This is a genomic window from uncultured Jatrophihabitans sp. (genome assembly GCF_964252635.1).
In the GTDB taxonomy this organism is placed as follows: Bacteria; Actinomycetota; Actinomycetes; order Mycobacteriales; family Jatrophihabitantaceae; genus Jatrophihabitans.
Genome location: NZ_CAXUNP010000018.1, coordinates 1 through 41,686 on the forward strand (window position 1 = coordinate 1; position 41,686 = coordinate 41,686).

The 41,686-nt window shown below is 71.2% G+C and carries 37 protein-coding genes and 1 tRNA gene; 24 read left to right on the forward strand and 14 right to left on the reverse strand.

Annotated features, from left to right (window positions below; translation table 11 throughout):
• Positions 1 to 112 precede the first annotated feature (112 nt).
• Positions 113 to 541, reverse strand: a complete 429-nt coding sequence (locus ACFFCA_RS10175) for a DUF2382 domain-containing protein (RefSeq protein ID WP_375484369.1) — start codon at positions 539 to 541, stop codon at positions 113 to 115.
• 206 nt (positions 542 to 747) lie between these two features.
• Here ACFFCA_RS10175 and ACFFCA_RS10180 point away from each other — a divergent pair, with 206 nt between their 5' ends.
• A complete protein-coding gene (locus ACFFCA_RS10180; protein WP_375484371.1) occupies positions 748 to 1,296 on the forward strand; it encodes an RNA polymerase sigma factor in 549 nt (182 codons plus the stop codon).
• A complete protein-coding gene (locus tag ACFFCA_RS10185) occupies positions 1,293 to 1,973 on the forward strand; it encodes an Asp23/Gls24 family envelope stress response protein (protein ID WP_375484373.1) in 681 nt (226 codons plus the stop codon). The genes ACFFCA_RS10180 and ACFFCA_RS10185 overlap by 4 nt, the downstream gene beginning before the upstream one ends.
• A 29-nt stretch (positions 1,974 to 2,002) precedes the next feature.
• On the opposite strand, the gene ACFFCA_RS10190 is transcribed toward ACFFCA_RS10185, so the two are convergent.
• On the reverse strand, positions 2,003 to 2,662 hold the full coding sequence (locus ACFFCA_RS10190; protein WP_375484374.1) for an FMN-dependent NADH-azoreductase: 660 nt from the start codon (positions 2,660 to 2,662) through the stop codon (positions 2,003 to 2,005).
• Positions 2,663 to 2,733: 71 nt separating this feature from the next.
• Here ACFFCA_RS10190 and ACFFCA_RS10195 point away from each other — a divergent pair, with 71 nt between their 5' ends.
• Positions 2,734 to 3,087, forward strand: a complete 354-nt coding sequence (locus ACFFCA_RS10195; RefSeq protein WP_375484376.1) for a winged helix-turn-helix transcriptional regulator — start codon at positions 2,734 to 2,736, stop codon at positions 3,085 to 3,087.
• Positions 3,088 to 3,093: 6 nt separating this feature from the next.
• Here ACFFCA_RS10195 and ACFFCA_RS10200 read toward each other — a convergent pair whose 3' ends face one another.
• The 4 genes from ACFFCA_RS10200 to ACFFCA_RS10215 all read right to left on the reverse strand — a co-directional run bounded on the left by ACFFCA_RS10200 (position 3,094) and on the right by ACFFCA_RS10215 (position 7,135).
• Positions 3,094 to 3,831, reverse strand: coding sequence for an MgtC/SapB family protein (locus ACFFCA_RS10200; protein ID WP_375484378.1), 738 nt, complete (start codon positions 3,829 to 3,831; stop codon positions 3,094 to 3,096).
• A gap of 46 nt (positions 3,832 to 3,877) precedes the next feature.
• Complete coding sequence (locus ACFFCA_RS10205; RefSeq protein ID WP_375484380.1) at positions 3,878 to 5,314, reverse strand: MFS transporter; 1,437 nt, start codon at positions 5,312 to 5,314, stop codon at positions 3,878 to 3,880.
• A gap of 557 nt (positions 5,315 to 5,871) precedes the next feature.
• On the reverse strand, positions 5,872 to 6,228 hold the full coding sequence (locus ACFFCA_RS10210) for an STAS domain-containing protein (RefSeq protein ID WP_375484382.1): 357 nt from the start codon (positions 6,226 to 6,228) through the stop codon (positions 5,872 to 5,874).
• Positions 6,229 to 6,466: 238 nt separating this feature from the next.
• Positions 6,467 to 7,135 carry an ANTAR domain-containing protein gene (locus ACFFCA_RS10215; RefSeq protein ID WP_375484384.1) on the reverse strand — a complete coding sequence of 223 codons (669 nt, stop codon included), beginning with the start codon at positions 7,133 to 7,135 and terminating at the stop codon, positions 6,467 to 6,469.
• 165 nt (positions 7,136 to 7,300) lie between these two features.
• Here ACFFCA_RS10215 and ACFFCA_RS10220 point away from each other — a divergent pair, with 165 nt between their 5' ends.
• On the forward strand, positions 7,301 to 7,840 hold the full coding sequence (locus tag ACFFCA_RS10220) for a DUF4383 domain-containing protein (RefSeq protein ID WP_375484386.1): 540 nt from the start codon (positions 7,301 to 7,303) through the stop codon (positions 7,838 to 7,840).
• Between the two features lie 7 nt (positions 7,841 to 7,847).
• Here the strand turns inward: ACFFCA_RS10220 and ACFFCA_RS10225 are convergent, their stop codons facing one another.
• The 4 genes from ACFFCA_RS10225 to ACFFCA_RS10240 form a co-directional block, all read right to left on the reverse strand.
• Positions 7,848 to 9,545: a glycerol-3-phosphate dehydrogenase/oxidase gene (locus tag ACFFCA_RS10225; RefSeq protein ID WP_375484482.1), complete on the reverse strand. Its 1,698-nt coding sequence runs from the start codon at positions 9,543 to 9,545 to the stop codon at positions 7,848 to 7,850.
• A gap of 57 nt (positions 9,546 to 9,602) precedes the next feature.
• Positions 9,603 to 11,120 carry a glycerol kinase GlpK gene (gene glpK / locus ACFFCA_RS10230; protein WP_375484388.1) on the reverse strand — a complete coding sequence of 506 codons (1,518 nt, stop codon included), beginning with the start codon at positions 11,118 to 11,120 and terminating at the stop codon, positions 9,603 to 9,605.
• Between the two features lie 33 nt (positions 11,121 to 11,153).
• Complete coding sequence (locus ACFFCA_RS10235) at positions 11,154 to 12,014, reverse strand: MIP/aquaporin family protein (RefSeq protein WP_375484390.1); 861 nt, start codon at positions 12,012 to 12,014, stop codon at positions 11,154 to 11,156.
• Between the two features lie 99 nt (positions 12,015 to 12,113).
• Positions 12,114 to 12,950: an Fpg/Nei family DNA glycosylase gene (locus ACFFCA_RS10240; protein ID WP_375484392.1), complete on the reverse strand. Its 837-nt coding sequence runs from the start codon at positions 12,948 to 12,950 to the stop codon at positions 12,114 to 12,116.
• Between the two features lie 86 nt (positions 12,951 to 13,036).
• On the opposite strand from ACFFCA_RS10240, the gene ACFFCA_RS10245 reads away from it, so the two are divergent.
• From ACFFCA_RS10245 to ACFFCA_RS10270, 6 genes are all read left to right on the forward strand, one after another.
• A tRNA-Pro gene (locus ACFFCA_RS10245) sits at positions 13,037 to 13,110 on the forward strand.
• Positions 13,111 to 13,182: 72 nt separating this feature from the next.
• Positions 13,183 to 14,670 carry a trigger factor gene (gene tig, locus ACFFCA_RS10250; RefSeq protein WP_375484394.1) on the forward strand — a complete coding sequence of 496 codons (1,488 nt, stop codon included), beginning with the start codon at positions 13,183 to 13,185 and terminating at the stop codon, positions 14,668 to 14,670.
• A 138-nt stretch (positions 14,671 to 14,808) separates the two neighbouring features.
• Positions 14,809 to 15,411 carry an ATP-dependent Clp protease proteolytic subunit gene (locus ACFFCA_RS10255; RefSeq protein ID WP_375484484.1) on the forward strand — a complete coding sequence of 201 codons (603 nt, stop codon included), beginning with the start codon at positions 14,809 to 14,811 and terminating at the stop codon, positions 15,409 to 15,411.
• A 10-nt stretch (positions 15,412 to 15,421) separates the two neighbouring features.
• A complete protein-coding gene (locus ACFFCA_RS10260) occupies positions 15,422 to 16,099 on the forward strand; it encodes an ATP-dependent Clp protease proteolytic subunit (RefSeq protein WP_375484396.1) in 678 nt (225 codons plus the stop codon).
• 177 nt (positions 16,100 to 16,276) lie between these two features.
• A complete protein-coding gene (clpX, locus tag ACFFCA_RS10265) occupies positions 16,277 to 17,563 on the forward strand; it encodes an ATP-dependent Clp protease ATP-binding subunit ClpX (RefSeq protein ID WP_375484398.1) in 1,287 nt (428 codons plus the stop codon).
• Positions 17,564 to 17,716: 153 nt separating this feature from the next.
• Positions 17,717 to 19,648 (forward strand): M3 family metallopeptidase, encoded by a 1,932-nt coding sequence (locus ACFFCA_RS10270; protein WP_375484400.1) that lies wholly within the window; start codon positions 17,717 to 17,719, stop codon positions 19,646 to 19,648.
• Here the strand turns inward: ACFFCA_RS10270 and ACFFCA_RS10275 are convergent.
• Positions 19,645 to 20,439: a GNAT family N-acetyltransferase gene (locus ACFFCA_RS10275; protein WP_375484402.1), complete on the reverse strand. Its 795-nt coding sequence runs from the start codon at positions 20,437 to 20,439 to the stop codon at positions 19,645 to 19,647. The two genes, ACFFCA_RS10270 and ACFFCA_RS10275, sit on opposite strands and share 4 nt — an antisense overlap.
• A gap of 63 nt (positions 20,440 to 20,502) precedes the next feature.
• Between ACFFCA_RS10275 and ACFFCA_RS10280 the strand changes: the two genes are divergently transcribed.
• The 11 genes from ACFFCA_RS10280 (at position 20,503) to rodA (ending at position 32,431) form a co-directional block, all read left to right on the forward strand.
• On the forward strand, positions 20,503 to 23,097 hold the full coding sequence (locus ACFFCA_RS10280; protein WP_375484404.1) for a valine--tRNA ligase: 2,595 nt from the start codon (positions 20,503 to 20,505) through the stop codon (positions 23,095 to 23,097).
• 3 nt (positions 23,098 to 23,100) lie between these two features.
• A complete protein-coding gene (locus tag ACFFCA_RS10285) occupies positions 23,101 to 23,562 on the forward strand; it encodes a hypothetical protein (RefSeq protein ID WP_375484406.1) in 462 nt (153 codons plus the stop codon).
• 27 nt (positions 23,563 to 23,589) lie between these two features.
• On the forward strand, positions 23,590 to 24,972 hold the full coding sequence (locus ACFFCA_RS10290; protein WP_375484408.1) for a bifunctional folylpolyglutamate synthase/dihydrofolate synthase: 1,383 nt from the start codon (positions 23,590 to 23,592) through the stop codon (positions 24,970 to 24,972).
• Positions 24,969 to 25,400 (forward strand): DUF4233 domain-containing protein, encoded by a 432-nt coding sequence (locus ACFFCA_RS10295; RefSeq protein ID WP_375484410.1) that lies wholly within the window; start codon positions 24,969 to 24,971, stop codon positions 25,398 to 25,400. Before ACFFCA_RS10290 ends, ACFFCA_RS10295 begins: the two co-directional genes overlap by 4 nt.
• A gap of 282 nt (positions 25,401 to 25,682) precedes the next feature.
• Positions 25,683 to 26,042, forward strand: coding sequence for a suppressor of fused domain protein (locus ACFFCA_RS10300; RefSeq protein ID WP_375484412.1), 360 nt, complete (start codon positions 25,683 to 25,685; stop codon positions 26,040 to 26,042).
• Between the two features lie 25 nt (positions 26,043 to 26,067).
• The gene (gene ndk, locus ACFFCA_RS10305) at positions 26,068 to 26,496 is read left to right on the forward strand and encodes a nucleoside-diphosphate kinase (RefSeq protein ID WP_375484414.1); all 429 of its coding nucleotides are present in this window, start codon (positions 26,068 to 26,070) and stop codon (positions 26,494 to 26,496) included.
• 185 nt (positions 26,497 to 26,681) lie between these two features.
• Positions 26,682 to 27,719, forward strand: coding sequence for a rod shape-determining protein (locus tag ACFFCA_RS10310; RefSeq protein ID WP_375484416.1), 1,038 nt, complete (start codon positions 26,682 to 26,684; stop codon positions 27,717 to 27,719).
• 12 nt (positions 27,720 to 27,731) lie between these two features.
• Positions 27,732 to 28,586, forward strand: a complete 855-nt coding sequence (gene mreC / locus ACFFCA_RS10315) for a rod shape-determining protein MreC (protein ID WP_375484418.1) — start codon at positions 27,732 to 27,734, stop codon at positions 28,584 to 28,586.
• Positions 28,583 to 29,110 (forward strand): hypothetical protein, encoded by a 528-nt coding sequence (locus ACFFCA_RS10320; RefSeq protein ID WP_375484420.1) that lies wholly within the window; start codon positions 28,583 to 28,585, stop codon positions 29,108 to 29,110. Before mreC ends, ACFFCA_RS10320 begins: the two co-directional genes overlap by 4 nt.
• An 88-nt stretch (positions 29,111 to 29,198) precedes the next feature.
• Positions 29,199 to 31,256 (forward strand): penicillin-binding transpeptidase domain-containing protein, encoded by a 2,058-nt coding sequence (locus ACFFCA_RS10325; protein WP_375484422.1) that lies wholly within the window; start codon positions 29,199 to 29,201, stop codon positions 31,254 to 31,256.
• Positions 31,253 to 32,431 carry a rod shape-determining protein RodA gene (gene rodA, locus ACFFCA_RS10330; RefSeq protein WP_375484424.1) on the forward strand — a complete coding sequence of 393 codons (1,179 nt, stop codon included), beginning with the start codon at positions 31,253 to 31,255 and terminating at the stop codon, positions 32,429 to 32,431. The genes ACFFCA_RS10325 and rodA overlap by 4 nt, the downstream gene beginning before the upstream one ends.
• A 9-nt stretch (positions 32,432 to 32,440) precedes the next feature.
• Here rodA and ACFFCA_RS10335 read toward each other — a convergent pair whose 3' ends face one another.
• Together ACFFCA_RS10335 and ACFFCA_RS10340 are read right to left on the reverse strand one after the other, a co-directional pair.
• Positions 32,441 to 33,325, reverse strand: a complete 885-nt coding sequence (locus tag ACFFCA_RS10335) for a DMT family transporter (protein ID WP_375484426.1) — start codon at positions 33,323 to 33,325, stop codon at positions 32,441 to 32,443.
• 84 nt (positions 33,326 to 33,409) lie between these two features.
• On the reverse strand, positions 33,410 to 34,288 hold the full coding sequence (locus tag ACFFCA_RS10340; RefSeq protein WP_375484427.1) for a hypothetical protein: 879 nt from the start codon (positions 34,286 to 34,288) through the stop codon (positions 33,410 to 33,412).
• 150 nt (positions 34,289 to 34,438) lie between these two features.
• Here ACFFCA_RS10340 and ACFFCA_RS10345 point away from each other — a divergent pair, with 150 nt between their 5' ends.
• The gene (locus ACFFCA_RS10345) at positions 34,439 to 36,379 is read left to right on the forward strand and encodes a TIGR03960 family B12-binding radical SAM protein (RefSeq protein ID WP_375484429.1); all 1,941 of its coding nucleotides are present in this window, start codon (positions 34,439 to 34,441) and stop codon (positions 36,377 to 36,379) included.
• Positions 36,380 to 36,444: 65 nt separating this feature from the next.
• Here the strand turns inward: ACFFCA_RS10345 and ACFFCA_RS10350 are convergent, their stop codons facing one another.
• Entirely contained in the window at positions 36,445 to 37,590 is a 1,146-nt protein-coding gene (locus tag ACFFCA_RS10350) for a cytochrome P450 (protein WP_375484431.1), read from the reverse strand.
• A 46-nt stretch (positions 37,591 to 37,636) separates the two neighbouring features.
• Here ACFFCA_RS10350 and ACFFCA_RS10355 point away from each other — a divergent pair, with 46 nt between their 5' ends.
• Together ACFFCA_RS10355 and ACFFCA_RS10360 are read left to right on the forward strand one after the other, a co-directional pair.
• Positions 37,637 to 38,395 carry a TIGR03936 family radical SAM-associated protein gene (locus ACFFCA_RS10355; protein WP_375484433.1) on the forward strand — a complete coding sequence of 253 codons (759 nt, stop codon included), beginning with the start codon at positions 37,637 to 37,639 and terminating at the stop codon, positions 38,393 to 38,395.
• A 163-nt stretch (positions 38,396 to 38,558) separates the two neighbouring features.
• On the forward strand, positions 38,559 to 41,686 hold a 3,128-nt coding region (locus tag ACFFCA_RS10360), incomplete at its 3' end, for an Rne/Rng family ribonuclease (RefSeq protein ID WP_375484435.1).

Sequence of the window (41,686 nt, forward strand, 5' to 3'; positions counted from 1 at the left end):
CGGTCACTGGGGCTGAGCCGCAGCGGACGGGCGCAGGAGCGTCGCACATCAGGTCAGACACTGCCGGGGACAGAACCTCGCAGCGTTCGACCCGGTTCGGACCGCGCGGTGCTCAGGTGGTCGGTGAGGTGGACGTGACGGCTTCCTCGTGGCGGACGGTGTCGCGCCACACCGTGGCCTCCTGCACCGTGACCACGTCGACCGTCACCCGTTCGTAGACGTTCCGGTGCATCACGACCTCCGGAGCCTCCTCGCGGAGCAGCAGCACCAGTGGTTCTGCAGCGGGGGTGACGGGGTGCTGCACCGCCGGCCCGTCCAGAACGGTGCCTCGGTAGGACTCGCCGACGGTGCCGGGGGCCGCGTCACGGACCTCGATCACCAGTTCTTCCCGCCGTACCTCGACGTCGATGGTCCGCATCTCGGACACGACGCGCCGACGCACGCGCACGTGCCCCGACTCCACCCACTTGGTGGTGGTCAGCAGCTGCTCGGCCGAGAGCAGCACGGACGGATCGCTCTCCGAATCTCTCGGATCGGTCATGGTTGGAGTCTCCTGATGTCGGCAGCAATGCAAGGCGTGGACGTCGTCCCGCCGACCGGGGTTAGGGACGGTGACTGAGGTTAGACACGGCCCGGGAGCAAACCTCGCAGCCCGTTTTTTAGGCGCTACAGGCTGTGCGAGGCTGTTCGTGGCGACCAGCGCCGCGGGGGACACGTATGACGGAGTCGGTCGACGACGCCTTCCTGGTGGCGAAAGCCCAGGAGGGTTATCTCGACGCGTTCGAGACGTTGAGCGAACGCCACGGTCCGATGGTCTACCGGGTCGCGTTGCGCATGCTCGGCAATCATCACGACGCCCAAGACCTCGCGCAGGACACGATGCTCGCCGCATGGCGCAGCCTGGACCGTTTCCGCGGCGACTCGTTGTTCTCCACCTGGCTGTACCGCATCGTGACCCGTCAGGCCCTGAACCGGCTCACCCGGGGGCGGGTCCATCAATCCCTGGATCTGCTGAACGAGATCCCGACCAGCGAGGTGGCGGGAGACCCCCAGCTATCGGCCGAACGGCAGGCGACGGTCGACGCGGTGGGTGCCGCGGTGAGCACGCTGCCGCTACCCCAGCGCGTCGTCGTCGTCCTGCATCACTTCGAGGGCCTGTCGTACGCGGACGTGGCCGAGGTGACGCACAGCAGCGTGGCCTCCGTCCGCAGCCATCTCTTCCGGGGGCGGCGCACACTGGGCCTGTTGCTGGCCAGGGAAGCACTCGGAACCACCGAGGAGGAGGCGGACACATGAGCAACGACCGCGCCCATCCGGCGGAGAGTTCGGACGCATCCTCACGTGGTCGCGAGCGCGCGCCCTCGGACGACGGGGGCCAGAGGCTGGCGTGCGGCGCCGGCGTCGACGACCTGCTCGAACAAGTCGCCGAGGGACAAGCACACCGGCGCAGCGAGCACCAGAACGCCTGCGCTCAGTGCGAGGCCGCGCTCACCGAGTTCGTTGCCCTGTGGGCGCCGGTGAGCACGGCGGTGTCGGCACCGGTCGCGTTGCCCGCCGGCTTCACGGCCTCGGTCATGTCGCAGGTGAGGCGCCTGGCCCAGGACGTCTGGTACACCCTCGAGCTGACCGAGGGCGGAAGCATCGCCATCGCAGCCCGGGTCGTGGCGACCCTGGCCCGTGACGCGGCCCGTTCCGTCCCCGGCGTCCGGGTCGCCCTGGGCCGGAGCACCGCCGCCAAAGCGGCCCAATTGGTCGAGCGGGCCACCCTCGGCCATCGGCACCCGCACGCCGCGGTCGGCGTGCTGGGGCGCACCGCGGTCGTCGACCTGGCACTGGCCACCCGTTACGGCCAACCGGTTCAGGACGTCGCGCGCGCCGTCCAGCAGCGCGTGACCGATGAGCTACGGAAAGGTATCGGGCTGCGCAACGTGACCGTGAACGTCACCGTTGACGACATCCTCGGCCCTGGCTGACGACAACGCGCCGACCGCGGTGCACCCGCTCAGGCGGCGCGGGTCGAGGCGTGCCGGGCGGCCAGCGCGGTGCCGTGCTCGCGCGCGGTGCGCTCGGCCTCCGTGCGCAGTTGTGCGGCCAGCTCGGTGAACTCGTCCAGCGCCGGGTTGACGCCGACCAGGGTGAAGTCGGCTTCGGTGACCGTCAGGTCGAGGCCCCAGACGTCGGCGAGGATGCGGCGGATCCACGGCGTCGCGTGGTCCCAGCCCTCCCGCGGCGTCCCGGCGCCGTAGTTGCCGCCTCGCACCGTGACCAGTTCGGCCGGCTTGCCCTGCAACAGGGTGGTGCCCGGTCCCATCCGCGGGTCGGTGATGACCAGGTCGACGAAGGCCTTGAAGAACTGTGAGACGCCGAAGTTGTAGAGCGGCACCGCGAACAGCAGCGCGTCGGCATCAACGAGCTCGTCGACGAGCTGCGCGGCCAGTGCCTGCGCGGCCCGCTGCTCGTCGCTGCGGTCCTCGGGGGAGAGGAAACCGGCGGTCACGGCGGCACCCCAGTAGGTGGCCGGCACCGGGTCGGTACCGACATGCCGGCGCACGATGCGGTCGTCCGGCAGCTGCGAGGTCCATTCCCCCTCGACGAGGTCGGCGATGGCTCGGCTGTGGGATCCGTCGACGCGGAAGCTGGCGTCGAGTCGGTACAAGGTCATTGTCGCTCCTTTTCACGAGGCAACTACTTATTCAGAAGTAACACTGAGAAAGCTAGCACTATGCTGGTGGCGTGACGACAGGGCCGGCGAGTGACGTGCAACAGCACGAACCCCAGCTCTGCGACGCTGCGCTCAGCCGGGTCTTCGACATCCTCGGCAAACGGTGGAACGGCATGATCCTGGGCGCCCTGTCCGGCGGCCCCGTGTCGTTCTCGCGGCTGTCGCGCGGCGTCGGCGGGATCAGTGACTCGATGCTGTCCGACCGTCTCGGGGAGCTGGCCCGCGAGGGCATCGTCGAGCGTGCCGTCGCCGCGGGCCCACCCATCGCGGTCACCTACCGGCTGACGCCCGCCGGCGTCGCGCTGATGCCGGCCCTGGACCAACTCACGGTCTGGGCTCGCCAGCACCTGGATGCGCCCAGCTGAACCGGACTACTCGTCGTCGTCCTCGCCGGAGTCGATGTGCACGACCCCCGCAATGCCGGCCAGCGCGGCGGCCGCCCCGGCCGCACCCGGGCCGCGCAGCACCAGTGACACCGTGACGAGCCCGTCGGCGGCAGCTGTACCGCCCTCGGCCGGGCCCTCCCGGGCGACCATGGCCATCGAGTTGACCGTCCAGTCGTGGGCCGTGCACGTGGCGAGCAGGTCGCGCAGGATGCCCCGCCCGTCCTCGTAGGTGATGACGAAGCCGCGCTCGCTGTACCCGTGGGTGGCGATGAGGTGGCTCAACGGGCTGTAACCGATGACGATGACGAAGTGCAGCCCGGTCACGACGAGGGCCAGCAGGGGGAGCCCGGCACCAGCCGCCATACCGATCGCCGCGGTCTCCCACACCGACGCGGCGGTGGTCAGGCCACGGATGGCGCCCCGGCGGGTGATGATCAGGCCAGCGCCCAGGAAGCCGATGCCGGACACGATCTGCGCCGCCACCCGGGACGGGTCGAGGACCACCCGGCCGTCGGCCAGCACGTCGCCGAAGCCGTACTTGCTGACCAGCAGGATCAGGGCGGACGCGGTGCCCACGATGGCCTGGGTGCGCAGCCCGGCGCTCTTGCCCCGGAACTGCCGCTCGATGCCGATCACCGAGGACAGCGCGAAGGCCAACAGCAGCTCGCCGACCTGACGCAGGCCCTGACCGTGGCTCGCCGCGGCGGCCAGGACGTGGGACATCACGTCATTATGGCCGCCGCGGCGGGTGGTTCGGTGGTGCAGGTGATCAGTGGGCAGCCTCGCGCGCGTGCATGGGCAGCCGGAACACCAGCAGGAACCCGAGCGCGACCGGAACCAGGCAGGCCCACGTGGTGACGGCGAGCGCGTGCGTCGGCAGGTGGGCGCCGAAGGAGGAGAAGAAGATCGTTCCCAGGGCCGCCACACCGAGCGCCGACCCGAGCTGCTGGACGGCCTCGAGCACGCCCGACGCCGACCCGACCTCGTCCATGGACACGCCGGCCACGATGAACTCGAACAGCTGGCCGACGCTGGCGCCGGCCCCCAGGCCGATGAGGAACAGTCCGGGCGCGAGGTCCGTCGTCGACGCGAAGTGCATGCCGCTGACGGTGAGGGCCAGGACGGCGATGCCCACCGCCGTGAGGCCGAAGCCGATGTGCAGCAGGTGGCGGCCGAGCCGGGCGACGAGGGCGGACGAGCCGATCATCCCGACGAACATCCCGATGATCGTGGCCATCAGCGTCAGGCCGGCGTGGACGGGCGTGAAGCCCTCGCCGAGCTGGCCGAACAGCGAGACGCAGAGGATGAGCCCTGCGAACGCACCGAAGAAGGCCAGCAGGACGAGGATGCCGCTGACGTAGGTGCGGTTGGCGAGCAGGGTCGGCTCGATCAGCGAGGCGCTGCCGCGGCGGCGCTCCCAGAGGATGAAAACGACGAGCAGCACCGCGCCCGCGCCGATCATGACGAACGTCCAGGCCGGCCAGCCGTCCGGCTGACCCTGGATCAGCGGGTAGATGAGCGCGGTGAGCGCGGCACCGATGAGCACCATGCCGGTGACGTCCAGGCGCATGCCGGGACGCGAGACGGTGCGCGGCAGGACCCGCAGGGCACCGACGAACGCGGCCAGGCCGATCGGCACGTTGACGAGAAACACCAGTCGCCAGGCCATACCCCACAGGTCGGCCTCGACGAGCACGCCCGCGAGGATCGGGGCGGCCAGGCCGGACAGCGCGAGCAGGGGCCCGAACGTCCCGAACACCGTGCCCATCTCGTCGTCGTCGAAGACCTCCTTCAGCATGCCGATGCCCTGCGGGATCATCAGCGCCCCGAACGCACCCTGCAGCGCGCGGCAGGCCAGCAGGACGCCGGCGGTCGGGGCCGCGGCGCACGCGGCGGACATGAGGGTGAAGCCGGCCGAGCCGATGAGGAACAGGCGCCGGCGGCCGAACATGTCGCCGAGCCGGGCGCCGGTGATGAGGAAGACGGCGAACGCCAGGGTGTAGCCGGCGCTGAGCCACTGCAGCGTCGAGGTGCTGCCGCCGAGCGCCGAACGGATCGACGGGCCTGCGACATTGACGATGGTGGCGTCCATCAGGTCCATCATGTTGGCGACGACGACGACGGCGAAGACCAGCCAGCGCACCGGGTTGCGGGTCCGGTCGCTGGTCGCGATGCGGGGTGGCGGTTCGAGAACGGCGGTGGTCATGACTGCCTCCGGTGGGATCAGGTGGGGACCGCGGGTGGGCCCTTCGTCTGACCCCGACTGTGGCGGGGGGTGCTGGCAGCGTGCGTACACGGCACTGGCAGGTGCTGGCAGGTGCTGGCAGGTGCTGACAGCGTGCTGGCAGCTACTGGTACCTACTGGTACCTGCCTGACAGATAGCCGCGGTGTGAGTCTTGCGTTAGACCGATGTGATGTGTTTGTCTATGTCCGGTTAATCAGTAGCCGCCGTCGGTGACGAATCCCGTGAGGCTGGCCATGCCGCAAAGCCGGTGGTTCATCGCGCGATTCACCCGACCCCACACGGGCGGGGGTGAACGATGCCGGCCGCGGGGGACGGGGTCGTTCACCCCCGCCAGCCTCTCGTTGCGAGTCTCCAGGTACCGGACGGCCCGGTCTCGGTGATGGTGACGCCGGCCAGGGCGGCCGCGAGAGGTCCCGAGAGGACCTGCAGCGTCTGGGTGTCGTAGCGGTGAACAGCTACGGCCCGTAATCGGGACACGGCCTCGGGAACCTGACCCAGCATCCGGGTCAGCGCTGAATCACGAGATCTGTCGAACAGTCGCCGGCCCGTGCACGACCTCGCCGAGCCGGGACACCGACAGGACGTCATCGAGCGGCAGCAGCTCGTCGAGACCGGTGATGGCCAGCAACTGCCGGGTCTTCGGGCGCAGACCGACGAGCACGAGCGGAACCCGACGAACCCCGAGTTGATCGTGGATCTCGACGACGGCACGCAGGCCTGCAGCGTCGCAGAACGAGAGGCGGGACAGGTCGAGGCGGACCGAACCGACGCCCGACGGCAGCGCCCGGGTCACAACGGTCGGAAGCAGCGGCGCGCTCATGGCGTCCATCTCGCCGCACACCTGCAGGGTCGCCTGGCGGTTGTGGTCGATCACCTGCGTCACCTCGAGCCCGTGACGCCGGTGCACAGTGATCGACGGGGCGGCGCGGGAGGTAGTCGACCGGATGCGACGCGGTGGGGGAGTGTTCACAGCGGCAGTTCTCCAAGCAGCAGCCTCGAGGCATGCCAGAGCTTGGGGCCGTTCCTGTTGAACGGGACGGGTTACGGCGTGCGGCCGAACCGGACGAGGATCACGCTACCTGCTCCATTTCGGCGGTCGTGGGTGCCCCGGGTCAGTGCAGTCGGCGCGCGTCGATGAGCAACTGGCGGGCGAAGTCGTCGACGGTGACGCCGGCCTCGCGTGCCTGGTCACGGACCCGGCTCAGCGCCTCCGAGGCGTCGATCCCGAACCGTTCGCGGGTCATGCCGATCGCCACCCAGACGACCGAGCGTCGCTCGACGTCCGGGTTCGCGATGCTCGCGTAGAAGTCCTCACGGAGACAGGTGGTCACCAGTGCGCTCACGGTGTCGACCGCGTGGGTGCCCAGCCCGGCAGCGCCGTCGTCGTGCGTCAGATACACATCGAGCGCACCTGTGACCCCGTCGAGCAGGATGGGCTCGGACAGCGCCGACCGGTAGGGGGTGTCGGTGCGCCACCGCTCGGCGAGGCCGGGCCAGCGCCGCCGGAGCACCGAGGCGGGGGCGTCCACCCGCGACCTGGTCATGATCGACTCGATGCACGGCCCGACGCCCTCGGTGAACTGCACGCTCTCGGCGAGTGCCGCGGTGGCGTCGCTGGCGCCGAACGGCACCCGCACCTCCGACACCTGCACGCTGATGCTCGCCCCCGCGGCGCCCAGAGCACGGGCCGCGGCGGCCGCGATGCGACCCACCCGGTAGGGGTCGTCCTGCGGGTCGGGTGCACCGCTGAGTTCGTGGCGGAACAGGTCTTCGGCAGCCATGGCTCTCCAGGACGGGGCGCGGCTGTTCCGCTCATCGGTCATTACCCCGCACGGCCGCCGGGCAAGCGTAGGACGTGCACCCCGGGCCGATCGTTTGTCGGGGCGGGGGTGCGGGTACCCGGCTGCCGACGCTGAACAGCAGCGCTTACCGGACGAGGAGTGCCTGTGGCCAGTTCGACCGACCCGTCAGCAGCCGCACCCCCCGATCAGGAGGGGCCGTCCGACTTCGACAAGCTGCGCGAACCGCTGATCGGCAGGCTTTCGATGCAGGCCGTCGCTCTGTTGTTCGCAGCCGTCTTCGTGCTCGTCGGCATCCTGGGTTTCCTGCCCGGCATCACCCAGCACCTGCTGTTCTCCACCGGCCCGCGCTTCTCCGGCGAGCATTCGCACGCCATGCTGTTCGGCGTCTTCATGGTGTCGGTGCTGCACAACCTCGTGCACATCGCGTACGGGGCGATCGGCGCGGTGGCGTCCTTCTTCGCCGGGACCGTGCGCGTCTACTTCTTCGCCGGTGGGCTCGTCTACCTGGCCCTGTTCGTCTACGGGCTGGTGATCGACCAGCACACCGCGGCGAACTTCGTCCCGGTGAACACCGCGGACAACTTCCTGCACCTCGGTCTGGGCCTGCTCATGATTCTCACCGGCTTGGTGCTGCACGTCCGGCTGAACCGGATGTCGGCCGAAGAGGTCCGCGACTCCGAGTAGGGCCGCGTCAGCCGATCGGGACGATGTCCTCCGCGCCGAGCCGTGCGGCATCGGCCGTCGCGTCGTCGGGCTGCTTCTGCGACGCCCGCTCCGCCTCGACCCGCGCCAGGTAGTGCGACACCTCGCGCTCGACCTGCTCCGGGGTCCACTCGAGCAGCGGGGCCATCAGCTCGGCGGCCACCCGGGCCGCCGCGGTGCCGCGGTCCCACGTCTCGATGGAGGCCCGGGTGCGGCGGGCCAGCACGTCGTCCAGATGACGCGCGCCCTCGTGGCTCACGGCGTAGGGAACCTCGGCGCGCAGGTAGTCGTCGGCCCCGGGCAGGGGCTCAGCCAGCGACCGGTCGTTGGCGATGAGCTGCAGCACCTCCTTGACCATCGATCCGTAGCGGTGCAGCAGGTGCTCGACGCGCACGACGTTGAGGTCGTAGTCCTCGGCCAGCTCGTGTCGGCTGTTCTGCATGGCCGGCCAGCCCTCCGAACCGACCAGCGGCACCTCCTCGGTGCAGGACTCCGGTACCAGCGCGTCCATCGACCGGACGGCCTCGTCGACGGCGTCCTTGGCCATGACCCGGTAGGTCGTGTACTTGCCGCCGGCCACGACGACCAGCCCCGGTGCGGGGTGGCCCACCACGTGCTCACGCGACAGCTTGGACGTCGAGTCGCTTTCGCCGGACAGCAATGGACGCAACCCGGCGTACACGCCCTCGACGTCGGCGTGCGTCAACGGGGAACGCAGGACGGAGTTGACGTGCTTGAGCACGTAGTCGATGTCCGACGAGCTCGCCGCCGGGTGGGCCTTGTCGAGCTCCCAGTCGGTGTCGGTGGTGCCGACGATCCAGTGGCGGCCCCACGGGATGACGAACAGCACCGACTTCTCGGTCCGCAGGATCAGCCCGGTGTCGAGCTGCAGACGGTCGCGGGGCACGACCAGGTGGACACCCTTGGACGCGCGGACGTGGAACTGGCCGCGGGTGTCGGCCATGGCCTGGGTGTCATCGGTCCAGACGCCGGTGGCGTTGATGACCTGCTTGGCGTAGACGACGAACTGCTCACCGGACTCGAGGTCGCGGACCTTGGCGCCGACGACGTGCTCGCCGGCACGCTCGAACTCGGTGACCCGGGTGCGGTTGGCGACCAACGCCCCGTACGTGGCCGCAGTACGAACGATCGTCATGGTGTGCCGGGCGTCGTCGACCTGGGCGTCCGAGTACTGGATCGCGCCCACCAGCGAATCGGCCTTGAGGGCCGGCGCCACCCGCAACGCGTGCTTCTTGGTCAGGTGCTTGTGCAGCGGGAGGCCCATCCGGTTGCCGGACGTCGCCGCCATCGCGTCGTACAGGGCGATGCCTGCGCCCACGTACGGGCGTTCCCACACACGGTGCTTGAGGGGGTAGAGGAAGCGCACCGGCTGCACCAGGTAGGGCGCGAGCGTGCCGAGGGACAGGCCCCGCTCCTTCAGGGCCTCCCGGACCAGCGCGAAGTCCAGCATCTCCAGGTAGCGCAACCCGCCGTGCATCAGCTTCGACGAGCGCGAGGAGGTGCCGCTGGCCCAGTCGCGGGCCTCGATCAGGCCGACCCGCAGCCCACGGGTGGCGGCGTCCAGGGCCGCTCCGGCGCCGACCACGCCGCCGCCCACCACGAGGATGTCGAGCTCCGGACCGTCCCGCATCTCGCGCAAGGCATCGGACCGGTTCTGCGGCGACATGGCGGTTGGTTGCATGGTGCGCTCCTCGACAGGCGGTAGGGCGGCGGCTGCTGAGGGTCAGTTGTCGTCGTCTACCCAGTCCAACGTGCGTTCGACGGCTTTCTTCCAACCGCGGTACCCATTCTCACGCTGTTCATCGTTCCAGGTGGGGTCCCAGCGCTTGTCCTCGTGCCAGTGCTTGCGGACCTCGTCGGTCGACTCCCAGAACCCGACGGCGAGGCCGGCGGCGTAGGCGGCTCCCAGGGCGGTGGTCTCGGCGACCACGGGTCGCGACACCGGGACGTTGAGGATGTCGGCCTGCAGCTGCATGCACAGGTCGTTGGCGGTGACGCCACCGTCGACCTTGAGCACCTCCAAGGTGACGCCCGAGTCGGCGGCCATGGCGTCCGAGACGTCACGTGACTGGTAACAGATGGCCTCGAGGGTGGCACGGGCCAGGTGGGCGTTGGTGTTGAAGCGGGACAGCCCGACGATCGCCCCACGCGCGTCGCTGCGCCAGTACGGGGCGAACAGGCCGGAGAAGGCCGGCACGAAGTAGACCCCGCCGTTGTCGTCGACGCCGCGGGCCAGGCCCTCGATCTCGGACGCGCCGCTGATGATGCCCAGCTGGTCCCGCAGCCACTGCACGGCCGACCCGGTGACCGCGATGGATCCCTCGAGGGCGTACACCGGGTCCTGGTCGCCGAGCCGGTAGCAGACCGTGGTGAGCAGGCCGTGCTCCGAGCGCACGATCTCGGTGCCGGTGTTGAGCAGCAGGAAGTTGCCCGTGCCGTAGGTGTTCTTGCCCTCGCCTGGTTCGAAGCAGACCTGGCCGACCATGGCGGCGTGCTGGTCGCCCAACGCTGCGGTGATGCGGACGCCCTCGAGCTCGGTCGGGCGGGCGATGGTGCCGAACGCCTCGGTGTCGGACGACGACACGATTTCGGGCAGCATCTGCTTGGGGATGTCCAGGAAGCTGATGAGCTCGTCGTCCCACTGCAGCGTCTCGAGGTCCATGAGCATGGTGCGGCTGGCGTTGGTGACGTCGGTGACGTGCCGGCCGCCGTTGCGCCCACCGGTGAGGTTCCACACCACCCACGAGTCGGTGGTGCCGAAGATCGCGTCACCCTTCTCGGCAGCTTCGCGAACTCCGTCGACGTTGTCGAGGATCCACTTGATCTTGCTGCCGGCGAAGTAGGGGGCGGGCTGGAGGCCGGCCTTGTGCTTGATGGTGTCGGCGTGGCCGTCGCGTTCGAGCTGGGAGATGATCGAGGCGGTGCGGGTGTCCTGCCACACGATGGCGTTGTAGTACGGCCGGCCGGTGTTCTTGTTCCACACGACCGTCGTCTCGCGCTGGTTGGTGATGCCGATGGCCGCCAGGTCGCCGGGCTCCAGGTTGGCACTGTTGAGCGCGCTGGCCATCGTCGAGCTGGTGCGTTCCCAGATCTCGACCGGGTTGTGCTCGACCCAGCCCGATTTCGGCAGGATCTGCTCGTGCTCGAGCTGGCTGCGCGACACCTCGGTGCCGTCGTGATCGAAGATCATGAAACGGGTGCTGGTGGTGCCCTGGTCGACGGCTCCGACGTAGTCAGGCATGCGTGACGCTCCTTCGCGGCAGGGTGGTGGTTATCAGATGGTCGCTTCGTCCGGGACGGTGCCGGTCTCCTGCGACTCGGGCTCGGCGGTGGGGTCGACGTCCGGGTCGTCCGGCAGCCAGTAGCGGACGAGCAGTGAGTACAGCCCCGAACCGACCAGGCCGCCGATGAGCGGCCCGACTATGGGCACCCAGAAGTACAGGTTGCCGTACTGGTCCCGGAACGCCGTCCCGTAGCCGGTGATGAACGAGGCCATGCGCGGGCCGAAGTCGCGGGCCGGGTTGATGGCGTAGCCGGCGTCCGCGCCCAGGGCCATGCCGATGACGACGACCAGCAGGCCGATCATCAGCGGCGCCATGTTGGCCAGCGGCGGGGAGTTGCGTACGTCGCCGAGGGCCCGGATGACCAGCAGCAGCACCGCGGTGCCGATGATCTGGTCGCGCAGCGCGCCCCATTCGCTGACGGGGAGGCTGCCGTTGCCCGGCAGGGTGGAGAAGACGCCCTGCGTCTTCATGGTGTGTCCGGGGTCGACCTTGGCGAGCGTCTCGGTGTAGTTCCACCGCACGAGCAGCGCGCCCGTGAACGCACCGAGGAACTGGGCGCCGATGTAGGGCATGACCTTGCGCCACGCGAAGCCCTCGAACACGGCGAGGGAGACGGTCACCGCCGGGTTGATGTGGGCACCGCTGCGCCGGCCGGCGACGTAGATGGCCAGGGTGACCGCGATGCCCCATGACCACGCGATCGCGTCGTGGCCGCCCAGGCTGCCGTCGGTGGCCGCGTTGACCTGGGCCACGACGCCGTCGCCGAACAGGATGAGGATCATCGTTCCGACGAACTCGGCGAGCAGGGCGCCCAGCAGGCCCGTCGTCCGGTCGGTGGAAACCCCGCGCATCGCCACAGCTGTCGCCCCATCTCCGCGCTTCGTTGCACAGTTGGCGGTCGTCGTCGGCCAGGACGACCTACCCGGTCCTTCCCCGGCAAGAGGCGAATATCACTCCCGCTGGCAGTTGGGGCACCAGAACAGGTTGCGCGTCGCCAGGACCTCGGTGCGGATGGCCGTGCCGCAGATGCGGCAGGGCAGGCCGGTGCGTCGGTACACGTAGTGCGAGGTGGCACGGGTGGCCCGTCCCTTCGGACGGTCCTCCGTGCGCACGGTGACGATCCGGCCCGACCGCACCCCGGCCCGCATCAGCACCACGAGGTCGCCCCACATCTGCGCCCAGAGCTCGGGGTCGACGTCGCGTCCGGCCCGGAACGGGTCGAGCCGGTGGCGGTAGAGCAGCTCGGCGCGGTAGACGTTGCCGACCCCGGCCAGGACGCTCTGGTCCATCAGCAGGGTGGCGATCGGCGAGCGGCTGCGGCCGATGCGCTGGTAGGCACGGGTGCCGTCGGGCCGCGGGCGCAACGGGTCCGGACCGAGACGGGCGAGCAGCATGTCCACCTGTTCCGGCGTGTACAGCTCGCAGGCGGTGGCGCCGCGCAGGTCCGTCCAGGCCGAATCGGTCCGCAACCGCAGGCGCAGCGCTCCCCGCGGCTCGGGTGGTTCGGGCCGCTCGGCGGACAGGTGGCCGGTGCTGAACTTCCCGTACAGGCCGAGGTGGACGTGCAGGATCGGCGCCTGCTCGGCCGTGCCGCCCGTCTCGCTGTCGGCGGAGTAGTGGTGAAACAGGTGCTTGCCGTACGCCTCGGCGCGCTCGAGGACGCGCCCGTCGAGCACCCCGGCGCCGACCGCGAAGCGGCCCTGCGGGCTGCTGGCGTGCACGACGGAGCCGCCGAACAGCTGTTGTTGATCTCGGGCCAATCGATGCAGCGTGTGCCCCTCCGGCATGGCCACCTCCCGTCGCAGTCTGCCGGGCGACGGCCGCCGGACGCGCGGCGCCCCGGGGGTCCGTAGAGTGGAGGGCTGTGAGCGTCCGGGGTGTGGCGCAGCTTGGTAGCGCACTCGCTTTGGGAGCGAGGGGCCGTGGGTTCGAATCCCGCCACCCCGACCGAGCGTCGCGCCCGGACCGTCCCAGCCGTAACCGCCCGATCATCTACTTCCCCAGGAGGAGTACAGCACCGTGAAGAGCACCGTCGAGAACCTGAGCCCGACCCGTGTGCGGCTCGCCGTCGAGGTGCCCTTCGACGACATCAGGCCCAGCGTCGACAACGCCTACAAGGCCCTCGCCCAGCAGATCCGGGTTCCCGGTTTTCGCCCCGGCAAGGTGCCCAACCGCGTCATCGACCAGCGGGTCGGCCGCGGCTCCGTGCTCCAGGAGGCCGTCAACGAGGCCCTGCCCCGCATCTACGGCGAGGCGGCGCGCGAGCACGACCTCAACGTCCTGGGCCAGCCCGAGATCGACATCACCGACCTCGACGACTCGGCCGGTGGCGCCTTGGCGTTCACGGCCGAGGTCGACGTCCGCCCCGAGATCCCCCTCCCGAACCTCGACGCCGTCGCGGTCGAGGTCGACGACGCCGAGGTCACCGACAGCCAGGTCGACGAGCAGGTCGACGAGCTGCGCGAGCGCTTCGGCACCCTGAAGGGCGTCGACCGACCCACCGAGGCCGGCGACTACGTGTCGCTCGACCTGTCCACGACGGTCGACGGCGAGCCGATCGACGAGGGCTCCACCAAGGGACTGTCCTACGTCGTGGGTTCCGGTGACCTCGTCGACGGCCTCGACGACGCCATCACCGGCAAGTCCGCGGGCGAGAGCGCGACCTTCACGACCTCGCTGCTGCAGGGCGACCACGCCGGCCAGGAGGGCGAGATCACCGCCACCGTCAACTCGGTGAAGGTCAAGGAGCTGCCCGAACTGGACGACGAGTTCGCCCAGCTGGCCAGCGAGTTCGACACCGTCGCCGAGCTGCGCGACGACCTGCGCGAGCGCCTCGGGCGCGTCCGTGTCATGGAGCAGGGTGCCCAGGCGCGCGACAAGCTGCTCGAGAACCTCATCGCCCAGGTCGACTTCCCGCTGCCCGAGTCGGCGGTGACGGCCGAGATCGAGTTCCGCCAGCACGACATCGTGCACTCGCTGAACCACGACGACGCCTTGCTCGAGAAGTACCTGCAGGCCCAGGGCAAGACCCGCGAGGAGTGGGACGCCGAGGTCCGCGAGGGCGCCGAGCAGTCCGTACGCGCGCAGTTCATCCTCGACGCCATCGCCGAGAGCCAGGACGTGCAGATCGGCGACTCCGAGCTCACCGAGTACATCGTCCGGCAGGCGCAGCGCTACCAGATGCCGCCGCAGGAGTTCGCCAACCAGATCGTCCAGGGCGGCAACCTGCAGATGCTGGTGGCCGACATCCGCCGGAACAAGGCGCTGGCGTCGGTGCTCGAGACCGCGACCGTCACCGACGCGTCCGGCAACGCCGTCGACCTCGCGGCATTGTCCGAGGACGCCGACGACGAGAGCGCCGACGAGATCCTTGCCGAGAGCGACGTCGACGCGCTGGCCGACGGCGACGCGGCCGACGGTGACGCGGCCGACGGTGACGCGGCCGACGGCGACGCGGCCGACGGCGACGCGGCCGACGGCGACGCGGCCGACGGTGACCGGGCCTGATCCGCGCGCTTCACGCCCTGAGCGAACGCGGCCCCTTCCGGGAGTTGCCGTGACCCGCGCTTCGTTAGGGTCGAAGACAACACCGACATCGAAAGAAGGTTCGACGCTGTGAGTCGACTCGAACGCCACCCCGCCGAGCTGCGTTCGCCGGGCGCGGGCATGACCCTCAACGACTCGGTCTACGACCGGCTCCTGCGCGAGCGCATCATCTTCCTCGGCCAGCAGGTCGACGACCAGATCGCCAACCAGATCTGCGCGCAGCTGCTGCTGCTCTCGGCCGAGGAGCCCGAGCGCGACATCGCGCTGTACATCAACTCGCCCGGCGGCTCGGTCACGGCCGGCATGGCCATCTTCGACACCATGCAGTTCGTGGACTGCGCCGTCGCCACCTACGCCATGGGTCTGGCCGCCTCGATGGGTCAGTTCCTGCTCTCCGCCGGCACCCGCGGCAAGCGCTACGCCCTGCCGCACGCACGCATCCTCATGCACCAGCCGTCGGCGGGCATCGGCGGCACCGCGGCGGACATCGCCATCCAGGCCGAGCAGTTCAAGCTCACCAAGGTCGAGATGGCCGAGCTGACCGCCGAGCACACCGGTCAGCCCGTCGAGAAGATCCAAGAGGACGCCGACCGCGACCGCTGGTTCACTGCCCAACAGGCCCTCGAGTACGGGTTCGTCGACCACGTCGTCAGCCGCGTCGCCCAGGTGCCGGGCAACAACAGCCCGAACCCGTCGGAGTGAGAGGGAGACCATGACTGACTACCGACCCACCGGCATCTCCGCCGGTCTGCACCTGCCCCAGAACCGCGGCCCCGAGTCGCCGGTGTCCCGGTACGTGCTGCCGTCGTTCACCGAGAAGACGAACTACGGCTTCAAGGAGTCGAACCCGTACAACAAGCTGTTCGAGGAGCGCATCATCTTCCTCGGTGCGCCGATCGACGACGTCGTCGCCAACGACGTCATGGCCCAGCTGATCGTGCTCGAGTCCTCGGACCCCGACCGCGACATCCAGATCTACATCAACTCCCCGGGCGGCTCGTTCACCGCGCTGACGGCCATCTACGACACGCTGCAGTACGTCCGCCCCGAGGTGCAGACCATCTGCATGGGTCAGGCCGCCTCCGCCGCTGCCGTCCTGCTGGCCGCCGGCACCAAGGGCAAGCGTTTCGCCCTGGGCAACGCGCGCGTGCTCATCCACCAGCCCTCCGGCGAGGGCCAGGGCCAGGTGTCCGACCTGGAGATCCAGGCCAACGAGATCCAGCGCATGCGGGTCCTGCTGGAGGAGATCCTGGCGCGCCACACCGGGCAGACGGTCGAGAAGGTTCGCAAGGACATCGACCGCGACACCATTCTGACCGCTCAGCAGGCCAAGGAGTACGGGATCGTCGACGAGGTCATCACCTCGCGCAAGCTCGTCCCGGACGTCTGAGATACCGCGCGACAGGCGCGGTTTTCAGCGGACTTCCTGACCGTTTGCGGGTAGCGTGCGGGGTCTCGCCGGTCCGTCCGGCGGGACCACGCGCACGTTCTTCTCAGATTTGACCCGAGATTCGACCCCCGGCCGACCCTGTGGCCGGCCGAGGAACCCAGAGGGGACTGGTCGCCAGTGGCACCACGCGTCGGCGAGACGGGCGACCTGCTCAAGTGCTCCTTCTGCGGGAAGAGCCAGAAGCAGGTCAAGAAGCTCATCGCGGGCCCCGGGGTCTACATCTGCGACGAATGCATCGATCTCTGCAACGAGATCATCGAGGAGGAGCTCGCCGAGACCAGCGAGTTCAGCTTCGACGAGCTGCCCAAGCCGAACGAGATCTACGAGTTCCTCAACGGCTACGTGGTGGGTCAGGACCAGGCCAAGAAGACGCTGGCCGTGGCCGTCTACAACCACTACAAGCGCGTCCAGGCCGGGGGCGAGAGCAAGCCCCGCAACGCCGACTCCGCCGTCGAGCTGGCCAAGTCCAACATCCTGCTGCTGGGCCCGACCGGTTCGGGCAAGACGCTGCTCGCCCAGACGCTGGCCCGCATGTTGAACGTCCCGTTCGCCATCGCCGACGCGACCGCGCTCACCGAGGCCGGCTACGTGGGTGAAGACGTCGAGAACATCCTGCTCAAGCTGATCCAGGCCGCGGACTACGACGTCAAGCGGGCCGAGACCGGCATCATCTACATCGACGAGGTCGACAAGATCGCCCGCAAGGCGGAGAACCCGTCGATCACCCGCGACGTCTCCGGCGAGGGCGTGCAGCAGGCGCTGCTGAAGATCCTCGAGGGCACAGCTGCCTCCGTGCCCCCGCAGGGCGGCCGCAAGCACCCGCACCAGGAATTCATCCAGATCGACACCACCAACGTGTTGTTCATCGTGGGTGGTGCGTTCGCCGGGCTCGACACGCTCATCGAGAACCGGGTCGGCAAGAAGGGCCTCGGTTTCGGGGCCGAGCTGCACACCAAGTTCGACAAGGAGACCAAGGACGTCTTCGGCGACGTCATGCCCGAGGACCTGATCAAGTTCGGGCTCATCCCGGAGTTCATCGGTCGTCTCCCGGTCATCACCTCGGTGCGCCCGCTCGACCGTGACGCGCTCGTTGAGATCCTCACCGAGCCGAAGAACGCGCTGGTGCGCCAGTACGCCAAGCTGTTCGAGCTGGACAACGTCGAGCTGGAGTTCTCCGGCGACGCCCTCGAGGCCATCGCCGACCAGGCCGTCATGCGCGGTACCGGCGCGCGTGGCCTGCGGGCGATCATGGAGGAAGTGCTCCTGTCGGTGATGTACGAGGTGCCGTCCCGCGAGGACGTCGCCCGCGTCGTCATCACCCGCGAGACCGTCCTGGACCACGTCTACCCGACCCTGGTGCCGCGCGAGCCCGCCAAGCGCGAGCGCCGCGAGAAGTCCGCCTGACCTCCTGACCCGGGCTACGTGCCCGCGTGTCCTCTCTGACGCGGTGGCGGGATACGCGCCCGAGATCGAGCCACGGCGTGGGAGAGGCGTCGTGGTCGTCATGACCCGGCACCGTCGGCAAAGGGCCGAGGAACGGGTCGTAATCTCGATTCCATGAGCGATCTCCAGCCGCTGGCCCTCCCGACGGACGCATGGCCGGACTGGGTCGCCCAGCGGGTCGACGAGCAGCTCGGACGCGCGCAGGAGCTGCTCGCCCAGCTCAAGGACGGCACCCGCCGCAGCGCCGAGGAGGTGCTGCGCCTGTGGAACGACGCCGACATCGCGTTCGGCGACGCGTCGTCGGTCACCGGCGTGCTGCAGGAGGTGCACCCGCTCGCCGAGGTGCGCGACCTCGCCGAGCAGCGCGCCCAGGAGGTCAGCCGCATCCGCACCGATCGCGACCTGGACCGCGACCTGTTCGAGGTGCTGGACGCCACCGATGCCGCCGGCCTCGACGAGCAGGCCGAACGACTGCGGGACAAGATCCTGCGCGACTTCCGGCGCAGCGGCGTCGACCGGTCCGAGGACGTCCGCGACCGGCTCCGCGCGATCGCCGAACGCCTGACCGTGCTCGACCAGGACTTCGCCCGCAACATCCGTGCCGACGTCCGCACCATCAGCCTGACCCCCGACCGGCTCGGCGGGTTGCCGCAGGACTGGATCGACGCGCACCCCGCCGGCGCCGACGGGCAGGTGCTGGTCAGCACCGACTACCCGGACCTCCTGCCGTTCCGTGCGTTCGCCGCCGACGCCGAGGCCCGCCGTGAGCTGCTCACCGCGTTCCTCAACCTCGGCTGGCCGGTGAACGACGCCGTCCTGCACGAGATGCTCGACCTGCGCCACGAGCAGGCCACGCTGCTCGGCTACCCGGACTGGCCCAGCTTCGACGCCGACGTCAAGATGGTGGGCTCGTCGGAGAACATCGCCGATTTCGTCGTGAAAGTCGCTGCCGCGGCCGACGACGCCGGGCGCCGCGACCTCGACACCCTGCTGGCCCGCCGGCGCCAGGACGAGCCGGACGCCACGACCATGGACGCGACGAACGCCAGCTACTACAGCGAGCTCGTCCGCCGCGAGCACTTCGACGTGGACGCGCAGGACGTGCGCCGCTACTTCGATTTCGACCGCGTGCGCCAGGGGCTGCTCGACGTCACCGGCCGCCTGTTCGGGGTGGAGTACTACCGCGTGACCGACGCGCCGGTGTGGCACGAGGACGTCGCGGCCTACGACGTCATCGAGGGGGGCGAGCGCGTCGGACGCATCTTCCTCGACCTGCACCCCCGCGAGAACAAGTTCAAGCACGCGGCGCAGTTCGACCTGGTCACCGGCGTCACCGACCGGCAGCTGCCCGAGGGCGTGCTGGTGTGCAACTTCTCGCGCGGGCTGATGGAGCACGGCGACGTCGTCACGCTGTTCCACGAGTTCGGTCACCTCGTGCACCACGTGCTGGGCGGCCACCAACGGTGGGCGCGGTTCTCGGGCGTGGCCACCGAGTGGGACTTCGTCGAGGCGCCCTCGCAGATGCTCGAGGAATGGGCGTGGGACGCCGACATCCTGCGCACCTTCGCCAAGGACGCGGACGGCGAGCCGATCCCGCGCGAACTGGTCGACCGCATGCGGGCCGCGAAGGACTTCGGCAAGGGCCTGTTCGTGCGGACGCAGCTGTTCTACACGGCCGTGTCCTACGAGTTCCACCGCGACCGGCCGGACGACCTCACGCAACGCCTGCAGGACCTGCAGCGCCGCTACGACATGCTCAGCTACGTACCGGAGACGCACTTCCACGCCGCGTTCGGGCACCTCGCCGGGTACACGTCCGGCTACTACACCTACATGTGGTCGCTGGTGATCGCCAAAGACCTGTTCGCGCAGTTCGACCCGGCGAACCTGCTCGACCCGACCGTGGCGCACCGCTACCGCGACGAGATCCTGGTGCCCGGCGGGTCCCGCGACGCGGCGGACCTCGTCGCGACGTTCCTGGGCCGGCCCTTCAGCTTCGACGCCTTCGCCGCCTGGCTGGACCGCGCACCGGCGGCGCGCAGCTAGGGGATCGGGCCCCGCCGGGCGACGTACACGCGGTCCTCGACCGGGTGGTAGCCGAGCGTCTGGTAGATCTTGTTCGACGTCGGGTTGTCGAGATCGGTGAACAGCACCGGGATGGCGCCGTCGTCGAGGATCGACCGGGTGGCCGATGCGGTGACGCCGGAGCCGTAGCCCCGGCCGCGCTGCTCGGGCGGGGTGTACACCGGGCCGATGCGCGCGCTGCCCGAGATGACCGGGCGCCGGCACGCGATGGCCGTCGGTTCGCCCGCGGGGTCGAGCCAGAGGTGCAGTAAGCCGCCGTCCAGCGAGGTGTCGGCAACCGCGTCGGTACGGGGTATGTCGTCGCGGGCCTCGGCGGCGAACGCGGCGACGCACGCCCGGGCGAACGCACGGTGCTCGGGCCCGGCGACGACGGCGTACCCGTCGACCGCCGGCTCGGTCAGCCGGTCGAGCCGGTAGAGGCGCTGGCGCTCGACGGTGGGGTCGACCCCCAGCAGCTCGGCCAGGGGCCACACCTGATCCTCGGCGCCCGAGAGCGCGGTGAGGTCATCGAGTGCGGCGAGCAGCCCGTGCAGCTCGCCGCGGCGTTCCTCGGTCCAGGTACCGACCAGCAGGACCGGGTACAGCGCCCCGGAGCGCACCGCCAGCCGGTCGCCGTCGGTCGCGGCCCATGCCGAGCCCTCCAGCATCAGCAGCATGGTGCCGAGCACGGTGTGGCGGACTGGGTCGGCGGCGAGCAGCGGTTCGACGAGGGCACGGATCGCGGCGTGATCGGTGGTGGTGGTCAGGGGCACCCGTCGATCATGACGCGTACGGCCAGCGCAATTGCGGCTACCGAGGGTTCGTAGGATTGGCCGGTGAGCTCACCCGCCTCGTCCTCCGCCCCCGGTCTGCCGACGCACTTCGTGCCGGCCGACGTCGAGGGCCCGCTCTACGAGCGGTGGGTCGAGCGCGGCTACTTCACCGCCGATCCGTCGAGCGACAAGCCGCGGTTCTCCCTCGTCATCCCGCCGCCCAACGTCACCGGCTCGCTGCACCTCGGGCACGCGCTGGAGCAGTCGATGATGGACGCGGTGACCCGCCGGGCGCGGATGCGCGGCTTCGACACGCTGTGGCTGCCGGGCATGGACCACGCCAGCATCGCGGTGAACAACCTGGTCGAGCGCTACCTGTCCGAGACCGAGGGCAAGGGCCGCTTCGACTACTCGCGCGAGGAGTTCGTCGAGAAGGCGTGGGAGTGGAAGGCCCGCTACGGCGGGCAGATCCTCGGCCAGATGCGCCGCCTGGGCGACGGGGTCGACTGGTCGCGCGAGCGCTTCACCATGGACGATGGGCTGTCGCGCGCCGTGCAGACGATTTTCAAGCGGCTCTACGACGACGACCTCATCTACCGCGCCGAGCGGATCATCAACTGGTGCCCACGTGACCTCACCGCGCTGTCGGACATCGAGGTCGACCACGTCGAGGAGCCCGGCGAGTTGATCTCGATCCGCTACGGCGACGGCGACGCGTCCATCGTGGTGGCCACCACCCGCGCCGAGACGATGCTCGGTGACACCGCGGTGGCCGTCCACCCCGACGACGAGCGCTACCGCCACCTCGTCGGCACCGAGGTCGCCCTGCCGCTCACCGGGCGCACCATCCCGATCATCGCCGACGACCACGTCGACCCGTCTTTCGGCACCGGGGCGGTCAAGGTGACCCCGGCGCACGACCCGAACGACTTCGAGATCGGCCGCCGGCACGAGCTGCCCATGCCGACGATCATGGACGAGCGCGCGAACATCACCGCGCCCGGCCCGTTCGAGGGCCTGAACCGGCTCGAGGCGCGGACGGCGGTCGTGGCGGCGCTGCGCGAGGAGGGGCGGATCGTCGCCGAGAAGCGGCCCTACCTGCACTCGGTCGGGCACTGCTCGCGCTGCGACACGGTGGTGGAGCCGCGCCTGTCGCTGCAGTGGTGGGTGCGGGTCGAGACACTGGCCAAGGCCGCGGGTGACGCCGTGCGCGACGGCCGCGTAGTCATCGAGCCGCCGTCGCTGGCCGGGCGGTACTTCCAGTGGGTCGACGGGCTGCGCGACTGGAACATCAGCCGCCAGCTCTGGTGGGGCCACCGCATCCCGGTCTGGTACTCACCCGACGGCGACGACGTCTGCGTCGGCCCGGACGAGACGCCGCCCGCGGGCTGGACGCAGGACGAGGACGTGCTCGACACCTGGTTCTCCTCCGCGCTCTGGCCGTTCTCCACACTCGGCTGGCCCGACGACACCGAGGACCTGCGCGCCTACTACCCGACCACTCTGCTCGTCACCGGCTACGACATCCTGTTCTTCTGGGTCGTGCGGATGATGCTGTTCGGCCTCTACGCCATGGACGGCGAGCCGCCCTTCCGAACGGTGTTGCTGCACGGGCTGGTGCGCGACTCGTCGGGCAAGAAGATGTCGAAGTCCCGTGGCAACGTGATCGACCCGCTGGTGTGGATGGACACCTACGGCGCGGACGCGGTGCGGTTGTCGCTGCTGCAGGGCGCCAACCCCGGTGCCGACCAGGCCGTCAACGAGGAATGGGTGGTCGGCGCCCGGAACTTCTGCACCAAGCTGTGGAACGCGACGCGCTTCGCGATGATCAGCGGCGCCACGGTGACCGGGCCGGTGCCGGACCACGTCGAGGGGCCGGACGCCTGGATCCTGTCGCGCCTGGCCGAGGTGATCGCCGAGGTCGACGCGCTGTACGAGCGCTTCGAGTTCGCCAAGATCGCCGACGTGCTCTACCACTTCGCGTGGGACGAGGTGTGCGACTGGTACATCGAGCTGGCCAAGCTCTCGTTGTCCGGGCCCGGCGGCGACACCACACGTCGGGTGCTCGGCGAGGTCCTCGACGGGCTGCTGCGGCTGCTGCACCCGATGGTCCCGTTCGTCACCGAGGAACTGTGGACGGCGCTGACGGGTGGCGAGTCCCTGGTCGTCGCGTCCTGGCCGCAGGCCGACCCGTCGCGATCGGCACCGGACGCGACCGCGGACGTCACCCTGGTGCAGACCGTGGTGACCGAGGTGCGGCGCTTCCGCTCCGAGCAGGGCGTCAAGCCCTCGTTGCGCGTGCCGGCCGCGCTCGCCGGCGCGTCGCCAACGACCGAGCCCGCGATCCGTTCGCTGCTGCGCCTCGACGAGCCGGGCGACGGTTTCGCGGCCACGGCCTCGATCACCACCGCCGCGGGCGTGAGCGTCGACTTCGACCTGTCGGGCACCATCGATGTCGCCGCCGAGCGGGCCCGCCTCACCAAGGACCGCGCCGCCGCCGAGAAGGAGCAGGCCGTGAACGCGGGCAAGCTCGGCAACGAGGCGTTCACCGGCAAGGCGCCCGAGGCCGTCGTGGCCAAGGTCCAGGCCCGGCTCGCCGCGGCCGAGGCCGAGCTGGCCCGCATCGACGCGGCGCTGGCTGCATTACCGCCCGGCTGAGCCGTGCCGCCCTACACGGTCCAGCGCCGCGACCCGAGACGGGTGGCCGACGCCGTCATCCGCTACCAGCTCGCCCAGCCGCGACTCGCGCTGACGGTGGCGGTCGTGGCGCTCGTGGCGGTCTTCGGGGGAGCGTCCGCAGGGGTCGGCGGGGCGGTGCTCGCCGCGCTGGCCGTCGTCGTGCTGGTCTCGCTCGTCGTGCTCTACAAGCGCGGCCAGCTCGCCAAGACGCTGGGCCGGCGGGGGTTCCGGCCGGGCACGGCCCTCGACGCGACGATGGACGAGACCGGCCTCACGGTCACGACGCCGGACGGGTCCGGGCGCCATCCGTGGACCGAGATCGAGCACGTCCGGGTGATCAAGGACGTCGTGCTGTTCCGGCCCGCGGCGGCACGGTTCGTGGTGGCCCTACCCGTCGAAGCCCTGCCCGACGGGGCACTCGAACGCGTTCTCGGTCCGGCCTGACGGACGCCGTCCGTAGACTGGCGTGTTGTGGCGGTGACCGAGAAGCAGAAGTACGCGCAGGAGCTGCGCGAGGTCGAGCAGGCGATCTTCGGCCGGCGCGGCGAGGGCCACGTCAACCCCACCAACGAGCGGATGCAGGCCCTGGTCGACGTGCTCGGCGACCCGCAGCGGGCCTACCGCTCGATCCACCTGACGGGCACCAACGGCAAGACCACCACGGCCCGCATGATCGACCAGTTGCTCCGCGGCTTCGGCATCCGGACCGGTCGGTACACGAGCCCGCACCTGGAGCGGGTCACCGAGCGGATCGTCATCGACGGCGAACCGGTCAGCGACCGCACGTTCGTCGAGGCCTACCGCGAGCTCGAGCCGTACGTCGAGCTGCTCGACGCCCGCTCCGACACCCCGCTGTCGTTCTTCGAGATCGTCACCGCGCTCGCGTACTCGATCTTCGCCGACGCGCCCGTCGACGTGGCCGTCGTCGAGGTCGGCATGGGCGGCACCTGGGACAACACCAACGTCATCGACGCCGAGATCGCGGTCGTGACGCCGATCGGCATCGACCACACCCAGTATCTCGGCAACACCGTCGAGCAGATCGCGTCCGAGAAGGCCGGGATCATCAAGCCCGACTCGGTCGCGATCCTGGCCGCGCAGCCCAACGAGGCCGCGCCGGTGCTCGTGCAGCGCGCGGTCGAGGTCGACGCGACCGTCGCGCGCGAGGGCATGGAGTTCGGTGTGCTCGAGCGCGAGATCGCGGTCGGGGGCCAGCTGCTGCGCCTGCAGGGCCTCGGCGGCGTCTACGACGAGGTCTTCCTGCCGTTGTTCGGTGCGCACCAGGCGCAGAACGCGTCAGTGGCCCTGGCCGCCGTCGAGGCGTTCTTCGGCGCGGGCGGGCAGACGGGCGCCCTCGACATCGAGGTCGTCCGCGAGGCCTTCGCGCAGGTCCGTTCGCCGGGCCGTCTCGAGGCCATCCGCTCCGCGCCGACCATCCTGCTCGACGCCGCCCACAACCCGGCGGGCCTGACGGCCACGCTGGCCGCGGTGGGGGAGTCCTTCGACTTCCGCCGGCTCGTCGGCGTGCTGGCCGTGATGGCCGACAAGGACGCGACGAGCATCGTCGAGCTGCTGGAACCCGCGGTGGACGAGATCGTGGTCACCGAGGCGTCGAGCACCCGCAGCCTGCCGGCCGACGACCTGGCCGCCATCGCCGTCCCGGTGTTCGGCGCCGACCGGGTCACCGTGGAACCGCGCCTCGACGACGCCCTCGAGGCCGCGGTGCGCCTGGCCGAGGACACCCCGGACGAGATCGTGTCCGGCGCCGGCGTCCTGGTGACGGGTTCGGTGCTCGCGGTGGGCGAGGCCCGCACCCTGCTCGGCGGCCCAGCGCGCCCGGGTGACACAGCGTGACCGATCCCGACCGTGCACCCGAGACCGACGACGACCAGCCGCAGGAGCCGACGCCGGAGCAGATCGAGGCCAGGGCCCGGCGGGCCGACCGCGCCACCCGCGGAGCGCTGGCCGCCATCCTCGCCCTCGAGGCGGTGGTCGTGCTGCTCGTACCGCGCGCGATCGCGTTGACGTCGGGCCTCGGCACGACCCGCACCGTCATCCTCATCGCGCTGGCCGTCGTGCTCGTCGCGGTCGCCGGGCTGTTGCGCCGGCCGTGGGGGATCGCCGTGGGGTCGGCCATGCAGGTGCTGTTCACGGCCACCGGCGTCATGATCACCACCATGTTCGTCGTCGGCGTGATCTTCGCGGCGATCTGGTTGCGGCTGTTGATGCTGCGTCACGAGATCGTCGGCTCGCCGGGCGGCCTGCGCCTGCTCGCCGGCTGACCGGACCGCGCGGCAGGATGGGCGCGTGAGCGCAGCGCACCCCGACGAGCCGGCCGGCTGGGACGCCATCAGCAGGAAGCTGGCCGGAGTCCACGGGCCGGCGGAGCCGCTGCAGCTGTCCTACGCCGTCGCGGACGGGGCCGCCGAGGACAACCCGGCGCTGCAGGCCTGCTCGGCCTACGCCGCCCCGGGTTTCTGGCACTACGTCACCTACGGCCTCAGCGAGCTGTACTCGCCCCCGGTGAGGTGTCCGGCTGGGGCATCGAACTCACGATGCGGGTCGTGCGCGGCCGCGAGCCGTCCGCGCCGCGCTGGCCGTTCGTCGCGCTGCACACGCTGGCCGAGCACGTGCACACCTCGCGCACCCCGCTGCGTGGCGGTGACCGGATCGACCTGCACCGCCCGATCACCGGCTACCCCGAGCTGCCCGACGCCCCGCCCACCGACCAGACGATGTTCGCCGCGACCGTCGACCCCCAACTCGGCATGCTGCGCGGACCGAACGGCCGGGTGACCTTCCTGCAGGTGGTCGGTGCCACGCCGGCCGAGAAGGCGCGCATGATCGCGACGTCGACCGAGGCCGTGCTCGCGGAGTTCGCGCGGTTCAACCGCCTGCTGGTCATCGACCCCCGCCGGGCCTGACCCCGACGCTCGCTAGGCTCGGCGCGTGAGCGTCGAACGCACCCTTGTCCTCGTCAAGCCCGACGGCGTGCGCCGCGGCCTGTCCGGCGAGGTGATCCGGCGCATCGAGGCCAAGGGCTACGTCCTGGTCGCGCTCCGGATGCGGGACGCCACGCCCGAGCTGCTCGCCGAGCACTACGCGGAGCACGTCGGCAAGCCCTTCTACGACCCGCTCGTCGAGTTCATGCTCTCCGGCCCCGTGGTGGCCATGGTCGTCGAGGGCGAGCGCGTCATCGAGGGCTTCCGTTCGCTGGCCGGCGCCACCGACCCCACCACCGCCGCCCCCGGCACGATCCGCGGCGACCTCGGTCGGGACTGGGGTCTGAAGGTCCAGCAGAACCTGGTGCACGGATCGGACGCGCCGGCGTCGGCCGAGCGCGAGATCGGGCTGTGGTTCCCGCCGTCAACGGGCTGAGAGCCTTCGTCACATCAGTAACACACGACTCGTCCGTATCCGCGAGTCGCAGCGGGGGATGACCCCGGCACAACCCTACGATCGCTGCAGACCGTCCGTGTTCGGTGGACGGCTGCTGCTGCGACGAAGGGCTTGGGCCGGCCGTGACGTACACCCCGATCGCGAGGCGCGCGATGGTCTCGCGTGTGTCGCAACGCGGCGGTGACCTCCTCGGCGGCGACCTCGCGATCGACCTCGGCACGGCGAACACCCTCGTCTACGCACGCGGCCGCGGCATCATGCTCAACGAGCCGTCGGTCGTCGCCGTCGACGTGACGACCAACTCGGTGGTCGCGGTCGGCGCCGAGGCCAAGCGCATGATCGGCCGCACGCCCGACCACATCCGCGCCGTGCGGCCGCTGCAGGACGGCGTCATCGCCGACTACGACGTCACCTCGGAGATGCTGCGCTACTTCGTGCGCAAGGTGCTGCGCCGGCGCGGTGCGCTCACCGGCCCGCGCATCGTGGTGTGTGTGCCGTCGGGCATCACCAGCGTCGAGCAGCGCGCCGTCAGCGAGGCGGCGTACGCAGCCGGCGCCCGCAAGGTGCACACCATCTCCGAGCCCATGGCCGCGGCGATCGGCGCCGGGCTGCCGGTCAACCAGCCGTCGGGCTCGATGGTCGTCGACATCGGCGGCGGCACCACCGAGGTCGCGATCCTCGCGCTCGGCGGCATCGTCGCCTCGACCAGCGTGCGAGTGGCCGGAGACGCGCTCGACACCGCGATCAGCGACTTCGTCCGGGCGGAGTTCTCGCTGCTCGTCGGCGAGCGGACGGCCGAGGAACTCAAGATCAGCGTGGGGTCGGCGTTCCCGACGTCCGGCCCGAAGACCGCGGAGATCCGCGGCCGCGAGGTCAGCACCGGCCTGCCGCGCAACATCGCCATCTCCGCCGACGAGCTGCGCAAGGCGATGGACCCGCCGATCGCCCGCATCGTCGCTGCCGTCCGCACCACCCTCGACCGCTGCCCGCCGGAGCTCGCCGGCGACCTGTTCTCGGGCGGCATCGTGCTGACCGGCGGTGGCGCGCTGCTGCGGGGCATGGACGCGCGGCTGCAGCACGAACTCGGCGTGCCCGTCCAGGTCGCCGAACGGCCCCTCGACTCCGTGGTCCTCGGCACCGCGACCGTGGTCGAGCACTTCGACCAGCTGCATCGCGTCGTCGTCGACGGCCACCGACGCTGACCCGGGCCGCTCGTGCGTCAGCTGACTCGGCGGCAACGGACGTCGGCCCTGGTCCTGGCCGTCGTTGCGCTCTGCTTCATCACCCTCGATCTCGGCGGCGGCAGCCTGCGTGAGGCGCACAGCGGCGTGCGCGGCAGCCTGGGCTCGCTCTACCGCGGCACCGACGCCGTGCTCGGGCCCGCCCGGCAGTGGCTGACCGGGCTGCCCACGGCAGGGTCGAACCAGAGCAGGATCGACACGCTGCAGCACCGGAACACCGAGCTGCAGGCCCGCCTGAACGCGCAGGCCTCCGACCGGCGTACCAGCAGCCAGCTCGCCGCCCTCCAGCGCGCGGCCGACGGCACGGACCACACGGTCCTGCCCGCCCGGGTGGTCGCCTTCGGGCCGGGACAGGGCTTCGACTGGACGGTGACCGTCGACGTGGGCACGGCCGACGGTGCGCGCGACGGGCAGACCGTCACCGACGGCGCCGGGCTCGTCGGCCGCGTGCTGCACGCCGACGGCCACAGCGCGGTCGTCCTGCTCGCTGCCGACCCGGGGTCCGGGGTCGGCGTCCGCGACACCCGCACCGGCGAGATCGGCGTGGCCACCGGCAATCGCGACGACGGGTTGGTCTTCCAGCCCCTCGACCCGGACGCCACCGTCCGGACGGGCGACCGGCTGATCACCGGTCCGGGTGGTTCCAGCAGCTACGTCGCCGGGCTGTCCGTGGGCACGGTGACCGCCGTGCACGCGTCCTCCGACGGTGCGACCCGGGCCACCGTTCGGCCCACCTCCTCGCCGACCGCCGTCGACCTCGTCGGCGTCATCACCGAGGCCCGTTCCGCGGTGGCCGGCCGCAACGCCCTGACCCCGAGCGGCCGATGACCCGCGCGCGGGTCGCGGCGGCCGCGGCGGCGGTCATCACGGCGCTGCTGCTGCAGGCGGCGCTCGTCGGGCCCGTCGTCTCGCCGTACGCGGTCAGCCTGCCGCTGGTGCTGGTCGCGTGCGTCGGCCTGGTGGACGGCCCGGCCACCGGCCTGGGCTTCGGGTTCGCGACAGGCCTGGTCGCCGACCTCGGTTCGGCCCACCCGGCCGGCGTATTCGCCCTGGTCTGGATGGGTGTCGGCCTGCTGTGCGGGCTCGTCGCCGACCGGCACAGCCTGCGCCGGGACGCCGTCACGGCCGGCGTGCTGAGCGGCATCGGCAGCAGCGTCGCCACGCTTGTCCTGGCGCTGGTCATCAGCCGTGCCGGGGTCATGGACGCGGTCCGCGACCTCCTGCCGTCGATGCTCGGCGACGTCGTGCTGGCGTTCGCGCTGCTCGCCCTCGTCCGCCGGCTGCTGCACACCGACTCGCTGCGCAAGCCCGCCCCCGTCTACATCGAGCTGACCGGCGTCGGCCGTGGCTGACACGCTGGTGCGGCCGGGGCCGGCGACCCCGGGCTCGCCACCGCCGCGCCCCCGCACCAGGCCACGCCGGCCCCCGACCCCGCGCCGGTTGGGTATCGTCGTCGCGCTCGTGGTCTCGCTGATGCTGACGCTGTTCGCCCGGCTCTACTACGTGCAGCTGCTCGACCCGAACAAGCCGACGCAGACGGCGCACGCGGTGCACGACGGGGCGATCGTGCTGCCGGCGCCGCGCGGGCTGATCGTCGACGCGCAGGGCCGGGTGCTCGTGGCGAACACCACCGTGCAGACGGTCACCGTGACGCGGGACATCCTGCAGCGTCGTCCGGACCACGGTGCCGCCGTCCTCGCGCGCCTGGCCACCCTGCTCGGCACGAAGGCGTCGCTGCTGGCCAAGCAGATCACGCCCTGCTCGCCCAAGGTGACGGCACCGTGCTCGACCGGCCAGCCGTACGCGCCGGTCACCGTGGCGAGCAAGGTGCCGACGAAGGTGGTGCTCGCGATCAGCGAGCACCGCGAGCAGTTCCCCGGCGTCTCGGTCGACACCGTCAGCCTGCCGACCTATCCCGGCGGCTCCCTGGCCGCCCAGGTACTCGGTTACACCAGCGACGTCACCGCGGCCGACGTCAAGGCCAACCGGGACCTGAACGACGCCGACACCATCGGCGCCGGTGGTCTCGAGCAGCAGTACGACTCGGTGCTGCGGGGCACCGACGGCACCCAATACGTGCAGCTGAACCCGCAGGGCATCACGGTCGGCAGCGGCAAGAAAGTCGCCGCGCAGCAGGGCGACACCCTGGTCACGAGCATCGACGCGCACCTGCAGGCCCTCGCCGAGAGCTCGTTGGCCCGCCAGATCCGCGACTCGCGCAAAGCCGGCAACGCGGCACCGTCGGGCTCGGTCGTGATCATGGACCCCAACACCGGACGCATCCTGGCCTCGGCCAGCTACCCGACCTACGACCCCTCGGTCTTCGTGGGCGGCATCTCGGCCCAGGACTACCGCACGCTGACCAGTGACGCCTCGGGCACGCCGCTGATCAACCGGGCCACCGCGGGGGAGTACGCGCCGGGCTCGACGTTCAAACTCATCACGTCGTCCTCGCTGGTCACCCACCACGAGATCTCGTTGGGCCAGACCTACGGCTGCCCCGGGTCGCTCACCATCGACGGTCGGGTGAAGACGAACTACGACAGCGAGGTGCTCGGCAACATCACGCTGCGCGACGCGCTCGGCTACTCGTGCGACACGTTCTTCTACCGGCCGACCGCGAACGAGTACTACGCCGACCAGGCCCGCCTCGCCGAGGGCAAGCCCGTGCACGAGTACCTGCAGCGGATGGCCGCGCAGTTCGGCGTCGGTCGCAGCCCCGGCGTGGATCTGCCGGCCGGCGAGCAGTCCACCGGCAGCTACGCGGACCGCGAGACCCGGCTCAAGCGCTGGAAGGCCAACCGGGCCACGTACTGCGCCAACGCCAAACGCGGCTACCCCGACGTGAAGAACCCGACCGACCGGGCCTACCTGACCCTGCTCGCCTCGGAGAACTGCACCGACGGCTGGCGCTACCGCGCAGGCGACAACGCCGACATGTCGATCGGCCAGGGCGAGACCACGATGTCGCCGCTGCAGCTCGCGATGGCCTACTCGGCCCTGCTCAACGGCGGCAAGATCTACGAGCCGACCTTCGGCTGGGGCGTGGTGGGCGCGAACGGCAAGGTGGTCAAGACGATCACGCCGAAGGTGCGCAACACCGTCCCCGTCAGCCAGAAGACCTTCAACTACATCGCCAACTCGCTGTCGTTCAGCCGCGGGTGGGCGGTGTCCGGCGCCTTCGCCTACATGCACTCCCCGTACCAGAACAAGCTCGGCGGCAAGACCGGCACGGCCGAGGTATTCGGCAAGCAGGACTCGTCGTGGCTGGTCAGCTGGGGGCCCACGTACAAGGACAGGTCCGGCAACGTCCGCGCGCACTACGTCATGGCCGGCATCATCGAACAGGCCGGCACCGGCGCGACCGCCGCCGGCCCGATGGAGAAGCGCATCTGGGACGGCATCTTCGGGGTCGGGCAGGCACCGGTGATCCCCGGCATTACCCCCGAGACGACGCTGCCCAGCATCACGCCGCAGAGCGCGGTGACCCACAAATGACGCTGGCCGCCCGCGACCCGCGCGCCCCGTTCACGCTGACGCCGATGGCGCTGCCGCTGGACAAGCGCGCCCGCGGCTACGACATCCCGCTGGCCGTCATCACGCTGGCCCTGGCCCTGATCGGCAGCGTGCTGGTGTGGGCGGCCACCCGCAACGCCCAGCAGGCGGTCGGCGGCAACCCGCAGGCGTTCTTCTACCGGCACCTGATCAACATCGTGGTGGCCGCCGCCCTGTTCCTCGCCGCGTCGCGCGTCGACGCCCGGCTGTTGCGACTCGTGGGGCCGATCGTCTACCTGGCCAGCCTCGGCGGCCTGCTGCTGGTGATGGTCGCGGGCACCACCATCAACGGTGCGCACGCCTGGATCAGGCTGGGCAGCACCGTCGAGATCCAACCCGCCGAGTTCATGAAGCTGGGACTGGTCGTCGGGATGGCCGTGCTGTTCGTCCAGCGCGCCGAGCAGCGCGAGGACGAGGGGCCGCCGACCACCCGGGACGTCCTGCTCGCACTCGGGCTCATCGCGGTGCCGTTCGCGCTGATCATGCTGCAGCCCGACCTGGGTTCGGCGATGGTGCTCGCGTGCGCCGCCTTCGGCGTGCTGATCACCGCCGACGTCCCGGCCCGGTGGACCATCGGGCTCATCGTGGTCGGCGTGCTGGTCGCGGTCATCGCCGTCAGGGCCGGGGTGCTCGCCGAGTACCAGCTGGCCCGCTTCAAGGCGTTCGCCGACCCGAGCCACGACATCAAGGGGGACGGTTACAACGTCACCCAGGCGCACATCGCCATCGCGAACGGCGGCCTGTTCGGCAAGGGCCTGTTCCACGGGCCGCAGACCAACGGCGGGTACGTGCCGGAGCAGCAGACCGACTTCGTGTTCTCGGTGGCCGGCGAGGAGTTCGGTCTCGTCGGTGCCGGCACGCTCATCGCGCTCTTCGGACTGCTGTGCTGGCGTGCGCTGCGCATCGCGCGGGACAGCGACGCCGTCGGACGGCTGGTGGCCACCGGCATCGTGTGCTGGTTCGCTTTCCAGATCTTCCAGAACATCGGCATGAACCTGGGGCTGACACCGGTCACCGGCGTCCCGCTGCCGTTCGTCTCCTACGGCGGGTCGTCGATGTTCGCGCAGGCCCTCGCGGTCGGGCTGCTGCAGGCCGTGCACCGGCGCAGCGTGGCCTGAGCCTGTCCGTCAGCCGTCGGTGGGTGCGGTGGCGGCCCGTCCGGTGAGGGTCGCGCCGACGCTGGCGAGGACGACGAGGACGAGCGCGACGACCAGCACGAGCGTCAGCCCCTGGCCGAGCACCACGACCCCGGCCAGGGCGGCCACCGCCGGCTCGAGGCTCATGAGCAGCCCGAAGACGGCGGTACCGAGCCGGCGCAGCGCGACGAGCTCCAGCGTGTAGGGCACGAGGGAGGACAGGACGGCGACGCCGAAACAGGCGGCGAGCACGCCGGGTGACAGCAGCGCCGAGCCGCCCTCGACGAGGCCGGCCGGGAGGACCAGCAGCGTGCCGAAGGACAGCCCGATGGCCAGCGCCTCGGTCGCGCCGAAGCTCGTGCCCACCCGCTTGGCGAGCAGGATGTAGGCCGCCCAGCACGATGCGGCCACCAGGGCCAGCAGCACACCGATCAGCTGCACGCCGGCATGCTCGCCGCGGACGGCGAGCAGCACCACGCCGCCGCCGGCCAGGGCCACCCAGAGCACGTCGAGCAGCCGCCGCGAGCCCGCGACCGCGACCGCGAGCGGTCCGGTGAACTCGATGGTCACGGCGACGCCGAGCGGCAGGTGGTTGAGCGCCTCGTAGAAGGACCAGTTCATGCCGGCGAGGGTCAGCCCGTAGGCGATCACGGTGCGCACCTCGGTGCGCGAGCGGCCGCGCAGCGACGGCCGGGCGAGCACGAGCAGCACCACGGCGGCGAACAGCACCCGCAGGAACGCGACGCCGCCCGGCCCGGCATGACCGAAGATGCGGTCGGCGAACGCCGACCCGAGCTGCACCGAGGTGACCGCGCCGAGCACGAGCACCTGCGGCGGTACCGCAGTGGCACGCTCGCGGGTGAGCCGGGTGGTCACCAGCGCGATCCTCCTCCACCGGGTTGTCCGCGCGTCGACGCGCTCCACCCGGTCCGGGCGCGGACCACTCGCGAGAGGTGGGCGTCAGGCCCAGGGCCGACGCATGCGCTGCGCGCTGAACCGGCGCCGCTGGTGGTTCGTCATCTGGGCCCACAGCTGCTCCTGCGCGGGCCGGGGCAGGGCGTTGACGTGCTCGACCTGTTGCTGCGGCGTCAGCGCGTCCCAGGTGGGCAGCAGGCCCGAGCCGGGCGGTTGCAGGATGCCGTGCTTGTCCCCGAGCCGCCCATAGGGGTCGAAGTAGGGGCTGGGTACCTCGCCGGGCGCGGCCGCGTGCGGTGTCGGGCCGGACGGCGGGCCGTACTGCGGGGGTGAGTAGCCCGGCTGCGGCCCGTAACCCTGTTGGCCAGGGGGCGGGTAGCCCTGCGGGCCGGGCGGCGCCTGTCCCTGCGGGCCGGGCGGCGGGTAGCCGGGGCCGTGACCCGGTTGCGGGTAGGCGGGCGGCGGGTAGCCGCCGCCCTGGGGGTAGCCGTGCGGAGGCGGTCCCTGCTGCGGGTAGGCGGGCTGCGGGCGGTAGGGCGGCGGCGGCGCGGGATACCCGGGTGGCGGCCCGTACCCGGGCGGCGGGTAGCCGGGCTGCGGTCCGTACCCGGGTGGCGGCTGGGCGGGATAGGCAGGCGGAGCGGCGGGGTGACCCGCGCCGCCGGGTTGCGCGGCGGCGCCCGGGCCGGAGTACACGGGATTGATCTCGGTGGCGGCGATGAGCTCGGGCTCCGCCTCGACGTCGCGCTCCGGGTCGGGTGACCCGGCAGGTTCGGCGACGGCTGCCGACGGGCCTGGCATGAACGGTGGCCGCCACGTGGCCTCGTCCGGCGCGGGCCCGGCGGCCCCGGTCCCGGTCACGCGTTTCGCGGCCGCGATGACCTCGGCCGCGCTGGTCGAGCCGTCGTCCGGCAGGCCTGCCACCCAGGCGGCGAACCCTTCGGGTGACGTCGGTGACGGAGCCGCGAGTTCCGGCGCGGCGGGCGGGCCCGAACTGTGTTCGACCGTCAGATCCCCGTCCACTTCGTCCTCTCCGGCCCGTTGCGCGGGCACACGCCCGTACACTGGGCTCCCATGCCCGTCGACTCGATCTTTCCCCTCCTGGAACCCGTGCTACCTCTGGTCAGCAAGCCGATCCAGTACGTCGGCGGCGAGCTCAACGCTCGCAGCAAGGAATGGGACGCCGTCGACGTCCATTGGGCACTCATGTACCCCGACGCCTACGAGGTCGGCGTGCCGAACCAGGGCGTCCAGATCCTGTACGAGGTCCTGAACGAGCGCGACGACGCCCTGGCCGAACGCACCTACGCGGTGTGGCCGGATCTCGAGGCGCTGCTGCGCGAGCGGGGCATCAGCCAGTTCACCGTCGACAACCACCGCCCGGTCGGTGCGTTCGACCTGCTCGGGGTCTCGTTCTCGACCGAGCTGGGTTACACCAACCTGCTGACGGCGCTCGACCTCGCCGGCATTCCGCTGCATGCCGCCGACCGCGACGAGACGTACCCGGTCGTGGTGGCCGGCGGCCACGCCGCGTTCAATCCCGAACCCGTTGCCGACTTCATCGACGTCGCGGTGCTCGGCGACGGCGAGCAGGCCGTCGGCGCGATCACCGAGATCGTCAAGACCTGGAAGCAGCAGGGTCGTCCCGGCGGTCGCGACGAGTTGCTGCTGCGCCTCGCGGCCACCGGCGGCAACTACGTCCCGCGCTTCTACGACGTGAGCTACCTGCCGGACGGGCGCCTCGCCCCCATCACGCCGAACCGCGACGGCGTGCCTGAGCGGGTCACGAAGCACACCGTCATGGACCTCGACGCGTGGCCCTACCCGAAGACGCCGCTCGTGCCGATGGCTGAGTCCGTGCACGAGCGCATGTCGGTCGAGATCTTCCGCGGCTGCACCCGCGGCTGCCGGTTCTGCCAGGCCGGCATGATCACCCGGCCGGTGCGCGAGCGCAGCATCGACGGCATCGGCGAGATGGTCGCCCGCGGGCTCGCCGCCACCGGGTTCGAGGAGGTCGGGCTGCTGTCACTGTCCAGCGCCGACCACTCCGAGATCGCGCCGCTGACCAAGCAGCTCGCCGACCGTTACGCCGAGGAAAAGGTCGGGCTGTCGTTGCCGTCGACCCGCGTCGACGCGTTCAACATCGACCTCGCCAACGAGATCAGTCGCAACGGCCGCCGCTCGGGGTTGACCTTTGCCCCCGAGGGCGGCAGCGAACGACTGCGCCGCGTCATCAACAAGATGGTCAGCAAGGACGACCTGATCAACACGGTCAGCACCGCGTACGGCAACGGCTGGCGCCAGGTGAAGTTGTACTTCATGTGCGGCCTGCCCACCGAGACCGACGAGGACGTCCTCGAGATCGCCGAGATGGCGCACGACGTCATCCGCGCCGGGCGGGAGGCCGCGGGGCACAAGGACATCCGCTGCACCGTCTCGATCGGCGGCTTCGTGCCCAAGCCGCACACGCCGTTCCAGTGGGCCGCGCAGGCCTCGCCGGAGGTCGTGGACGCGCGCCTGGCCAAGCTCCGCGCGGCGATCAACTCGAGCAAGCTGGGCCGCAACGTCGGCATGCGCTACCACGACGGCGAGCCGTCGATGGTCGAGGGACTGCTCTCGCGCGGTGACCGCCGGGTCGGCGCCGTCATCGAGCAGGTGTGGCGCGACGGCGGCCGCTTCGACGGCTGGTCGGAGCACTTCTCCTACGCCCGCTGGGTGGCCGCGGCCGACACCGCGCTGGCCGGCACCGGCGTCGATCTCGCCTGGTACACGACCCGCGAGCGCGACGGTGACGAGGTGCTGCCCTGGGACCACCTCGACTCGGGGCTGGACAAGCAGTGGCTCTGGGACGACTGGCAGGACGCGCTGGGCGAGTTCGAGCAGGACGACTGCCGCTGGACGCCGTGCTTCGACTGCGGCGTCTGCTCCAACCTCGGCACCGACATCCAGATCGGACCCACCGGCCGCTCGCTGCTTCCGTTGGCCGGCAAGCCCGTGCTGGCCCCGAAGGTCTGAGCCGCACCCCACCTCGTTGATTCACTGCGCGTCGCGGTCGGCCGCCGACCACGAGACGCAGTCGATCACGACGGCGGGCCGGGTTGCCCGATCTCCCACCGGGCCACCAGCGACGCGGGCTTGCGGAAGATCAGCCCGGTCGCCGGGGTCGCCGACTCCAGCTCCAGGTCGGGCAGACCGAGCACGGCCGCGATCGCGGCGCTCGTCTCGAGGCGAGCGAGGTCCATCGCGATGCACACGTGCGGCCCGCGGGCGAAGGACAGCTGCGACCGCACGTTCGGCCGGCCCAGCCGGAAACGGTCGGGGTCGTCGAAGACCGACGGGTCGCGGTTGGCGCCGGTGATGGACACGCGGACGAGGTCCCCGCGCCGCACGGTCACCCCACCCAGCTCGGTGTCGGCGGTCGCGTAGCGGTCGACAACCGCGGCGGCGGGCTCGAGCCGCAACGACTCCTCCACTGCCGCGCCGATCAGCCGCTCGTCCGCGCGGAGCCGGCCGAGCACGTCCGGGTGGGTGAGCAGGTGCAGGGCCAGGTTGGTGATCATCCCTTCGGTGGTCTCGATGCCGCCGAACATCATGACCGCGGCGTTGGCGATGACGTCCGGTTCGGGGAGGTCGGCCCGGGCCGCAGCGAGGACGGAGCCACGGCCGAGGCCCAGCGCGATGTGGTCGGCCAGGTTGGCCATGGCCGTGGCGGCCGCACGGTCCGGTTCGATGCCCGCGCTCAGCGACGTCACGCCGGCCACGATGGCGCCGTACCACGCCAGGACGGTGGCGGCGTCGACGGCGTGCAGGCCCAGCACCTCGGCGATGACGGCCACCGACATCGGGCCGGCCAGCTCGCTGCGGAGCTCCGCCCGGCCCGCCGGACGGATCCGCTCGACGAGTCCGGCGGCCACACCCCGCACCGAGGCGCCGAAGGCCTGCTGCACCCGCGCCGGGCGGAAGGGGGCGACGAAGGGCGTGCGGTGGCGCCGATGCTCGGCCCCGTCGACGGACAGCATGCTGGCCCCCACGACCTGTGCGGTGCTGAACCGCGGGTCGTCGACCGTGAACGACGCAGGAGCACGCATGACCGTGCTGGCCTGGTCGTAGCCGGTGACCAGCCAGCCGCCGACGGCCGGCACCCAGGTCACCGGCCCGTCGGCCCGCAGCCGGGCCAGGGCCGCCGGAGCGTCGGGTCCGGCCAGTTCCTCGATGCTGACGGGCACCGGCTCGAGTATGGCCCGGTGCGCGCCGCCTGGCATGCTGGGCCCGATGGCACGCCGAACCCCCGAAGGCCCCCCGCCACCGCCGACGGTGCAGCGGCTGCGTGTCCGCTACGCCAAGCGCGGCCGGCTGCGGTTCTCGTCGCACCGCGACTTCGCTCGGGCCTTCGAACGCGCGCTGCGCCGCGCCGAGATCCCGATGGCGTACTCGGCGGGATTCTCGCCGCACCCCAAGATCAGCTACGTCGGCGCGTCCCCCACCGGCGTCGCGAGCGAGGCCGAGTACCTCGAGATCGGGCTGGCCGCCGAGCGCGACCCGGCCGCCGTGCGCGCGGCGCTGGACGCGGTCCTGCCGGACGGGCTCGACATCGACGAGGTCGTGACGGCCGGCCCTGGTTCGCTGGCGGAGCGCATGCACGCCTCGCGCTGGCGGATCGAGCTGCCCGGGGTGACCCTCGAGGACGCCCGGAGCGCCGTCGACGCGTTCCTGGCTGCGGAGCACCTGCCCGTCGAGCGGATGACCAAATCGGGCCGACGGGAGGTCGACGTCCGCACCCCGGTGTTGTCCATGATCGTCGTGCCGCACACGACCGATGACCCCGGGCGTGCGATACTGGTCACGGTCGTACGGCAGGTGACCCCTACCGTTCGCCCCGACGATGTCGTAGTCGCATTGCGCGACGTCGCCGGTCTCGCCCCGGCCGGACCTCCTGTATCGGTCCGCCTGGCGCAGGGACCGCTCGACGACGCCCATGACATCGGTGACCCCCTGGCCACCGATCGTGACCCGACCGCGACCTCGCCGTAGTTCCACCGCACGCACCACCCACCGGGCCGCGGGAGCGACCCGACGCAGACTTTGCGAGCAGCGCCGGCCGACGTGCCGCCGCTACCTCGCCACAACCGCCTCTGTGCGGTCGCGTACCGCGAGAGCGGACGCGCCCGGAGGCCGAATTGGAGCAGACGAGCACATGCTCGACACCGACAGCCCGAACAGCACCGACACCCCGAACACTCCGGACAGCAGCGGCGCGGAGCCCACCCCGGCCCCGGCGGCACGTACCCCCCGCAAGCGGGCGCCCCGCAAGGCGACGGCCGCCGCCGGCCCGCCGGCCCCGGACACGACTCCGGCCGACACGGCCCCGGCCGACACGGCCCTGACCGACACGGCCCCGACCGACACGGCTCTGGACGCGGCCACCCCGAGGCCCGCCCGCAAACGAGCGCCCCGCAAGACCGCTGCCAAGGCGGCCGCCGCCGCCCCGGCGGTCGAGCCGAACGAGGGCGACGGCGAGACACCCGCCACCTCCGCCGAGCCCAGCGGCGCCCCGGCCAAGAAGACCGCCCGACGAAGCCGCGCCAAGGCTGCACCTGCCGTCGAGGCCGAGACCGACGCCGCGCCGACCGAGCCGGCGGACAGCACTCCGACAGACACCGAGTCGACCGACACCGCGCCGGCGGCCGGCACCGAGGCCGACGGCATGGCCGCCAAGGCCCCGGCCAAGAAGGCCACCCGCAAGCGCGCCGCCAAGAAGACCGCCGCCGCCGCCGTGGCCGACGAGGCCGCCGCTGCCTCCGACACCCACGCTGCCTCCGACACCCACGCTGCCTCCGACACTCCCGCTGCCTCCGCCGACGCGGAGCAGGCCGCCGGGACGCAGGACACGCCCGGCGCCCCCAGCGTGGTGTTCGTGGCACCGAGCGCCGGTGCCCCGACCGCCCGACGACGCCGCCCGGCGAAGAAGACGGCCGCCGCCGAGGACGCCGTCGCCCCCGAGGACGCGACCCGCACGGACGCGACCCGCACGGACGTGACCCTCACCGACGCGGTCTCCGACGACACGACCGGTGACGTGACCACGTCCGAGCCCGGCCCGGTGACGGACGCCGACGAGATCGAGCCCGACCCCGACGACGTCCGCGAGGCCGCGATCGAGCAGGCCAACGGCGCCCGCCGCCGCCGACGCCGCGGGCGTCGCGGACGCGGTGGCGCGGCGAACCGGACCGACGAAACCGGCGACGACACCGAGGACGAGGCCGATGACACGGCCGACGATGCCGAGACGCCGGACGCCGACAGCACCGCTGAGGACGCCGACGGCGGGGACGACGCAGCAGAGTCCTCGACGGGCTCCCGCCGACGCCGTCGCCGGCGCCGGTCCACCTCGGGCGGCGACGCGGACGCCGACGGCTCGGACGACCCGCCGAACACCGTCGTGCACGTGCGCGAGAAGAAGGCCAAGGCCGACAGCGACGACGGTGTCCGGGGCATCAAGGGTTCGACCCGGCTCGAGGCGAAGCGTCAGCGCCGCCGCGACGGCCGCGACACCACCCGCCGTCGCGCGCCGATCCTCACCGAGGCCGAGTTCCTCGCCCGCCGGGAGGCCGTCGACCGCGTCATGGCCGTGCGGCAGAACGGCGACCGCACGCAGATCGCGGTCCTCGAGGACGACATCCTGGTCGAGCACTACGTGACCCGGGCCAGCGCGACCTCCTACGTGGGCAACGTCTACCTCGGTCGCGTCCAGAACGTGCTGCCGAGCATGGAGGCCGCGTTCATCGACATCGGCAAGGGCCGCAACGGCGTGCTCTACGCCGGTGAGGTGAACTGGGACGCCGCCGGCCTCGACGGCAAGTCGCGCACCATCGAGCACGCCCTGAAGTCCGGCGACTCCGTGCTCGTGCAGGTCACCAAGGACCCGATCGGGCACAAGGGCGCCCGCCTCACCAGTCAGGTGTCGCTGCCCGGCCGCTTCGTGGTCTACGTGCCCGGCGGCGGCATGACCGGCATCAGCCGTCGGCTGCCGGACGCCGAGCGGCACCGGTTGAAGTCGATCCTCAAGAAGATCGTCCCGGACGAGGCCGGCGTCATCGTGCGCACTGCCGCCGAGGGCGCGTCGGAGGAGGACCTCACCCACGACGTCGAGCGGCTGCAGGCGCAGTGGGAGCAGATCCAGGCCAAGGCCGAGCAGAAGAAGTCGGCGCCGGTCCTGCTCCACGGCGAGCCGGACCTCGCGATCCGCGTCGTCCGCGACGTCTTCAACGAGGACTTCAAGCAGCTCGTCGTGCAGGGCGGCGAGGCGTGGGACACCGTCTCGGACTATGTCAGCGGTGTGGCACCGGACCTCGCCGAGCGCGTGTCCAAGCACGTCGGCAACACCGACCTCTTCCACGAGCTGCGGGTCGACGAGCAGCTGATGAAGGCGCTCGACCGCAAGGTCTGGTTGCCGTCCGGCGGCTCGCTGGTCATCGACCGCACCGAGGCCATGACCGTTATCGACGTCAACACCGGCAAGTTCGTCGGTTCGGGCGGCAACCTCGAGCAGACGGTCACCCGCAACAACCTGGAGGCTGCCGAGGAGATCGTGCGCCAACTGCGCCTGCGCGACGTCGGCGGCATCGTGGTGATCGACTTCATCGACATGGTGCTTGAGTCGAACCGCGAGCTGGTGCTGCGCCGGCTCACCGAGTGCCTCGGGCGCGACCGCACGAAGCACCAGGTCGCCGAGGTGACGTCGCTCGGGCTCGTGCAGATGACACGCAAGCGGGTCGGCGAGGGCTTGCTCGAGGCGTTCAGCGAGCCGTGCGAGCACTGCCACGGCCGGGGCGTGATCATCCAGCAGGAGCCGGTCGACCAGAAGGGTGGTTCGTCCGACGAGGGCGACGACCGTTCTTCGGGTCGGGGCAAGCGTCGTCGTGGCGGTAAGGGCTCGAACGGGGGCGGCGGCGAGTCCGTCGAGCCGGTCGAGCCCCCCATGACCGACGAGCAGCGCCAGGCCGCCAACGCCGCGATCGCCGCGATCCACCGGGCCGCTGCGGCCGAGAAGGCGGAGGCCGAGGCCGCCGCGGCCGGCGAGGGCGGCGTGCTCGCCACTCTGGCCACCGACCTCGTGGCCGCGGCCCGGCAGGCCGAGGCTCCCACCGGGGCGCCGGACGCCACCGAGACGGACGCCCCGGTCGCGGGTCCGTCCGGGTCCGAGGCGCAGGCCCCCGAGGCGCAGGCCTCGGAGGCGAACGGGACGCAGGCCCCCGAGGCGAACGAGGCGCAGGCCCCCGAGGCGAACGAGGCGCAGGCCCCCGAGGCGAACGAGGCGCAGGC

Coding starts and splice junctions, on each gene's coding strand:
- ACFFCA_RS10185 (WP_375484373.1), top strand. CDS start 1,293: ATGAGCAACGACCGCGCCCATCCGGCGGAGAGTTCGGACGCATCCTCA.
- rodA (WP_375484424.1), top strand. CDS start 31,253: ATGACGCTGGCCGCCCGCGACCCGCGCGCCCCGTTCACGCTGACGCCG.
- ACFFCA_RS10235 (WP_375484390.1), bottom strand. CDS start 12,014: ATGCGCGGGGTTTCCACCGACCGGACGACGGGCCTGCTGGGCGCCCTG.
- ACFFCA_RS10175 (WP_375484369.1), bottom strand. CDS start 541: ATGACCGATCCGAGAGATTCGGAGAGCGATCCGTCCGTGCTGCTCTCG.
- glpK (WP_375484388.1), bottom strand. CDS start 11,120: ATGCCTGACTACGTCGGAGCCGTCGACCAGGGCACCACCAGCACCCGT.
- ACFFCA_RS10355 (WP_375484433.1), top strand. CDS start 37,637: ATGGCACGCCGAACCCCCGAAGGCCCCCCGCCACCGCCGACGGTGCAG.
- ACFFCA_RS10200 (WP_375484378.1), bottom strand. CDS start 3,831: ATGTCCCACGTCCTGGCCGCCGCGGCGAGCCACGGTCAGGGCCTGCGT.
- ACFFCA_RS10215 (WP_375484384.1), bottom strand. CDS start 7,135: ATGGCTGCCGAAGACCTGTTCCGCCACGAACTCAGCGGTGCACCCGAC.
- ACFFCA_RS10260 (WP_375484396.1), top strand. CDS start 15,422: ATGACTGACTACCGACCCACCGGCATCTCCGCCGGTCTGCACCTGCCC.
- ACFFCA_RS10225 (WP_375484482.1), bottom strand. CDS start 9,545: ATGTCGCCGCAGAACCGGTCCGATGCCTTGCGCGAGATGCGGGACGGT.
- ACFFCA_RS10190 (WP_375484374.1), bottom strand. CDS start 2,662: ATGACCTTGTACCGACTCGACGCCAGCTTCCGCGTCGACGGATCCCAC.
- ACFFCA_RS10320 (WP_375484420.1), top strand. CDS start 28,583: ATGACCCGCGCGCGGGTCGCGGCGGCCGCGGCGGCGGTCATCACGGCG.
- ACFFCA_RS10240 (WP_375484392.1), bottom strand. CDS start 12,950: ATGCCGGAGGGGCACACGCTGCATCGATTGGCCCGAGATCAACAACAG.
- ACFFCA_RS10205 (WP_375484380.1), bottom strand. CDS start 5,314: ATGACCACCGCCGTTCTCGAACCGCCACCCCGCATCGCGACCAGCGAC.
- ACFFCA_RS10345 (WP_375484429.1), top strand. CDS start 34,439: ATGCCCGTCGACTCGATCTTTCCCCTCCTGGAACCCGTGCTACCTCTG.
- ACFFCA_RS10270 (WP_375484400.1), top strand. CDS start 17,717: ATGAGCGATCTCCAGCCGCTGGCCCTCCCGACGGACGCATGGCCGGAC.